44 protein-coding genes and 4 pseudogenes (2 of these 48 cut by a window edge) are annotated in these 57,671 nt (G+C 58.6%); 27 read left to right on the top strand and 21 right to left on the bottom strand.

Going from position 1 to position 57,671, the window contains the following annotated elements:
* The 4 genes from LZG00_17350 to LZG00_17335 all read right to left on the bottom strand — a co-directional run.
* Positions 1-196: the 5' portion of a hypothetical protein gene (locus LZG00_17350; GenBank protein MCF3595759.1), read on the bottom strand. It extends 125 nt beyond the left edge of the window; 196 of the gene's 321 nt are visible here — the first part of the coding sequence; the start codon lies at positions 194-196; the stop codon falls past the left edge of the window.
* Complete coding sequence (locus LZG00_17345; GenBank protein ID MCF3595758.1) at positions 193-1,695, bottom strand: restriction endonuclease subunit S; 1,503 nt, start codon at positions 1,693-1,695, stop codon at positions 193-195. The genes LZG00_17350 and LZG00_17345 overlap by 4 nt, the downstream gene beginning before the upstream one ends.
* Entirely contained in the window at positions 1,692-4,361 is a 2,670-nt protein-coding gene (locus tag LZG00_17340; GenBank protein ID MCF3595757.1) for a DEAD/DEAH box helicase family protein, read from the bottom strand. Before LZG00_17340 ends, LZG00_17345 begins: the two co-directional genes overlap by 4 nt.
* 707 nt (positions 4,362-5,068) lie before the next feature.
* Positions 5,069-5,758, bottom strand: coding sequence for an MOSC domain-containing protein (locus LZG00_17335; protein ID MCF3595756.1), 690 nt, complete (start codon positions 5,756-5,758; stop codon positions 5,069-5,071).
* A 186-nt stretch (positions 5,759-5,944) separates the two neighbouring features.
* On the opposite strand from LZG00_17335, the gene LZG00_17330 reads away from it, so the two are divergent.
* The 5 genes from LZG00_17330 (at position 5,945) to LZG00_17310 (ending at position 10,934) form a co-directional block, all read left to right on the top strand.
* On the top strand, positions 5,945-6,667 hold the full coding sequence (locus LZG00_17330) for a hypothetical protein (protein ID MCF3595755.1): 723 nt from the start codon (positions 5,945-5,947) through the stop codon (positions 6,665-6,667).
* A 1,273-nt stretch (positions 6,668-7,940) separates the two neighbouring features.
* Entirely contained in the window at positions 7,941-8,612 is a 672-nt protein-coding gene (locus tag LZG00_17325) for a hypothetical protein (protein ID MCF3595754.1), read from the top strand.
* On the top strand, positions 8,609-9,007 hold the full coding sequence (locus LZG00_17320; GenBank protein MCF3595753.1) for a hypothetical protein: 399 nt from the start codon (positions 8,609-8,611) through the stop codon (positions 9,005-9,007). The genes LZG00_17325 and LZG00_17320 overlap by 4 nt, the downstream gene beginning before the upstream one ends.
* Entirely contained in the window at positions 8,956-9,471 is a 516-nt protein-coding gene (locus LZG00_17315) for a hypothetical protein (GenBank protein MCF3595752.1), read from the top strand. The genes LZG00_17320 and LZG00_17315 overlap by 52 nt, the downstream gene beginning before the upstream one ends.
* Positions 9,472-9,494: 23 nt before the next feature.
* Positions 9,495-10,934: a DDE-type integrase/transposase/recombinase gene (locus LZG00_17310; GenBank protein ID MCF3595751.1), complete on the top strand. Its 1,440-nt coding sequence runs from the start codon at positions 9,495-9,497 to the stop codon at positions 10,932-10,934.
* A gap of 278 nt (positions 10,935-11,212) precedes the next feature.
* Here the strand turns inward: LZG00_17310 and LZG00_17305 are convergent.
* A pseudogene (locus tag LZG00_17305) lies at positions 11,213-11,356 on the bottom strand (transposase zinc-binding domain-containing protein).
* 956 nt (positions 11,357-12,312) lie between these two features.
* Between LZG00_17305 and LZG00_17300 the strand changes: the two are divergent.
* From LZG00_17300 to LZG00_17285, 4 genes are all read left to right on the top strand, one after another.
* Positions 12,313-13,152, top strand: a complete 840-nt coding sequence (locus LZG00_17300) for a hypothetical protein (protein MCF3595750.1) — start codon at positions 12,313-12,315, stop codon at positions 13,150-13,152.
* A gap of 164 nt (positions 13,153-13,316) precedes the next feature.
* Positions 13,317-15,113 (top strand): beta-lactamase family protein, encoded by a 1,797-nt coding sequence (locus LZG00_17295; GenBank protein ID MCF3595749.1) that lies wholly within the window; start codon positions 13,317-13,319, stop codon positions 15,111-15,113.
* 37 nt (positions 15,114-15,150) lie between these two features.
* Positions 15,151-16,107: a M23 family metallopeptidase gene (locus LZG00_17290; GenBank protein MCF3595748.1), complete on the top strand. Its 957-nt coding sequence runs from the start codon at positions 15,151-15,153 to the stop codon at positions 16,105-16,107.
* Positions 16,108-16,312: 205 nt separating this feature from the next.
* Positions 16,313-16,912, top strand: a complete 600-nt coding sequence (locus tag LZG00_17285) for a CPBP family intramembrane metalloprotease (protein ID MCF3595747.1) — start codon at positions 16,313-16,315, stop codon at positions 16,910-16,912.
* 44 nt (positions 16,913-16,956) lie between these two features.
* Here the strand turns inward: LZG00_17285 and LZG00_17280 are convergent, their stop codons facing one another.
* The 7 genes from LZG00_17280 to LZG00_17250 all read right to left on the bottom strand — a co-directional run bounded on the left by LZG00_17280 (position 16,957) and on the right by LZG00_17250 (position 23,879).
* Entirely contained in the window at positions 16,957-18,324 is a 1,368-nt protein-coding gene (locus tag LZG00_17280) for a beta-lactamase family protein (GenBank protein MCF3595746.1), read from the bottom strand.
* Between the two features lie 49 nt (positions 18,325-18,373).
* Positions 18,374-19,804 carry an amidohydrolase family protein gene (locus tag LZG00_17275; GenBank protein ID MCF3595745.1) on the bottom strand — a complete coding sequence of 477 codons (1,431 nt, stop codon included), beginning with the start codon at positions 19,802-19,804 and terminating at the stop codon, positions 18,374-18,376.
* Positions 19,805-19,898: 94 nt separating this feature from the next.
* A complete protein-coding gene (locus LZG00_17270) occupies positions 19,899-21,071 on the bottom strand; it encodes a beta-lactamase family protein (protein ID MCF3595744.1) in 1,173 nt (390 codons plus the stop codon).
* Positions 21,072-21,076: 5 nt separating this feature from the next.
* Positions 21,077-21,931 carry a CPBP family intramembrane metalloprotease gene (locus LZG00_17265; GenBank protein MCF3595743.1) on the bottom strand — a complete coding sequence of 285 codons (855 nt, stop codon included), beginning with the start codon at positions 21,929-21,931 and terminating at the stop codon, positions 21,077-21,079.
* Between the two features lie 260 nt (positions 21,932-22,191).
* Positions 22,192-22,362, bottom strand: a complete 171-nt coding sequence (locus LZG00_17260; GenBank protein ID MCF3595742.1) for an SDR family NAD(P)-dependent oxidoreductase — start codon at positions 22,360-22,362, stop codon at positions 22,192-22,194.
* 130 nt (positions 22,363-22,492) lie between these two features.
* Complete coding sequence (locus tag LZG00_17255) at positions 22,493-22,849, bottom strand: VOC family protein (GenBank protein ID MCF3595741.1); 357 nt, start codon at positions 22,847-22,849, stop codon at positions 22,493-22,495.
* Positions 22,850-22,898: 49 nt separating this feature from the next.
* Positions 22,899-23,879 carry an NAD(P)-dependent alcohol dehydrogenase gene (locus tag LZG00_17250; GenBank protein MCF3595740.1) on the bottom strand — a complete coding sequence of 327 codons (981 nt, stop codon included), beginning with the start codon at positions 23,877-23,879 and terminating at the stop codon, positions 22,899-22,901.
* A gap of 97 nt (positions 23,880-23,976) precedes the next feature.
* Between LZG00_17250 and LZG00_17245 the strand changes: the two genes are divergently transcribed.
* Entirely contained in the window at positions 23,977-24,858 is an 882-nt protein-coding gene (locus LZG00_17245) for a LysR family transcriptional regulator (protein ID MCF3595739.1), read from the top strand.
* A 537-nt stretch (positions 24,859-25,395) separates the two neighbouring features.
* On the opposite strand, the gene LZG00_17240 is transcribed toward LZG00_17245, so the two are convergent.
* The 3 genes from LZG00_17240 to LZG00_17230 form a co-directional block, all read right to left on the bottom strand.
* Complete coding sequence (locus tag LZG00_17240) at positions 25,396-25,719, bottom strand: hypothetical protein (GenBank protein MCF3595738.1); 324 nt, start codon at positions 25,717-25,719, stop codon at positions 25,396-25,398.
* A gap of 780 nt (positions 25,720-26,499) precedes the next feature.
* Positions 26,500-28,338: a TniQ family protein gene (locus LZG00_17235; GenBank protein MCF3595737.1), complete on the bottom strand. Its 1,839-nt coding sequence runs from the start codon at positions 28,336-28,338 to the stop codon at positions 26,500-26,502.
* A gap of 11 nt (positions 28,339-28,349) precedes the next feature.
* Positions 28,350-29,291 (bottom strand): TniB family NTP-binding protein, encoded by a 942-nt coding sequence (locus LZG00_17230; protein ID MCF3595736.1) that lies wholly within the window; start codon positions 29,289-29,291, stop codon positions 28,350-28,352.
* A gap of 688 nt (positions 29,292-29,979) precedes the next feature.
* Here LZG00_17230 and LZG00_17225 point away from each other — a divergent pair.
* The 3 genes from LZG00_17225 (at position 29,980) to LZG00_17215 (ending at position 33,756) form a co-directional block, all read left to right on the top strand.
* Complete coding sequence (locus tag LZG00_17225) at positions 29,980-31,998, top strand: ATP-binding protein (protein ID MCF3595735.1); 2,019 nt, start codon at positions 29,980-29,982, stop codon at positions 31,996-31,998.
* A 58-nt stretch (positions 31,999-32,056) separates the two neighbouring features.
* A complete protein-coding gene (locus LZG00_17220) occupies positions 32,057-32,608 on the top strand; it encodes a hypothetical protein (GenBank protein MCF3595734.1) in 552 nt (183 codons plus the stop codon).
* A 506-nt stretch (positions 32,609-33,114) separates the two neighbouring features.
* Positions 33,115-33,756 carry a hypothetical protein gene (locus LZG00_17215; GenBank protein MCF3595733.1) on the top strand — a complete coding sequence of 214 codons (642 nt, stop codon included), beginning with the start codon at positions 33,115-33,117 and terminating at the stop codon, positions 33,754-33,756.
* Positions 33,757-34,081: 325 nt separating this feature from the next.
* Here LZG00_17215 and LZG00_17210 read toward each other — a convergent pair whose 3' ends face one another.
* Entirely contained in the window at positions 34,082-34,675 is a 594-nt protein-coding gene (locus LZG00_17210) for a 2-hydroxychromene-2-carboxylate isomerase (protein ID MCF3595732.1), read from the bottom strand.
* 380 nt (positions 34,676-35,055) lie between these two features.
* Between LZG00_17210 and dctP the strand changes: the two genes are divergently transcribed.
* Positions 35,056-37,044 carry a TRAP transporter substrate-binding protein DctP gene (gene dctP / locus LZG00_17205; GenBank protein ID MCF3595731.1) on the top strand — a complete coding sequence of 663 codons (1,989 nt, stop codon included), beginning with the start codon at positions 35,056-35,058 and terminating at the stop codon, positions 37,042-37,044.
* Between the two features lie 317 nt (positions 37,045-37,361).
* Positions 37,362-37,481 (top strand): annotated as a pseudogene (locus tag LZG00_17200) (IS481 family transposase).
* Here LZG00_17200 and LZG00_17195 read toward each other — a convergent pair.
* Positions 37,473-37,670: pseudogene (locus LZG00_17195) on the bottom strand (IS110 family transposase). The pseudogenes LZG00_17200 and LZG00_17195 overlap by 9 nt on opposite strands.
* A 143-nt stretch (positions 37,671-37,813) precedes the next feature.
* Between LZG00_17195 and LZG00_17190 the strand changes: the two are divergent.
* From LZG00_17190 to LZG00_17145, 10 genes and pseudogenes are all read left to right on the top strand, one after another.
* Positions 37,814-38,264: pseudogene (locus LZG00_17190) on the top strand (transposase).
* A 229-nt stretch (positions 38,265-38,493) separates the two neighbouring features.
* Positions 38,494-40,950, top strand: coding sequence for a DEAD/DEAH box helicase family protein (locus tag LZG00_17185; GenBank protein ID MCF3595730.1), 2,457 nt, complete (start codon positions 38,494-38,496; stop codon positions 40,948-40,950).
* 3 nt (positions 40,951-40,953) lie between these two features.
* Positions 40,954-42,399, top strand: a complete 1,446-nt coding sequence (locus LZG00_17180; GenBank protein ID MCF3595729.1) for a type I restriction-modification system subunit M — start codon at positions 40,954-40,956, stop codon at positions 42,397-42,399.
* Positions 42,396-44,105 carry a restriction endonuclease subunit S gene (locus tag LZG00_17175; GenBank protein ID MCF3595728.1) on the top strand — a complete coding sequence of 570 codons (1,710 nt, stop codon included), beginning with the start codon at positions 42,396-42,398 and terminating at the stop codon, positions 44,103-44,105. Before LZG00_17180 ends, LZG00_17175 begins: the two co-directional genes overlap by 4 nt.
* Positions 44,102-45,583 (top strand): hypothetical protein, encoded by a 1,482-nt coding sequence (locus tag LZG00_17170; GenBank protein ID MCF3595727.1) that lies wholly within the window; start codon positions 44,102-44,104, stop codon positions 45,581-45,583. The genes LZG00_17175 and LZG00_17170 overlap by 4 nt, the downstream gene beginning before the upstream one ends.
* 18 nt (positions 45,584-45,601) lie before the next feature.
* Positions 45,602-46,687, top strand: a complete 1,086-nt coding sequence (locus LZG00_17165; protein MCF3595726.1) for a nuclease — start codon at positions 45,602-45,604, stop codon at positions 46,685-46,687.
* Positions 46,688-47,085: 398 nt separating this feature from the next.
* Positions 47,086-47,829 carry a hypothetical protein gene (locus LZG00_17160; GenBank protein ID MCF3595725.1) on the top strand — a complete coding sequence of 248 codons (744 nt, stop codon included), beginning with the start codon at positions 47,086-47,088 and terminating at the stop codon, positions 47,827-47,829.
* Positions 47,829-50,030 (top strand): Mu transposase C-terminal domain-containing protein, encoded by a 2,202-nt coding sequence (locus tag LZG00_17155; protein MCF3595724.1) that lies wholly within the window; start codon positions 47,829-47,831, stop codon positions 50,028-50,030. Before LZG00_17160 ends, LZG00_17155 begins: the two co-directional genes overlap by 1 nt.
* Positions 50,031-50,408: 378 nt before the next feature.
* Positions 50,409-50,822 carry a hypothetical protein gene (locus LZG00_17150; protein ID MCF3595723.1) on the top strand — a complete coding sequence of 138 codons (414 nt, stop codon included), beginning with the start codon at positions 50,409-50,411 and terminating at the stop codon, positions 50,820-50,822.
* Positions 50,823-50,898: 76 nt separating this feature from the next.
* Positions 50,899-51,336, top strand: coding sequence for a hypothetical protein (locus LZG00_17145; GenBank protein ID MCF3595722.1), 438 nt, complete (start codon positions 50,899-50,901; stop codon positions 51,334-51,336).
* Positions 51,337-51,736: 400 nt separating this feature from the next.
* Here the strand turns inward: LZG00_17145 and LZG00_17140 are convergent, their stop codons facing one another.
* Positions 51,737-54,232, bottom strand: a complete 2,496-nt coding sequence (locus LZG00_17140; GenBank protein ID MCF3595721.1) for an adenosylcobalamin-dependent ribonucleoside-diphosphate reductase — start codon at positions 54,230-54,232, stop codon at positions 51,737-51,739.
* Positions 54,233-54,430: 198 nt separating this feature from the next.
* Between LZG00_17140 and LZG00_17135 the strand changes: the two genes are divergently transcribed.
* Positions 54,431-54,862, top strand: coding sequence for a DUF1489 domain-containing protein (locus tag LZG00_17135; protein ID MCF3595720.1), 432 nt, complete (start codon positions 54,431-54,433; stop codon positions 54,860-54,862).
* 212 nt (positions 54,863-55,074) lie between these two features.
* Complete coding sequence (locus LZG00_17130) at positions 55,075-55,434, top strand: PRC-barrel domain-containing protein (GenBank protein MCF3595719.1); 360 nt, start codon at positions 55,075-55,077, stop codon at positions 55,432-55,434.
* A gap of 175 nt (positions 55,435-55,609) precedes the next feature.
* Here LZG00_17130 and hisG read toward each other — a convergent pair whose 3' ends face one another.
* The 3 genes in view from hisG to hisS are tightly spaced (at most 1 nt apart) and all read right to left on the bottom strand, a layout consistent with a single transcriptional unit that may run on beyond the window.
* A complete protein-coding gene (hisG, locus tag LZG00_17125) occupies positions 55,610-56,305 on the bottom strand; it encodes an ATP phosphoribosyltransferase (GenBank protein ID MCF3595718.1) in 696 nt (231 codons plus the stop codon).
* Positions 56,302-57,405, bottom strand: coding sequence for an ATP phosphoribosyltransferase regulatory subunit (locus LZG00_17120; GenBank protein ID MCF3595717.1), 1,104 nt, complete (start codon positions 57,403-57,405; stop codon positions 56,302-56,304). Before LZG00_17120 ends, hisG begins: the two co-directional genes overlap by 4 nt.
* A 1-nt stretch (position 57,406) precedes the next feature.
* A protein-coding gene (hisS, locus tag LZG00_17115) for a histidine--tRNA ligase (GenBank protein MCF3595716.1) crosses the window boundary here: on the bottom strand, positions 57,407-57,671 show its 3' end. 1,223 nt of this gene lie beyond the right edge of the window; 265 of the gene's 1,488 nt are visible here — the last part of the coding sequence; its start codon lies off the right edge, out of view — the gene reads right to left on this strand; it ends in the stop codon at positions 57,407-57,409.

Here is a 57,671-nt window from a genome sequence, read left to right as displayed (position 1 = left end):
CGTGGCTGGCGGCGATGTCCAGCCAGAATTCGTGATCCCAGTCGCCCCAGAATTCCTCGGCCTTGGGACCGGCATAAACCCCGTCGATCTTCAGGCTGCCATCGGGCTGAAAGACCAGGTCGATCTGCGTGGTATCGGCACCGTCCGGATTTTCGATCCGGTCATGGTAAAGAGGAAATCGCTGGCCGTCCGTCATGCCGTCGCCTTTCGTTTCCGTGTCGCCTTGGGAGCCACGGCGCGCTCGGCCTTGATACGGGCCAGCAGGGCAACGGCGGACTCGTCCGACGGATCTTGGGGGACGAGTTGGCCGGAAAAGGCTTTTTTCAGGATGGATTGGCGCAGAGCGTCGGCGCGGGTGAGGGCGGCGTCGATTTCGGCCTCAAGCCGCGTGGCGGCGTCGAGGCGGGCGTCGAGGATGCGGGTGATTTCGGTTTGTTCGGCGGGAGAGCAATAGGGAAATGGGTATTCCTGAAGTTTGCTCGCATTGATGTTCGATTGATTGACGCCATCGGTTTTCACGGTCTTACCGTGTTCGCTGGCGAAAGGCGAATTGAGGAAGTAGTTAAGGTAAGGACCGGATGCGATCTCTTCGATCTGGTTGACCCGTACCAAGTAGCCCGCGAACAGTGCGGGCTGCTCACCCCCGTAAATTGAGGTCTTGCCGACGAGTTCTGGGCTGTTTGTTCGGTTGAACAGGACATCTCCGGGCTTCAACAAATACTGTTCGATTTCGTCCGGATCGGAGGTAAATGCCAGGTTGTCCCAATCGATGCGGCCACGCTGGAGGTTGCCCATGCGGATTACGGGCAATGCGCCAGTATCCGCGGACTTCGCCGCCGTTCCATACTTAGGTCCCGACGAGCACAGGCCCAAGTGTGCCCATGTCCAACCATGGGGTAGATCCGGCAACTCAATCCGTAGATTTTGCAGTTGATCCGGAAACGTTGCTGGCCGTTTTGCCTTCGCGGGTTTCTTGCTCTTTTCGCCACCGGCGCGCCATTTGGCGAGGGCAACTTGCCAGTCGGCCAGCGCGGTCTTGTAGCGGGTCTCGCGTTCCTTTTGGATGCGGGCGAGGAGGGTTTCGGGGGCTTCCAGCTTGTCGACATTCTTCGCGCGCCAGTCGGCGGTGAGGCGGCCCTCAAAGGCGGATTTCAGCAGGGACTGGCAGTAGAGGCCGAGAGTGCTGCGCGCCGTTTGCAGGCTCTCGACCCCCTTGTCGATCTCGTCAAACAGCGCCTCGATCTTCTTGACGATGCAGCGCTGTTCGTTGAGGGGAGGCAGGCAGAAAACGCGTTCAAAGGAAGCTTTGGTTTTTACGAATGGCTGTCCGCTTCCACCCCTTATCCAGAAATCCTCATCGTTGACCATCCACCAAAAGAATTTTGGGTCCAATGCTTCTGATTCTGGCCAAACAACATGAGTATTGGCAACCGCACTCCATTTTTCTTTCGCAAAGAAACACTTTCCACATCTTGCCCCGACTGCAGAAACGATGATTGCAATACCCTCATGCTCATAGTGATCGAGCCAAACGTCTTGACCAGAGGCGCTAAAGCCCGGGAAAAGTCTGGGCGCAGGTGCGCTAAATTGCTTCCCTTTAATAAGCTTCGAATTTCCGGAATGATGCGTGGTAACATCGTCAAAGGTACAATATGCCCATCCCGTGGGCGCTTTTGATGGAGTTATGAGCCTCATGCCGAGAGCGCCTCATTCATCTCGGTCATCACATCGTCCATCCCATCGCCAAAGAGTGCATACATCTGCCCCAAACCGCCCTTGCCGTCAAAGGGGGACATGTCCAGATCGTCACGCTCGATGGTGAAGGAGGTGGCGAGGTGGTCGCGGATCATCCGCAGCCAACCCATCTGTTCCTCGGTGAATTTCTCGCCTTTCCCTGCGTGCCGGTTCAGCACCCAGTTCTGGAAGTTGCGCCGCACCCGCTCGGAATGGCGGGTGAGGGTTTCATCCAGCCCTGTGACACGGCGGATCAGGGCCACAAGCGCGGTCAGGTCGCTGGCCGGATTGCTGCCCTTGTAGTCATCCAGATGCGCATAGGCCCGCCAGACGGTGAGCGGGGCAAGGCGCGGGCGATCCTCGGTCAGCTTTTTCAGCACGTCCTTGACCATGGCGTAGGTGACGTCTGACCGGCGGGCGGGGGTGTTGAAGTAGATCGACAGCGCCTCGATCTCATCGCGGTTTTCGGTCAGGTATTCCTCGAACTCCTGCGCGATCTTCTGGGCGTTCTCGGCCACGTTGCCCGCCCATTCGGCCCGTAGCAGCGTGTCGAGATTGTCATGGTCGATGGTCTGTTCATTGTCGCGCCGGATCGTATCCATCAGGTTGATCAGCGGGCCGGTGAAGACGTTGGCGGCCTGTTTGATCCGTTCTTCACGCGCTATCTGCATGGCGGCATCGTCAGGCTCGGGGTGACCGGCAGCCTTGGCATCGGCCTCGACCTTGTCCGGGTCGATGGCGTCGAAAAGATCGCGCACGATTGCGGTGAGGGAGATTCCGGCCTCGGTGGCGATCTTCTCCTGATCCTCAGCCTCCAGCTTGTTATCGAGCCGCGACAGGCGTGCGCCAAGGGAGCTGACGGTTTCCTCGGATCGGTCGCCCATCATCAGCCCCATGGCGAGGTCCTTGAAGGGGATGGAGGGCTTGGTGTCGAGCGGCTGGCTGGCGGTCTTCAGCGACTTGGTGACGCCCACGGCATCGACGATCACATAATGGGTCTTGGCCTGGGCGGAGGGCGAGACCTTCTTCAGGTCGTCAGGTTTCAGCACGCGGGTGCCGCGGCCTTTCATCTGCTCAAAGTAATTTTTCGATTTCACATCGCGCATGAAGATCAGGCATTCGAGCGGTTTGACGTCGGTGCCGGTGGCTATCATGTCGACGGTAACGGCGATGCGCGGGTAATATTCGTTGCGAAACGCCGAGAGCGAAGATTTCGGGTTCTTCGCGGCATTGGTGATCTTGCGGCAGAAATCGTTGCCCTCGCCAAATTCCTGCCGGACGGTCTGGATGATGTCATCGGCATGGCTGTCGGTTTTGGCGAAGATCAGGGTTTTCGGCAATTCCTTGCGGCCCGGGAAGATGTTGGGCCAATTGTCGTGAAAGGCGCGGATCACGGTGCGGATCTGGTCTGGGTTGACGACAGAGCGATCCAATTTGCTGCTGGTATATGCCTCGTCGTCATCCTGCGTTTCCCAGCGCCGCGCGCGGGTGTCGCGCTCTCGCTTCTCGATCAACTGCTCGGCCTTGATGGTGCTGCCGCCCTGGGTGACCTCGGTCTCAATTAGATAGATCTCGTTGCCGACGTTCACCTTGTCCGCGACGGCCTTTTCGTGGGTGTATTCGCTAACGACGTTCTTCTGGAAGAAACCGTAGGTGCGGTTGTCGGGCGTCGCGGTGAGGCCGATGAGATAGGCGTCGAAATATTCAATCACCTGACGCCATAGATTGTAGATCGAGCGATGGCATTCGTCGATCACGACGACATCGAAATACTCAGGGGGCAGTTTCGCGTTGTAGACAACCGGCAGTGGCTCCTTCCGGCGCCATGTGTGTTCAGCCGGATTGTCGTCCTCGGCACCTTCCTTCAGCTCCTCGCCCTTGAGCGTGGCATACATGCGCTGGATCGTGGAGATGACGACCTGACTGTCACCCGCAATGGACGGCGAGGTCAGGCGCTGGACATTATAGAGTTCGGTGAATTTCCTATTGTCGTCGTTGGGCAGGAAGGCCATGAACTCCTGCTCGGCCTGTTCGCCGAGGTTCTTGGTATCGACCAGAAACAGGATCCGCCGCGCGCCCGCATGTTTCAGCAAGCGATATGCTTGCGTGATTGCGGTGAATGTCTTGCCCGATCCCGTCGCCATCTGGACCAGAGCGCGGGGTTTGTCAGCCTTTAGGGAGGCCTCCAGATTGGTGATCGCCGTGATCTGGCAGTCACGCAAACCATCGGGATCAAGCGCTGGCAGCGCTGCAATGCCCGCCCGGAAGGACTGCTGTGTCTGCGCCCAGGATTTCAGCGTCTCTGGGCGATGGAAGGTGAAGATTTCCCGAGAGCGGGGGTGCGGATCGCGTCCATTGGTGAAGCGGGTGATCTCGCCGGTGCTCTCGTAGACAAACGGGAGGGGTTGCGTTTGGTTCACCCATTTCAGCTTGGCCCCGGCATATCCCTCTGATTGCTCCTCGACTGTGGTGAGCCGCACACCCCAACTATCGGGCTTGGCCTCCACCACACCCACAGCCTGCCTGTCCGCGAACAGAACATAATCGGCCGGACCGATATCGGTCTGATATTCGCGAACCGCGATGCCGGGGCCTGCAGCAAAGTCCAAATGGCTCTTGTTCTGCACTTGCCATCCGGCAGCACGCAGCCGCCGATCAATTCGGTCCCGCGCCAACTGTTCAGGGGTTTGGTTCAACGTAGGCAAGATGTTGTGAACTCGAAATTGCGTTTCTGATGGCACTGTAAGCGTTCCAAGAGGTTTTGCAATTGCGCCATCCCGAACCAAACAAAGGCAAATTCATTTCGGAGTTCAAAGCGAGCCATCTTTGACAATCGACATCAAAGAGAACTGCCGAGGGAAAAATTCGCCGCCTCGCAGACATCTTCGACAGCAGCCGCGAAAATAGGACTATCCTCGGAAGTCTTTGTGGGGCCAAGTGGAGCCACGAGAATTCTCAATGTCGGTGAGGATAGCATGTACTTCTGCCAAGCATGCTTGCCGGTTGTGGAACTCGGTCTCAACCTCACCCTTCTCAACGGCAGAGGGGATCGGAATCTGAAACTCCCTGAGATCTTTGATCGCAATTGTCTGAATGGTGGCCCCGCCTGCCAGGGAACGAAGGGCCGCTGCCCACGAGTGGGCCATGAAAATCTCCGCCGCCAAGCGGATACAACGCGTCTCCAAAATCTGCTGCCTTCATGCGCGCAGCAAGTTGGTCCTTAAAGTGAAAGACTAAGCCAGGAGGCGGCGCATGCGAGAGTTCAATTTGCTAAGTCCGTCGCCACACCAGCGGCTCAAATAGTCGGCACAGGCCAGCCTAAATGTGTCGGCCGTCATTCCGGCGTTTCAATCCGCCGCGACCAGCTTTCTACCTGGCCAGTCGAAAGGCGGGCCTCGGCCAGATTGCGCCAGCTTTCGGGCAGGCCGGTCAGGGCGGCGAATTCCGTCAGCGCCGCCGTGTTCAAACAGTCATGATAGAGCAGATGCGATACCCTCTTGATCGTCCAGGCTGGATGCGGCCGCACTTCCAGTCGCCCCGTGTCGTTTGCTGCAATCATCCCAGATTCCAAAACGCGAAAGTACCAGCCTGTGCGACCGTTCATCTGAACCCACCGCGCCATGTCGGACCTGCCAAAGCGCAGGTTTAACCGCCAACAGGGCTGACGACCCTGGCTGACTTCGAGAAGTGCGCCTCCTATCCGCCACCAGTCGCCCAAAGAAATTTCAGCTTCGGCGGCACCTTCGACGACCAAATTCTCGCCGAACGCACCGGCGCGAAACTGTTTCGCGAGATCAGGCAGATCGGCAGTCCATAGAGGGTAATTGCTTTTGGCATAGGCATGGATGGCCTTGTCGGGGCCGCCATGATGGCGGCGGTCCCCCTGTTCATCCCCCGTGAGGCAGGCAGCGTGCGCCATGATCCCGCCAGGTACGGGCTCCTTATAGATACCACTCGGCACGCCATTTGGGCCAAGCGGCTGGATTTGGCCAATACGAACTTCGGAAATGAACAATTCGGTCATCACGGTTCTTTCAGGTTTGCAAGCAAACGGTCTCTGTAGTCCTTAGGCGCAGCCGTATCAGAATGAGTTAACGGTCACCACGAGGTTGCTCTGCGGCTGCAAAACGGGAGCTGAGTCCATGGTGCAAATGACTGTACGATGTCGAAACAATCTGGTGCACATTAGCGGAATGAGCCATAAATTCATATGATCAGTTTTCGCCAGTTGCCCGACGACCATTCGGATTTCATCTACTCCCCGCTGCTGCGCGCGGCACGGTTGACGCTGGGGTATATGATCGAGAATGGACCCATCGGGATCACGAAGACCAAAGCATTCAAACGCTATTTTGTGAAGTGGGCGGCGGAGCATTTTGCCTGGCCCGGCAAGGGCTACGAAGACCTGATGCGCTATCACAAGGTGCTCAACGAATATGACTTCCCGCCGCTGGAGCTTCTTCACTTCCTGCTTGTCGAATTAAAGCTCGGGCGACATTACCGCGAGGAATTCCGGCTGACGAAACGGGGCCTCCAGATGGCACAGGCACCGGGCGCTTTATTTCAACAGCTGATCCCATTTTACATTCTGGACGTCGACCACGCATCATATGGCCGCTTCCAGGATCGTCCATTCGGTAAATGGGACGTCTGGCTGAATGTCTTGAATGTCGAAGTCGAAAATGGGGCCAGCGAGCGCGCCCTTTTTGAAACATTTTACGGTCGGAATTCGGATTGGGACAATGATGGCTGGCGGGAGATGGGCGCATTCTCTCATTGCGTGCTGAAGCCACTTGAATGGGCTGGCTTGTTGTCCATCCATGAGGCAACCGAAAAGGGGCGGGCAGCACACATGTGCTTCAAGACTCCGCTATGGCAATCGGCGCTGCCGCTCGACACCGACAGCATGCTTAGCCCTGCGCCAAGGCATTAATTTGAGTCGCCGTTCGCATCGCGGACGGCGTTATAAGTGGATTTTGGAAGTTTCCGGGTCTGCTTCTCTCTTTTATCCGTCGAAGGCCACCACTGCGTGTAAATCTGGATGTTTCGTCGGCGGTTGATGGGGCGGAGTCTGCCATGGTCAGCCTCCTGAGATGGATTTGAGCGGGTTCGGTTCCACTTGGAATTTCGACTTCCAGCACCCTGGGCGTGGAGATCATCGCATTGAGGGAGTGATCAGTCCCCACAGCGCGCTGTTTGTCAGCGATGATCATCGAATGTCTTTGCGCCGGGCCATTCAATCATGACTGACCGGCTTTGCTTGCCTCCTTTCCGTGTGCAAAATTGAATTCCAAGAAGGCCGACACGTGCTGTGCCTCCGTCCTGTCAGATATATGGGAGTGATAGAACGACACCGGAAAGGTCTTTTTGCAGTAAGTATGCTAGGCCCTCTGCCGGTTCTTCAATTAGGGAGGATCAAGTCGATGAGGTCTCGCATGTGATCGCACGGCGCGCACTGCGACCTTCGCGTAGATGGCGAGAGGCATCGTGCCGATGATTTCGACACAGTGTGTGCCAAAGCCCGCACAGAGACCTCGTCGGCTCGAGAGCCCCAGTGAAACAGAAGTTGCGAATCGTACTTTTGGCCTGCGGCGGGGCTTCAAACCTTCGCCCCGGATTCCTATCGTGATGATCCGTTGCAAAAATGGCGCTCGTCCAAGCCGGAATTTTTGCCGAAGTCGGGTGGAGGAGCAGTCCTGAAAAATAAATTCGTTATCCACTTGGAAGGGTGTGTGATCAAGCGCCTTTGAAATTGATCATTTATCAGTGTCTTAGATGCGCGCCCATTTTCACTGGGTTCATTCCGCTGCGGACGGAAAGGATCGCAGCAAATTTATTTTGGCCAAAATCAGCGGTTGTTAGAAGGAATTTGATGGGTAGTTTCTGGCTCTCAAGCGAGGGCTGAACGCCGGGGATAACCCGCAGGACGCAGAATTTACTTCGTGAAATAGCCATCTGGCCAACCTTATCATCGACTGCATCGGATCCCGGCGGGCGGTGGGAAGATCCCAGCCACCGAGGAAAAGAAGACCATGGACGCAACTCAGCCGTAGCACATCAGCCCCCCTACAGGACGTGACACCTGCAACTGGAGCCGCCTGAGAACAGGCTGCCCCACCCGCAAAACCAACAATCAATATCGCGGCCTGCGGGCGGCGTCGGAGAGTTTTCCGGCGAGCGATATCCTTATGTGAAAAGGACAGAAAATGCCGATTTTCTCGGAGGGCATCGTATTGCCTGCACCATCGCGGGCAGACCGCAAAATTCAGAGCGTTTCCAAGTGGCACTGCACCACGCATGCCGTGCGTGGGGCCGGTCCTGGCACCCGCATGCAGGGCGAAAGCAAGCTGGAAATGGATCACCAGTCCCTTCAGTATGCGCAGCCCGATGTCGCTGATGTCGTCGAGCAGGTGCTGTTCAAATTCGGTTGGCGGAATGAGAAGCGTCATGTCTTTGACATGATCGCCACCAAGACGAGCGGCGAGCGGGTCGCATGCACAGTCAGGCCCACGTCTGGATTGGCGTCGAAAGACTTTCTCGGGAAGATGGAGGTCGTTGCTTGGTGGGTTCAGGAGAAGAAGTTTGCCTCCACAGTGCGCCTGCTGACCGAGGCAGATATCGATTCCATCTCTCTGCACAACGCGAACCTGAACGCGGCGGTGCATGACAGCGATCCCGACGCGGAAACCGCGGTGCGCAGTGTTGCTTGTCAACTCCGTGGTGCCATCAGCATCAAAGCCCTCACGGATGAGGTCGGCCTGAAGGAGCGCGGATATCGCGCGATCCTGAGGTTGATCTCGAAGCGCGAACTACAGCCCGTTCACCACGAGCGCACGACCCCCAAAACTCTCATCCAATGGAAAGGCCAAAAATCATGAACGCTATTGTCGAACCCGATACCTTCGCAAAATCCACACCTGCCAAATCGGGCTTCCGGATCGAGCAGGCCGACCGCCTGACAATTGAAGGGACACTTTTCGACTGGGCTGGCCAGTCAGGCGACACGATCTTTCTGCAGCCAGCAGACGGGCAAGGGCTGACCGAGCAATTCACCATGGGGATGCTCTCGCGCCTCAGTGTGGCTGGTGCGATCAAGCACGAGGTGGGTTACTACCTGCCGGATGATCTGAAGCCCACGCCTTTGGCGAAAGGTGCATTGTTTCAGGTGTCGGACCTCAACCCGGCTCAGAAGAAGCGGTTTTACAGTCGCTTTTTCAGATCATGCCGATTGTGGACATGGTGTCAGAAGGGCTCATCCTTCCAAATGTGGTAGATATTGAAGCGTCTCTCAAAGAGATTGAAGCCCGGGCGGCAGCTTATTTGAAAAAAGAAGTCACTGAGCGCGTCCTGTTGAATCATGCTTTGGAACATCAACAGTTGCCGAAATCGGTTGCGAAGTCGGTGCGGAAAGGTCGTGGCGGCGGCAACAAGGACGGTATCGTCCTCTACTCAGCGGATTATCTCCGCAAACTCTACAAAAAATATCGAAAGCAGGGGCTTTCTGCTTTGGCTGACACGCTGTCCAAGTGTGGACACCCGAACAGGGGGTTTCGCCCGGCTGAGCAATCGCTGCTGAAGTCGACCATCCGTACCAGCTACCTGACGCTGGAGCGCAAGACACTGAAGACGACTCTTGTTGACGTCCAGCGGGCATTCCATAAAGCGAATGAAGGCCTCAATAAAAAGGTGAGCTGGCTCTTCGTGTTCCGGGACGCGACGCTATCCGCACCGCAATAAAAGAACTGGATCCCTTGCGCGTCATGATAGCCCGATATGGCCGCGAGTATGCGATCAAGCAGCTGCGCCCTGTCGGAAAAGGTCTGGAGGTTTCGCGCCCCGGTGAACGCGTTGAAATGGATGAGTGGTGCATTGACTTGCAGTCGATCATCCATTCCGCCGATCTCAAGGAATTCTTCGGCGATGAACTTCTCGATCTCATCGGCCTGAACGGTGAAACCGCGCGCTGGTGGCTTGTCCTGGCGATCGATTGCCGGACCAAGGTCATCCTCGGCATGAAGCTAACGCGGAACCCTTGCACGAGTTCGGCACAAGAATGCCTGCGTATGATTGTGAGTGACAAGGGCCAGTTGGCCGCTGCCTCGGGCGCTCCAACACCATGGTCGATGGCCGTGAAACCCGAAGTGCTGGTCACGGATAACGGCCCAGCTTTCAAGTCGGAAGCGTTTACCAATTGTTGCCTTGATCTGCGCATTCAGACTTTGCGGACCCATGCGGGGGTTCCGGGCATGCGCGGCACAGGCGAGCGGATTTTCGGCACTTTCAGCACCGATTTGATGCCGCGGCTGGTGGGGCGCACCTTCTCCAATTCTATCGAGCGCGGGGACTACAAGTCGCAGGACAGGGCCTGCCTGGACGCCGAGGACGTCGCTTTCATCCTGGTGCGTTGGGTCGTCGATATCTACCACAATTCGCCGCACCGTAGTCTTGGTGGCCGCACTCCACTGGAGCAATGGGACGCTGATATGGAAGACGGAAATTACCCGCTGAGTGGGTTGCCGGATATCGACTCAAAGCGTCTCGCATTCGGCAAGCGCCTCGAACGGAAAGTCTCGCAGGAAGGCATTGTGGTAATGGGAATCCAGTACCAGAGCCCCGAGGTCGGGATGTATTTTATGGGGATGAATCCGAAGATGGTCGACATCCGCTGGGATCCTGAAAACCTCGGCGCCATCAGCGTTTATCTGGAGGGTGCATGGCACGTCGTGCCGTCCGTGTATGACCGTTTCGTCGGGATGCATTTCCATGACTGGATGAAAGTGCACCGGGCGCTCCGCGCAAAGTCAGCGTCGCGCAAGGTGTGGAATCAGGAGATCGTATTTAACGCAATCGACCAGATTGAAGACCTGGTCAAGGACCGCTCCATGGCGTTCGGGATCATCGACACGACAATCAGCGACGAACAGTTCAAGAAGATCGAAGGGGATTTTTTCTCGTCCTTCCGGATTGATGACACGCCGCGCCTGAAGGCCGATGGCAAGGATTTGGGCCGCGTCATCACACTGCGTGCTCCGGATCCGGACATCCCACCAACAGGATCCAAGGCACCTGTGAAAGCCGCCGTAGTCAAGCCATCCCATGATGTGCAGCAGCGCGAAGACGCAGCCGATACAGCCAATACGCCCACCAAAGCCCGGGCCAAGGCACCGAAGTTCAGTTTGCCGCCCAGGCGCGAGGGCTGATACCGGTCTGACACTATCGCAGCCTCATCTCTTCCACACAGCGCAGGCCCTCACTGTCACAGGCAGTGGGGGCTTTTTTAATACGCCTAACGCGGTAGATTCCATTTCGCCGAAGCCTGTTGCCGGAACTTCGGCGGGTGATCTGCTGGCCGGAGCCATAGATCGAAGCTGGCCATGGAGGTTTTGTGTTTCGAGGCCCACAGGGTGTAAATGGCTAATTCCTGCTCGCCGCCAACGCCCAAAAACTTCGGAAGCTGGCAGCGATCTTTCCTGTTCTCATGCGCACAGTCTTCACAGCGCGCCACATGCCCGCCAAGCGCTGCGGTGCGACAACGCTCGATGGCACTCATGACCTTCAACTGAGCCAGGCTGATGTGGCCTGCAAAGGATGCGCGATACGCATGGCCGCGAACCGCTTGCAGGCGCGCAAGTGACTGGTTTGTGATGCAGGCCCAAGATTGCGGGCGGACATATCGGCGATCATGCGGGCACGAAGGGGTGTCATCAGTGTGGAATGCTGAATGTTCATGGGGAAACCCTCTGTCAATCGAGGCAAAATCACCTCGACCAACAGCACACACCCGACACCAAAACCCGCGCAACAAATCCCTGCTCAGCTCAACACTCGCCACAAACGCCCCTATCGCGAAGCGATTTAGTGCACTGAGCCCAGAGTGTCGAATGCTGCAACAAGAACCAAAGTCTGAAAGCCGTTGCTTAGCGGTCATTCGAAAAAGGTCTTTGCATCTCATCCGTGGTGGGCAGCATTTATTCTTGATGTAATTCAATTCGTTATGAATTGCCGTGTGCAATTTACGTTCACACTGCGATCGCATGAAATCGGATTGTGTCGCGTTTATTGAGGACCTTGCGTTTCTAAGTTGCAGTTCACCTGCACCGGATTTCATTCACACGGGACGTTAGTGTTTGAGGAATTTGTTAAGAAAGGCGGCAAATGGTTCTCGTTGGAAATCGACATGAAAAGCAGCTAATCTAACTTGAGCAGAGAGCGAAATGAAGTATTCGGTCTCGCGGCACATTGGTCAACCGGCTCCGCTAAGGGATTTTGAAATAGATGGCTCGTCAGCGTGTCTGGCCATCGTGTAGTCCAGCGTGACCTTGCAAGCCAGGATGACCGAAATACTGGCGCTGCCGCCTGATCGACCGGTAGTCGTCGTAATGATAGAGCACAACGCATTTATCTGGGATCAATTAGAGGGATGTACATTTGGCCGACTGCAATCCAGCCGGAATGCGACTCGACATCACAGCTCACCTCCCAGATTGACCAGAATTATCACGCGGTGCATCATTTCGCAAAAGATGGTGGGATCCGCAAAACTCAGGATTGCCGGTTAGTCAGGATTGACAGTTAGGAATGAAACTCCTTCTTGCTCTTCTCTTAGCGATTGTTCTGGGCGTCTGCGCTTTGGCGTTTCTTGTGCTTTTGGACCGGCGGGCCGATCGCGCAGAATGGAACAGGTTGGCGTCGCTCCAGCCATCTGCGCCTGAGTTGTTCGCGCCAGAGATGGTTGCTGACCTGCCCGAGCCCGCGCGACGGTATTTCACTTACATGATCCAGCCAGGCACCTTACTTTTTCCAGTTGCCGAAATTGACATGACCGGCCAGTTCAGCCTCGGGACCAAGGACGATCCGCGCTATCAGCCGATGGAAGCCCGCCAGATCCTCGCAGCGCCCGAAGGGTTCGTCTGGACGATGCGCACGCGGGGCGGCATACCGGTTTCGGGTTCGGACACAGGGAGTTGGACGCGGTTTCGGATTTTCGGTCTGGTGCCGGTGGGGCGGCTTGGCGGCGATCCGGATCACACCCGGTCCGCCTTCGGGCGCTATGCGGCAGAGGCGGTGATCTGGGCCCCTGCCGCCCTCTTGCCGGGTCCCGGGATCACTTGGGACGCTTTGGGCGAGGACACGGCGCGCGTGACGATCCGGCACTGCGATCTGGAGCAGGCGGTCGACGTGACCGTCGATGAAGAAGGGCAGCCCTATAAGGTCATCTTTCAGCGCTGGAGCAATGCCAACCCCGAACAGATCCACCGCCTGCAGCCGTTCGGGGCCTATATGTCTGACTTCAGGGATGTTGAGGGCTACCGCCTGCCGTTCCGCGTCGAGGCCGGGAATATGTTTGGCACCGACGATTATTTTCCCTTCTTCCTCGCGGACGTTACCGAGATACGATTCCCAAGGCCAGAACCATGATCGCCCGACTTGTGAGATGTCTGTGTTCAGTGCGCCGAGGTGTCACAGCCCGTGTTGCACGGCGGGCGGCGAACGCTGCCCGGTGGTCATCCATCCGAGCCAACTTGGCAGTTGCCATCTGTTGCGCCTTTATTGGCAGTGTCTCTGCACAACAAGACAGCGAAGTGTCTCCGCTGGCCGCGCGGGTTGACGGACTCGTCGAAGGGCTGATGACACGCGAACAGGTCCCGGGCGCGATCATGGCGGTGGTCAGCGGCGATGAGGTGATCATGCGGGGATACGGCGTCGCGGGCCTCGATGGCCAAACGGCTGTTAGCCCTGACAATGTTCGCTTCGAGATCGGCTCGATCACCAAACTGTTCACTTGGGTCGCGGTGATTATGCTGGTCGAGGAAGGTCGCCTGGACCTGCGCGCGGATGTGAATGACTATCTGCCGGGCTTCAACGTTCCAGGCAGCGCGCCGCTGACGCTTGCAGACCTGATGAGCCACCGGGGTGGGTTCGAGGAAAGCTACGCGATCTTCGACGAGGCCATCGCCGCCTTGCCTCGCGCGCAGGCCTTGGCGGCGGCAGCCCCGGATCAGGTGTTCCCGCGCGGGGAAGTCACGTCCTACTCGAACTGGGGGGCCGCACTGGCGGGGTATATAATCGAGGAGGTCTCCGGCGCGCCATGGGAGGAGTTCGTCCAAGCGCGTATCTTAGACCCGCTCGCAATGATGGACACAACACTGGCCGAACGCCTGCGGCAGCCGGATCAGCCGCCCCTTGCGCAAAGCTACGCGGTTCGGGGCGGCATCGCCCATCCGGCTTTCCGCATCGACATTGGCGCATTCGGCCCCGCCGGGGCCACGGCCAGCACGGCATCCGACATGGCGCGGTTCCTGCGGTTCCTGATGGGTGATGGGGCGCTGGAGGGCGCGCGACTGCTACAACCCGGCACCATGGCGCAGATGCGCACGCGACTGTTTGATGATCGGCCGCAGGCGGCAGATATGGCGCATGGCTTCCAGTCCAGGCCGCGCTTTGGAACTATGGTCTATGGCCACGGCGGCGGCCTCAACGAATTTCTCTCCAACCTCGTGTTCATTCCCGAGATCGGTGCCGGTGTCTTCATCTCCCAGAATGGCGGTGCGGGGGCGAGCCTTCCGCTGCTGGCACCGGACCTGATCCTGGCGGATCTCGCCTCCGATGCCGGGCTGACGGCGCCCGAAGTGCAGCCGGTGCCCGAGGCGGTCGCGCGCGCCGCTGAGGCGGCGGGCCGTTACGTGACCAACCGACGGACCTTCTCGGGGCCTGCCCAAGTCCTTGCAGCGCTCTCGCCGATGAAAGTGGTCGCGCTGTCCGACGGCGCATTGCTGGTCCCCACAGGCACTTTGCCGATGCCCTCGCGGTTCGATCCGATCGCGACGGATCTGTGGCAGGACGCGATGGGGCACCGCGTGACAGTCATCCGCGATGCGCAGGGGCAGATTACGCGCCTTGCCGACGGGTCCGGCGCGCAGACCCATGAGCGGGTGCGCGGGCTGGCGGATCCGGTGTGGCTGACCGTGGGATTTGCGCTGGCGCTGCTGCTGGCGACGACCAGTCTCGTCGGCTTGATCTGGCGTCACGGGCTGCGCGGCGGATCGCGCGTCGGGGCGGTGGTGGCGGCGATTCAAGTGGCTGGCGCGGTCGCTGTCTGGGCACTGGCGATCGCCGGGGTGGCGATGGCGCTCGTGGCGTTGCGGCTGGGATCGCAATTCCTGTTCGATCAACCGCAGCCGACATTCGAGATATTCCTGGGGATCGCCGCCGCCGTTGCTGTGCAAACCGCTGTGCTCGCGCTGTCGCTACCGTTCGCCTGGCGCGCACCGGGCTGGAGCTTCTGGCGGCGTGCACACCTGACAGCTTTCGCGCTCGCGCTTGTCGCGCTGGCGGGCCTCATGCTGAATTGGGGGCTGGCCTTCGGTGGACCGATCTGATGGGAGCCTGTACGCCGCATCCCGCAGAGGTCTCGCCATGATGGCGGTTGTTCTGCTCGTGCAGGTCGCCCTGCCTCTCGCCCTGCTTCAGTGGCTGGCTCTGTTTCCGGCGGCATCGGTCGTCGGGTGGCTGATGCAGGCCGCAGCCATTGCGACGCTTCTGTTCGCGTTGTCGCGCGTTGCCCAGTGGGCGCTGCCTGTCTGGTGGCTGCCTTGGGTATATGCCGGCTTGTTTCTTGCCATCGCGGTCTGGCAAGTGTTCGCGCTGCCCGGGCGGTCGTCGTTGCCGCACGGCGCGTGGGCGTGGTCGGCAACGGCCGTCTCTACGGGTCTGCTGGCGCTCGGCAGCTTCTACACGGTCAAGGCCCTGTCCGGGCGGGCCTTGCCGCCGGTCGAGGTCGTCGATATTTCCAATCCTTTCGGGCCGGGCCGCTATCTGGTGGGGCACGGTGGTTCCAACACGTTGGTGAACGGCCATCTGCGGACGCTGGATGCCAGCGTCGAGCGGTTCCGCCCTTGGCGTGGGCAGTCTTATGCCATCGACTTCTTCGGCCTCGGCCCTTGGGGTCTGCGCGCATCGGGCTGGCAGCCGGTTGATCCGGCGGACTACGCGATTTTCGGTGCGCCGCTGGTGGCGCCCTGCGTGGGGACGGTCACTGCGGTCGAAAGCGATAGCCCCGATTTCGAGGTGCCCGAGAGCGATCAGATCAATCGCCTCGGCAACCATGTCATCCTGCGCTGCGGCGAGGCCGAAATCGTCTTCGCGCACATGCGTGAGGGCAGCATCGTTGTCGCGGCGGGTGATCAGGTTGCTCCCGGCGACCGGCTGGGCGAGGTTGGCAATTCCGGTGCGTCCACCGAGCCGCATTTGCATATCCACGCGCAACGCCCCGCCGCCGAGGGCGAGCCGCCGATCTCGGGCGATCCGTTGGCGCTGCGCATCGATGGGCGGTTTCTCGTGCGTGGCGATCGCCTTCGCGGGCGGACGGAATGAGGGGGGCGGCCTACCGACCGTTCGAGTTTCTCGCTGTGGCCCTCGCCTGGACTTGGGCCTTCTGGTGGGTGCTCGTTCTGACGGGGCTTGAGCCTTGGAGCGGCACAGGGCGATGGCTCCTCTACCTCGGCGGCGTTTGCCCGCTCCTTGCCGGGCTCTGGTTTCAGCCCCGGCACAGCCCCGGCACAGCGCCGGTCGTGGCTTGGTGGATCTCTGGCAACGGCTGGTGCAACCGGGCCGCGCACCGCTCTGGCTCTGGGCGGCGACGCTCCTGCTGATCCCGGCGCTTTCGCTTCTTGCACAAGGTCTCCTGATGCTCGGTGGCGGCCCGGCTCCCATGCTTGCTCTATCGGGTGCCACATGGCCTGCAATCCTTGGATACGCCGCGTTCCTCTTTCTTCTGGGGCCGCTGCCGGAAGAGATCGGTTGGCGCGGCTACGGGCTCGACGCGCTGCTCGACCGCTATGACCCTGTGGCGGCGTCAATCATCTTGGGCGCGGCATGGGGGGCGTGGCATCTGCCGCTGTTCGCAATGGACGGATACTATGACGACTTCGGTGGCGCACCGACCTTGCTGCCCTTTCTCTGGTCAATCCTGATGAAGAGCCTGATCATGACATGGGCCTATCTGCACAGCGCCCGCTCACTTTTGCTGATGGTGGCGTTTCACTTCATGATCAACGCCACAGGAGAAGTGCTGCCGCGATCATCTGAAGTCGAGGTCGTGTTCCAAGGCCTGCTGACCGCCGTCGCCTTGGTGGCAGCGGTGCATCTTCGCTTTCAGTGGTACGCAGCAAGGCCATAGAGTGCCAATCCGCTCGCGCGGCGGCTCGATTGCTTCCGCGCATGTCATTGTTGCTGCCGTCCAAGGGCGAGCGCTGCAAGGCACAGGCCAGCGATCCCGCAAGACGCAGCCAACCACGGCCAAAGGCCGGGCAGTATGGAGAAGAGGAACAGGTAGTCCTGACCCGCTGCCCAAAGGGGCCAAACGGTCAGGGTGGCGGATGCTGTGCCTGCGATCGCTCGGACAGCGCGATTGCGAGATGCCCCTGTGACGGCCAGCCAAAGCGCAAGGGCCGCCACAAGGCCAAGCCCAGCTATGGCGACACGTGCCGCCGTTTCGGCCCAAAGCACGCGCGTCATCCCCACAGGCTGCACGCCGACGCTCTCGGACCAGATTCGTAGGACATCTGCAAAGAGCGGCCAGGCACGTTGGCTGTTGGACAGGATCACGATCCCGTCGCCGGTCTCAGGCACCAGATGCAGATGGCTCATCCAGCCATAGCCCTGTCCGCCATGCCAGACCGCTGTGCGCCCGTCCGACAAGGTTTCGGTGAAATGCCCAAGTCCATACCCATCGGCGGCAAAGCCGAACAACCCGTCCACAGCGACGACGGGTCGGTGCAATTCGACCACCCCGCCGGGGGACAGCACATCCCGATCCGTTCCGTCCATCGCTGCTGCGGCGAAGCGTGCAACGTCATCGGCGGTGGCGAAAAGCCCACCCGAAGCGCGGCCCGGGTAGACGTAGGGTGCCACGGGTCGTCCGTGTAGGTCATGTCCCCGCGGCATTCCAACACCGGGCCAGTCGAAGCCTGCGTGTTCCATCCCGAGCGGACCGAGGACCTCACGGTTCATGAACGCGGCGAAATCCTCGCCCGTGCAATCCTCAATCACCAGTTCCAGCAAATTGAACCCGGTGTCTGAATAGGAAAACGCGGCGGGCGCGGGCGCAAGGATCAAGAAGTCCTCTGCCAAATGCTCCGCCAAGCCGGGCCTTGGTGCATCCGGCGCATAGCGCGCCGCGAAATCACCAAGGCTGATCCCGGCGGTGTGTGATAAAAGCTGTCGGGGCGTGAGTGGCGGCGTGCCCTCGGGCGGTTGCCAGCGCGTGAGGCAATCGGCGATCGGCGCATCGAGATCGAGGCGACCGGTCTCTGCCAAAAGCATCGCGCCCCATGCGGTGACGGGCTTGGAGATTGACTCGACCCGAAAAAGCGCATCTGCCGTCATAGCACGACCGGTGGCTGGATCGGTATGGCCAAAGGCGCGGGTCCAGACCGGGGCGCCGTTTTCCAGCACGACGACAACAACACCCGGCACACCGTCCCTTGTCATGCGGGTTTGCACGGCATCGCTGATCCGGTCAGAGGGGGTTGCTTTCAGGGCGACTGAACTGACCGCGACAGCGCCAAGGATTAGGGCGACGCCGGTCATGAAGCGCCTGAGATCTCCGTGCTTTCGGGTGTCTGGATGCGCCACAAGCCTACTCCCCCTGGGTCAGTAGTTTCGCCTCCAATGCATCGAGCGCTGCGCGGTCCAGCACCCTACCGCCAGCGATCACCGCACGCGGGCGGCGCAGTGTCGCGAGGCTTTCCAACGGGTTCGCGTCCAGCAGGACCAGATCGGCGCGACGGCCCGGTGTGATGGTGCCGTCCTGATCGGCCAGCCTAAAGAACCGGGGCGGCGCAACCGTCGCCGTGTAAAGCGCCTCGCGCGGGGTCAGGCCGATCTTGACATAGAGATCCAGCTCGTCCAGCAGCGAAAAACCATGGAGCAGATAAGGGTTGGCGAAAGAGGCATCCGTCGAAGCGAGGAACGGCACGCCCGCCTCAAACGCCATCAGGAAGGTGCGCCGATCCAGCGCGATGCTGTCTGCTGCCAACGCGCGCACCTCGTCCGTCATCGCCTTGAGCCGGAAATCAGGGCGGCCCCAAGCCTCGCGTATCTCCGCTGGAATCATCCGCATGCGCGGCGCATCGGCGTCAGGCCAGTTGCCGGTGTAGAAATCCGCCACCACGAGGGTGGGGCTGACATGCATCCCCGATGCGGCGAGCCGCGCAAGCGTGGTGTCGCATAAGCCGCGGTCCCATGTGTCGAGGATGATCCGGTTCTGCCCCGCCATGACCGCAAAGATGGCCGCCTGATCGCCTCCCTCCGCCATGACGCGCCGCAGATCCTCCAGCATGCGCTCTTCGCCGGTCGCGCAGGCCATGGCGACCCGCCCAAAATGCTCCATCCCGTCCTGGCCCGCGTCGATCGCGGTCCCAAGCGCCACGCGTTCGGGGATATGGCCGACCAGCGGCAGGCCGTGGTCATGGGCCGCCTCGGCCAGTGCCGAAAAGGTTGCCTGGTCCAGCATCGAGTAGGCCTTGACCGCAGCCCAACCCTCCGACGCGATCCGCTCCACGACCGCGCGCGCCTCAGTCGGCGTGTCGGCCAGGAACATGCCGGGCCACGATCCGGGGGTGGCATCCACCCATGCGCCGGACAGGATCAAACGAGGCCCGAGAAACTCGCCCGCCTCGATCCGCGCCTGCAAGTCCTGCTGCGCGTCGATGGGCCAGAGTGCGCCCATGTCACGGATGCCCGTCACGCCGTTGATCAGGTAAAGGGGAAAGGCCGTGTCTGGCTCGGAGGTGCTGGAAAAGACATGGACGTGGCTGTCCCAAAGCCCGGGGATTGCGAAGGCCCCATCTGCGTCGAACAGGTCAATCGCGTCCGAAGCCATCAGATCGGGGGCGATTTGTGCGATTACACCGTCCTCGATCAGGATCGACTGCCCCTGCGCGATGGTTCCCGCTTCGACATCAACGATATTGACATCCCGAAATAGTGTTGGCTGCTGTGCACTGGCAGCGCTTGCAAAGGTCATGCCAGCGAACATTACCGCGATCAGTTTAATTGCATGTCGCATCTCCATGGTTCCTTTCAAAACAAAGTTTCGAGGCCGACCCGCGCTTGACGGTGCGATTGGCCAGTCGGCTTTTCTATGCAAGGGTAACGGCGGATCACTGGATAGCCCCAATGGCAAGGTCCGCCAGCGCTACCTCAAGCGCGGGCACAAGATTCGTGCTGTCGTCCACGACGCCTGCGTCGGTGTTGATCTGGAAGGCGATGGTCACCCCGTGATCCGCATAGTGGCGCAGGCTGGAAACATAGGCCGGGATCCAGCCGCCATGGCCATAGACCGGACCGCGGGGCGTGTCGGCATAGATCGCGACGCCCGAACCGTAGAGGATGCCGGGGGCTGCGGGCGACACCGGCACCCCGTCCAGCAGGCGGTCGAGATAGGGGGCCTCCATCGCCGCACCGCCGAACAGCAGATGCCCCCAGAGCGCCAGGTCATACGAGGTCGAGGCCAGCCCACCGCCGGTCCATTCCACGGACGGATCCCAGACCAGTTGGCCGCCTGCGTCCGCCGTGCGCTCTGGGAGCCCGAAGGGGTTGCCCGGGATGGTGTAGCCGACCGCGAGGCCCGGAATCGCGCGCCGGTCGGAGGGGATCGTATCGACCAAATCCAGCGGACCCAGAAACCTCTCTTGCACCACATCGTAGTAGGACCGCCCGGTCACGTCCTCGATGAGCAGACCAAGAAGGATGTAGCCAGTGTCGCTGTAGGTCCAGGCGGTGCCAGCTTCGAACAGTGGCGCATGGTCAGTGACAAAGCCCAGAATCTCCTCCGGCGTGAAGGCACCTCCACCCTCAGCAATCCGTGCCGCAGTGGCGGCCTGAAACTCCGACAGGTGCGGATGATCCGCCAACCCGGATTGGTGGTGCAGCAGGTGGCCCACAGTCATCGCCTCTGCATTCGGCAGGTTCGCAAACCAGGGGCGATCTCCGAAGTGATCGGCCAGCAGATCCGGCTGTGCGAGCCGCCCGTCGCTCTCAAGCGCCAACACGGTCGCGGCGACGAACGTCTTGCCGATGCTTGCGGCCAGCATGCGGGTCTCGGGCGTCATCGGACGCCCGGCCTCAACATCGGCCAAACCCACAGCAGCGACAACCACCGTGCCATCTGGCAAAGCGATTGCGGTCGTCGCACCCGGAAATCCATAGCGCTCCTGAAAGTCTCCGAGCGTGATTTCCAGTTGCGCCGAGAGATCCGATCCGTCTTGCGCCATCAGCGGGTTTGAGGCCGCGACGCAAACAATCATGGCGGCGGTGAGAATACGCTTTCCCATGCTCTCTACCCCGCCGGGCGGGCGACGGAGGACGCCGATGGCGGCAGAACCTCGGTCACAGCGCCAGCGCGGGTGAACATCGTGTCGCGGTTCCACCAGACGACAACAGCGGCCACCCCCACGAGGATCCACGTGTCCCAGGGCTGCGCATCGGGCCAGAACGGGTTGATCAGCTGCCAGTGAAACAGCATCGGCCAGAGCAAGCTGCCGCGCGCGGCGTTGAAGATCGGCGTGACCAGAACCGCAAGAACGATGTTGCCGACAAAGAACGGCAGGAAGTTCCAGCCTGCAAATACCGTCCCGGACAAGAAGAAGGCGGGCAAATGCCAGAAGCCCCAGATCATCCCGATCAGGATCCCGGCCCAAATCGGCGCCATGTGCCGTTGCAGGATCGGCTGTGCCACGCCACGCCAGCCGAACTCCTCGATCGGGCCAAGAAACAGCATCATGAAGAGCACCGCGACCATGGTACCCGCGCCCTTGGGCGGGATCGGGGCCAGAACCGGGCCGCCTATGATCAGCGAACCGGTTACGAAGACCAACGGGATGACGATCAGGATAAATCCGACCCAACCCACCGAGACACGCCAGAGAAACAGGCGGGACAGGAAGCCGCGCAAACCCGCAAAGCCCGAGTGGAAAAGCACGAGCGCGAAGGCAGAGATCGCCGGGGCCCAGGTTGCCAGAAAGAAGAACGGGTGCGAGCCGCTGATTTCGCCGAAGCAGGCGGAGGCGGCTTCAGGTGCCAAGACATAGACCCCGATCAACCCCCAAGTGATCAGAAACGTCACGGCCAGAAAGCCGAAGAGTGCGATGGATGGTACGCGGTGCGGACTTTCTTTCAGTGATGCGTGGCTCATCGCCAGTCCTCTTGATGGATGAAAATACGGTGGATCGTAGCATTTTCCCGGAGGTTCAGGAATGATGATGGTCAACACGGGAATAGTAATGACTCCTCGTATTGGGGAGAACGCGGCGATACATGAGCGCAAGCGCAACTGGGAATGTCGGTTCCATCAGCAGAGGCACCAACGCACTTTATGGGCGGTCAGCCCGCTTTCGGCGCGGCAGCAGGGCCCGCAAGTAGCCCGCCGTCCACCGTCAGTTCGGTTCCGGTCATCTAGGCCGCTTCGTCCGAGGCGAGCAGAAGCGCGATAGAGGCGGCGTTACTCTCGCTTCTATCGGTCACAATAACGGTAGCTCCTTCTCGGACGAAGGCGCGCGCAATGGCGGCGCCGATGCCGCGCCCCGCGCCTGTGACGATGCAAGTCTTTGTGTTCAATCGGGACATGGTTTTCCTTTCAATGCTGGTTGCGGTCAGGGCATGGAATCATCAAGCCGGGGTTTTCCGTCAGCAAGCCCATCCAAACCCAAGCGACCCGGGGATGGTGTGCCGACCAATTTATCGGGTGTTGTATTCCTTAGTCAGACAGACACAGCTTGTTGCCATCAAGGTCTCTCACATAAGCCGAGAATTTCGGCCCACGCTGATCGGGCGCGCCTTCGCAGGTGCCGCCCAGGTCAAGGGCCAGGCCGTGCATCCTTTCAACGTCTTCCTTTGCACCGACACAAAAGCCAACCATCGTGCCATTCCCGTTTGTTGCCGGTTTTTCGTCGAAAGGTATCGCGATTGCGAAGGCAAAGTCCTCGCCAAGCCAGTAGGTCATGCGGTCCGTGGGCGACATGGTCTGAAGTCCTGCGCCCGCAAAAAGTGCGTCATAGAAGGCCTTTGATGCGCGCATGTCGTTCGTTCCGACGACGAAGTAGTTCATTTTCATGGTTGTCTCTCCGATTAAACTGGTGGTCAGTTGACTGCGTGGCGCGCTCTCACACTACGACCACGTTCCCGCGCTTGTGACCCGTCTCCATATGGCGGTGCGCCTCGATCAGGTCGGCCAAAGGGTAGACCCGGTCGATGACAGGGGCCAGCGTGCCGTCCTCGGCCATCTCGATGAGTGTCCCGAGCATCGGGCGCAACACCTCCGGCTTGAGCATGCCGGTGGCCGAGAAGCGGGCCTTGCGCGCGCCCGCCACCGACGTCCACAGCATCGCACCGAGCAGGCCGAGGCCCAGCACCGGGCAGACGTAGCGGCCATGCCGGGTCAGGCTGTTTTTCGCCTTGGCGAAGGACGAGACGGCGAGCGTGTCGTAGATCACGTCATACCGCTCGGCTTGGGTGGTGAAATCCTCCCGGCTGTAGTCGATGACCCTGCCGGCCCCGAGGGCGGCCACCATGTCGGCGTTGCGGGCGCTGCAGGTGCCGGTGACGTCGGCTCCTATCGTGGCGGCGATCTGCACCGCCGCGCTGCCGAGGCTGCCCGAGGCACCGAGGATCAGGACCCTCTCGCCTGCGCGCAACTCGGCCACTTCGCGCAGAAAGTTCAGTGAGGTCAGCGGCCCGTCACACATCATCGCGGCTTCCTCAAACGACAGTGCGGCCGGCTTTTTCATCAGCACGCCGGACTCATCGAGGCAGATGTGGCTGGCATTTGCCCCGAATTTCAGTCCTGCCTCGCCGAAGACGGCGTCGCCCATGGCAAACCGGTTAACATTGTCGCCCACGGCGATCACCTCGCCCGAGAGCCCGGTGCCCGACAGGTTTTGACGCGGGCGGTGTAGGCCAAGGAAAAGACGTGCAAAGCGGGGCTGCCCGGCCCGCATCATGCCATCGGCGCGCGTCACGGCCGAGGCGCGGATGCGGATCAGGATCTCGGTGGGACCGGGTGCCGGAATGGGCCGGGTCACCGGGTTCAGCACCTCGGGAGTGCCGTAATGATTGATGCTCCAGGCAGAGAGTGTTGCAGTCATGGTGGTCTCCTTTCGGTTCGATTGCCCTTTATCTACCGGACCGATTTCCTTCCGAACATTGCAGTTTATGCACCAGTATGGTTCATAATCGCTCCGCATGGTGGATTGGAAATCTCTTCCGGCCTTTCTGGCCGTTGCGCGGGCGGGGTCACTGCGCGGGGCTGCCGAGCAGCTTGACGGCACCCATGCGACCCTACGACGTCAAATCGAGGGGCTGGAGGCGCAACTGGGCGTCCAGCTGTTCCGACGCAGCGCGGGCGGGCTGGAACTGTCGGCGGCAGGCCGCAAGTTGCTGCCGCAGGCGCTGGAGGCTGAAACCGCCTTGCGGCACGGCTTCAACGCGGTGCGCGGACTCGACAGCGAGGCGGCGGGACGTATCCGTCTGTCTGTCGACCCGATGACGGCGCATTTCCTGCTGGCGCCGGTCCTGGGGGAGTTTCTGTCACTTTATCCCGATATCCACATCGACATGAACCTATCTTACGCCATCGACTCGATCGAAAAGCTGGAAACGGACGTCTCGATCCGCCATGTGCGCGACCTTTCCGGCGAAGCTGTGGGACGCAAGCTGTTCCCACTCTCGATCGGGGTCTTTGCGTCGCGTGACTACATCGACAGGCATCTGCATGACGCCGGCCCACGCGGCGAGGGGCTGACCTGGCTCGGCTATGGCGAAGTGGCCGAATTGCAGGCCATGATCGCCGCCTCACCGTTTCCACGCGCGACAGTGCGCCATGCCATCCCAGATCCCGCGATGCACATGCATCTCGCCCGGGCCGGAGCGGGCATGACCTTTTTGGCCGCCTGGGTGCAAAGCGTCTTTCCCGAATTGCAGCGGGTGCCGGGAACCGGCCTCGACCAAAGCCGCTCGACATGGGTGCTGATGCACGGCGATCTACGCCGGGTGCAGCGGGTCCGGCTTTTCGTCGATTTCCTTTACGAAAGCCTGCTGGAGCGGCGCGCGGATTTCATCGGCTGAGTGCCGCTACCGCATTGACGCCAATTGCGTATCGGCATGGTATCCTCCGCGCAGGTGGAAATACCCCACGGCTGGAAGTTTGCTTTCCCTGCTATCTGCAGTGATTTCAGATGCTTAGAGTGGAGAAGGTTTGACGGGGGTCCCGTTCCCTCCCGCAGTCATCCTTCGAATCAACTCAGAAGGGGGATGTCAGCTTGCTTCTGGAGGAGTGGAGCGGTTTAGATTTACCGACAGTGGGTTAGGCGTCCTCTGTGAGTGTTGTGTGTAAGCGCCTCCAAAAAGTCTACAAACATATTGAAGCAGACCTTCACGATCGTCGGTAGATAGGCCGCTTGGTCCCGCATTGCCGCCAGGCGGATCTCAAAATGCTGCGCGATGCATGAATGACCGGTCTGGGGAAGCTACGGCACCGCATCGGTGCTACTAATGGACGGCAGCTGTGGGCCGGTCTCTCCCAACATTCAGGCGGACCACTATCCTGCAAGGAACTCCAAACACCCCGAGCAACATAGCTGCTCGGGGTGCTCCTATTCTTTCTCAGCTACTCATGATGTCCAGCAGACAGTGATGCGCCGCAACTTGATCAAGCACACTGTCACGGCTGTTGAGGAAGTCCTGAAACAGGCACCGCAACTCAATGAGCTCATTGCCGCGATCAGAATAGACCGGCGTTTCACGGGTTTCGCCGTGAGGGACGAATTCGTCATACCCCGTCTCCTCGAAACGGCCTTCGCTGCCAAGGCATTCGGCAGCGATACTGCGCTCCAGGATGTCCATGACGGCGTCGAAGCCGCCCTCGTCGGCCGCATCGAAGGATTGGCGTTCTTTCAGACGCGCGAGGCAGCGCGACACGAAAGCCACGTCTCTGGCATTGTCGCCACCGGAGTTTCGGATCTGCGCGGCCTCACAAGAGGACCCGCGCAAGATCTGGAAATCAGGTGAAGCAGGGTGTTACCCCAAGACCCACTCACGACGCCTCCCAAACTTCTGCCGGACGGTGCTAAATACTGAAGCGCGCGGTGCCATACATTGGCAAGCCTACGCATAGCCCGGATGCTGACTGCGCCATCGGCCACGCACCACGCCCGTGTTTTCGGCTCTTGTGCGGTCTCAACAAAGGACCGCACAAGAGCCGCAAAACCGATGAGCCAGACGACGTACAATTTGATTGATTTCGACGCTGCGGCTTTGAAGACTCGCAGCCACCGATCCCGCTTATCTCTGCTTGAGACTGGCGGACACTGCGAAATCGTTAGCAGATGATGGCCTTAACATCGCAACTCGGGGTCATTTCGTCAATTTTGGCCGAAATATTTCGTTCGGCCAAAATCGTTCTAATTCAGGATGTTAGCGCCACCTGGCAAAACTGATCCAGCTTCATGGCAAACCAAAACAGCTGTTTTGGCATAACTACGCCCGTCCCGATAATAGGTGTGGTGACAAGCTAATTTTGGCCATTGAGAAATCGTAAGTCATTGATTTCATTGGGCAATCATTTGCCTGCGGCGGCAAAAATGGCCATTTGACAAGCTAATTTTGGCCATTGAATTCAGCTAAGAAAATGCGCCTACAATCGACACACAAAAAATCGGCCGCCCCGAAGGACGGCCGATGATAGAACTTTATCTGTTTCCTGTCACCCTACACGTGATACCGCGCCGGGAGGTCGCATCGTCGGAATATTCGAATTCCAATCTCGGTCTTGCGTAGGAATGGTTTCACCCCGGCGGCTTTCATCTCCGGTTTCAGATCGGACAAACTCATGTCGAGCGCGTTTCCGATCCAGGCTTCGGTGGTAAATTCCGCGAGGAATGCGTCGACGTCTTCCGGTCGAAACCGATAGATCACGTGATCGTCCCGCTTGGAGGGGATTTCGACCGCGGGCAAAAGACCTTCCTTCACCAACTCCCAGCCCGATGCCACCGGGACGCGAATTCGACCAAATGCTTCCGCCGGTGACAAGCCGTCCATCACATCGGAAACGACCGACTTGGTTTCGACAGGATCGACATAAATCGCCGCAAACCCGTCCAATCCGTGAAGGCGAACGGCCTTCGAAAGAAAACCGCCCAGGATGAGATGAACGATCTGAATTGCTGGAGCCTTCGACTTCATGGCGGCTGTCCCGATGTCGACCATTCCCTCCGCAAGTTGTCGAACCGGGTTCGCCTCGGACTGGATCCGTTTCAGAAGCCCGTTGACCTCATCGGCATCAATGGCCTTTTTCATGCGACCAGGCGCATGGGAAACCTCGGACACGATGGGTGTCAGGATCCGCTCCGCAACAAGCTGCTCCGCCATGGGCCGTGTGCACGCGAGCCTCTTGGGCAATCCGGCCACAGGCACCAGGCGCCGCATTGATCGCGCGACCTCTCGTCCGAGTCCCGCATCGAACACATGGTTCGACCCCAGCGGTGCGTTCTCCGGGATCAGGCTCCTGGCAGCAAGAACGCCCCGGAGTGTGCGCGGATCAAGGCCAGTTTCACGGGCAAGGGTGGCGCAGGTGTGCAGGCGCCGCTCCGAAATCTCCTCGCCGAGTACAACGCTACCGGCCCCCACTTCCATGGTGTCCAGGATGTGCTCGCGGAGGATCCGCTTGATGTCGCCGGGGTCCTTCTTGGCGCGGGATCGCGACAGCCATTGGTAGAGGCGGCCAAAGACATGCTGCGGACCCGGATTGCTGCCGCTGTAATTTGCCCGGGCCTGAACTTCGGACAAAGCCCGCCGAATGCCCGGCTCGCCCTGGGAGGTATGGGTATAGCCAATCGCGCCCGCGCGATCCCAATCATCCTCGGTCAGCTTGTCGAGATTCGGCGTTGGCCCGAATACGACAAGAATTCCGAGCATCTCGCTGGCGCGGACGGCCTGGTCCAGCCCCTCCCCGTCGAGCCAAGGTGCCCCTGCCTTCCCTGCAAGTCGATCAAGCACGTAATCCTGCAAGGGCGAGACCGACCGCGCGGTCAATGGCGCAACCAGGGCTTGGAGCCGATCACCCGTTTCGGGCACCATGATCGCGAGCTCATGATAGCGGTCACCCGAAAATGCAGCCTTGCGACGCATGAGTGGCAGGCCATGGTCGGGACAGGTCCGAACCACGCCAAGCTGCCAGATCCAGCGATGCCGCCGCATAGCCGGCTTGCCGCCAGACGCAAGATCGTCGGCCCTGAGACAAGCCGGGCAGAACACAGTGAATGGAGATGAGAACATCTCCGTCGAGACATGTTCGCCGCGCAGATCGAAATGTCGGCGGTCAAGGCCGCGCGCAGCATTGGCGCCGAGGGCATCGGCGGCAATACCGGACCGTTCGGTAAGTCGCTGGATGTCTTGGGCCTGGCCGCGCGCCAATCCTGACAAACTGACGCCGATATCGCGCAGAAAAGGCCCGGTACGACCGCCTGTGTGGAACGCGGCCAGGCGAGCCGCGAAACCCAGTGGCGACTCGACAGGATCATGGTCCAGGTGAGGTGTGAGCACAGTCATCGAACGTCTCCTCAAGCCGCGGTTTGAAGTTCTGCGAGGTCGATGCTGGCCCATCGCGGAGAGAGGAAGACATTCTTGCCCGGAACGACCCCCTCCTCCAGCCCCCAAGCTTCAGCGAAGTGCTGCGCGGTGAGCTGGTCCTCCCCCTTCACAAGCGCCTGCGCGAGAGCGGCAAGGATATTCTCTATGCAGCTCCCGAAACGACCGAGACTCGCATATACCAGACGATCGATGAGGTCGCCTTCTGCGGGCGGCGCGATATTCGCCTGCTTGCAGTATCCATTGATGAAGCCTCGCAACATCTTCTCGTGTGTAGTGGCAGAGATGGCTGGCAGGGTGACCTTGGAATAACGCCGCTTGACCTGATGATCGTAGGAAGCCATCTGCCAGAGCGTTTCGACCCCGCTCAGGATCACGATGACCGCACCATCCCCCTGCATGACCGATTTCAGCATCTTGAGGATGTCTTCGATCGCCTTGCCAGCTCTGAAAAGATCGTGCGCCTCGTCGATCCACAGAACAACCGTGCCAAGCTGCTTCATACGAAAACGCACCAGCCGCCAGATGTCCCATTCTTTCTTCTTCGGGGAGACTTCCGGATAGCCGGATTTCTGAAGGATTTCCAATCCGAGACTCTTCAGGGTCGCGGGGCTCGGCACGCTCACGCCAATCCAGGGCATGCGCGTCGGATCGTCGCTTTGCAGCGCTGGATGACTCTTCAGCACATGATGGACGAGCGAGGTCTTGCCGCCCCCTGCGCCTTCGACAAGCGCGATGCCATGCGTGTCACCGGTCGCCGTGAAGGTCACAGGCTTTGGAAGGGGTTGGCCATCGGCGTCACGCCGCAGGAGGCGATCGAGGTGTTGCTGAAGAATGCTGTCGCGGAAGGTCTCGATATATATGTCGCGCAGATTCTCAAGTGTCGCGAAGGGGTCAGACGTGGTTTCGGCCATTGGGATGGTCTCCGGTTAAGAAGGGTTGAATGCGACCGTTGCCCCCAGAGGGGTGTGTTCACCGGCCTGTTCCCGGAATTTGCATTCAATGTTCTTGCTGCGGAAAAGGGTGCGTCACCCTGCCGCAGGCGCTGTTTCTTCGCACTGGCGCGGCCTTGGCGGAACAGCGCCGTCATGACGCGGCCACCGCGGCGCACGACGACCAGACTTGTGAGCGGTTCCCTGATGCTTGGCCCCTCCTCATTAACCAATGGCGCAACAGGCCTGGCGCTCTACAAGCAGCCCGCTCTATCGTTGCAGAGCCGACACTTCGTCGACCCGTTCGATGTCGAGATTGGCCATCTCAGTGAATAACGAAGAAGAAATATTTTTGATCGCTCACGTAAAACAGCAGCCGTGGGTCAGGCCGAAAAGTTAACCTGTTGAATTTTTCCGCAACTCGCTGCGGGAGCACGATCAGTGGAGGCCGGTCTGGCCAGCGTAACGGGCGGAGAGCGGTCGTTCGCTGCATGTGCGAAATGGATAACTGCCTTTGCGAAACCAGACTTTGGAACACACCTGCTTTAGCCCACAAAGCAAAACGTCCCATAGACGCTTAAGTTGTCCGCGTTTTCCGATGGAGGGTTTTTCTTCTGAAGAATAAGCGGCATACTTCAAATCATTAGGTGCAATTCACCGAGGTACAATTGTGAAAATTAAAAAAGTCCATGTACAAAGCTATCGATCAGTTATCGACAGTGAAGAATTTGAGGTCGATGGCGACAAAACTATTTTTGTAGGCCCCAATGAAGCGGGGAAGACAGCGCTGCTTCAAGCGATCCAGCATCTCAATCCTCCTAAAGGCATCAAGCCCCTTAGTGCTCTAAGAGACTATCCGCGAGCGCACTATAACAAGATCACCTTGGGAGAGGTGGATCCGGCCGAGGTTCATGTGGTTGAAGCTGAGTTTGAGCTGGAAGACGATGATCGTGAGTATTTGCCGGAGGGAATGAAAGACGCAAACTATATCCTTTGGCGTAACTTAGACAACTCGACTGGCCATAGGCTAACCGGTGGGCCTGCGAAGAAAGCCTACAAAGATCTGGAGAAGGATCTGATCCGCCTCGCCGCCCACGCGGATACGCAGTTCACCCCTTCAGAAGGTGGTTCGGAACTTTCCCCGACAGCGGCACTTAAGGCAGCTACGGAAGGCTGGTATGGTTTTCAATCGATTGAAGGGGAAAAAGCGAAGGCCTTGCGTGACTGGCTGGAGGCTGTTTTCCCGCTCGTAGATGAAGACAACGAAAAAGAAGAGGCGCGTTTCGATAGTCTGAAGGCGGGTATTGAAATCGGCGATGCACGAAACACTGCGGTTCAGGCCTTGCGCGATCGCGTTCCTGTCTTCGTCCTTTTCAGCAACTATTTCCGTGTCCGCCCTCTCATTCACTTGAAGCAACTTGCGACCAGGATTACTAATGGCACGCTCGACGATGAGCGCTATGACTATGGGAATGTGTGCCTCTTAAACCTGTTGGGATTCGACGCTACGGAGCTCTCCGAAATGGGGGCGTCGGCTGACCCCGATGCGAACGACCCAGAGGCGCTGGAGGCGTTTCGAGAGAAGCTCGACAAGAGGCAGTATCAGTTGAATGCTGCGGAGGTCAGCCTAACTCGGGAAATCCGTTCCGTTTGGAAACCAGATGAAAGCAAGGGCGAGGCAGCGAAGCTCCGCCTCCGAGCTGATGGGCAATATCTCAAGGTAACTGTTGAAGATGATCTTGGGGTCGAGGTTGAGCTCGACCAGCGTTCAGAGGGGTTCCAGTGGCTCGTTTCGTTTTTCGTCGTCTTCTTCGCTGAAGCCCAGGGCGAACATAAGAACGCTGTGTTGCTGCTCGACGAGCCAGGCATGAGCTTGCACGCATTAAAACAGCGAGAGTTTCGCAAGACTATTACGCGCTTGGCGGAGGGAAATCAGACTCTTTACACGACGCATTCGCCCTTCCTTGTTGGACCAGACGAGCTCGATTTGGTTCGCGTCGTTGAAATGAGTAGCCGGGAAGAGGGAACGAAAGTTCATACCTCAATCACGGCCAATGATCCGGCAGCACTGCTTCCCTTGCAAGAAGCGCTTGGGTACGATCTCGCACAGAGCCTTTTCACCCAGAAACAGAATCTCATTTTGGAGGGACTAACAGACTATTGGTATATCGAGGCGGTCTCGCAACTTTTGCGTGCCTCGAAGGACGCAAATCTTAACGAGAAAATTGCCTTGGTTCCGGCAAACACCGCGGGGAAGGTTGTCTATTTTGCGACGATCCTTCATGCACAAGGCTTCAAAGTTGCGGCTCTTCTCGATTCTGACAACGCCGGAGATCAGGCTGCTCAGCAAGACACCCTTGTTCATACACTTGGCAACAAGGGCATTTTGAGAACGAAAGACTACTTGCAGAATGAGATCAAAGCCGCAGAGGTCGAAGACCTTTTGCGTGATACTTTGATTAGCATGGCAAAATCGGAGCTCGGTTGGGATGTTTCCGATACAGCGGGCAAGCAACCACAAAGGCCACTTGTCAGTATCTTCGAGAGCGAAATCAAAAATTTTTCCAAGTATCGACTCGCGAAGGCATTCGTTCGGTGGTCGCGCGATCATGAGGCTTCGGACTTGAGTGAACGTGAGCGGGAACAGTGGAAGAAGCTCATAGGTGCTGCAAATGCAGCCCTGAAGTGAGCACGACAGGATCAGAATTTCTACGAGGTGAAGAGCTTTTCCAAGGGTAAGTTGATAGATGTATTTGATTGAGACACAACAACAGATCGAAGAATTCGAGCGCCAACGGGCATTGGTCGGAACCTATATAGATCATAGCTATAGTCGAGAAAAACTTGATTGGGTCCTCGCGGCCCGAAAAGGGTTTGATGCGCACGTTGGGAGCTCATTTCATCTGCTAATACCGCACGAAGGCAACGGATACACAGTCAACGACACCAACGAGCAAGAATATGGAATTCAGCTTGCAAGGGCGGTCATAAATCACCTTGAGATCAAGCATTCTGAACTGCCTTGTATCGTGTTTCGAGCGTTAGACGACGACTACTATTTTCTAAAACTTGGGCACCGAACGAAGGCAGAGTTTCTCGATGTGATCGGACGAATTGGCGATCTGGCTTTGGAATGCGCTCAGAATGGTCCCGAAGAATCGGATGAGTTTCGAAATTGGGTGAATATGCAAACCGCAAACTTTCTCCGCCGAGAGAAGATGCTCAGTGCTGTAAAGCGTTCATTGCCCGCGCTGAATGGCCTGTTAGGCGGTGCCGTCGACGCCAAGGAATTGGTATAGCGTCAGTTCTCTTCGTGAGAGCCATCTTTCACAAACCGTGCCAACGTCCGTTATGAGGGCGCTGCATTGCGGCACGGTCTGACGCAATGAATGGCTGGTTTGGGCCGTTGATGTCGATCTGAGGGCCCGGACACTCGCGATGCATGCCGCGCCGCCGCAGGTCGGCTTTGAGACCAAAGTTCCGGATGCTGCAGAAGGAACGAATAGCTGCTTTGGAGCTTTAGTCCGCACACCACCAGTAATCTGCTGATTTCGCTATTCTGAACTCGTTAATTCAGATATAAATCAAAGTGTTGATGGTTTCACGAGGCGTGCTTCATGGATCACCCAGAGCGTGCGAGTTTGGATCGGGCGATCGGGTCAATTTCGATCGCCGAGCGCGTTTGGAGTTGCTCGGCGCGCAGAACAAAAAGCACTTGATCGACTGGCCCAATCAAACGATATTGCCGTCAAACGGCATGCCACTTGGGGTGTATCCTTCAAAGTAGACTGTTCATTGAGTAAAAATGATTGAATTAGAAGAAGCTTTGGACACATTGAAGGATCGTTTGGGTCAAGGCGGCCGGGCCGCAGAAATCGTGACCGATACCGCCGATGAATATGAGCTCAATCCGATCCTTCTCCGCCGGAAGTTTGTGGAGAAATTCGCAGTTTCTCCCGAGGCTTATGTCCCGTCCACGAGTTTGGCCACACTAAGCCGACGCAAGGCGCGAAAGGAAGCTCACAGTTGGGCATGGCAATCGCACAGCCAATTGCAAACTCTCTCAATGTCGATGGACGAATATCAAGCGTATCAGACCGGCAAAAGCGAGTGGGTTGAGCAACAGGTCAAGGAGCACCACCTCGGGGCTATTTTTGTCGAAAACGGAAATGAATATGTCTTTGCTGGCCTTTCATCGTCGCGGGCGATCAAGGCCATTCCCGTTGATGATGGTGAACCCACTGAAAAAGGTGCGCACCTTTATAAGGTCGTTTTTCAAGATGGGGTGAAACCGTTTGCCTGGACGACAATGCAAGAGGTTCAACCGCATATTTCAGGTGTTCTCTGGCGGTTGGGAAACCCCAACTTAGAGTTTTCTACCGAGCAAAAGGCATACGATTGGTTGCATGAGCGCACTGTCGTGCGTGCGATTGACGACTTGGCCTGACACAACTGCGCGGCAATCTTCCGAGATGACCACCTTGGGAAGGCAACGCTAGGCAGCAGACACCCCCTGATTTTTATCGACAATACCGTGCCCACGCCAGAAAAATCAGAGATTTACTTCCGGAATACGGGCTAACAGAAGTCTTTTGACTCTGCGCCCTGAACGGCAGCAAAGTCCGCTCTGCCGACCTCCGGGCCCGAAAATGCTGCACGATGGACGAATGGCCGGTCTGGGGAAGCTGCGATGCAGCAAGGGGCCGAAGCCGAACGGCGAGTCAGGGCCGTTCGTGTAAATCGACAGCACGGTGCTGGAAGCCGGCCTTTATTTAGCTTGGTTTATCTTTCGCCCAGTGTATGGCATCGTCCAAACGATCATCACCCCAGAACAATTCTTGACCTACCGCAAAAGTAGGTGACCCGAAGACACCGAGGTTCATTGCCTCATCGGTGGCCGTCTCCAACTGATCTACGGTTCGCTGCGTTTGGGCAGCGGCCAAGACTTCGTCTGGATCGCAACCGATTTCCTTCAAGCTTGCCGATAGGTTTGGTTCCTCGCCGGCCGCCTCGCCGTTTTCGAACCAGCGTCGATAAGTTGCACGAACGTAATCCTCTACCCAGCCGTCTTCGACACCGACGATGGCGATTTGGTTGGCCAGAACAAGGCCTGGCAGCGGGTAGGGTGCAGGAGACTTCGGTGAGAGGCCATAGCGTTTCGCACGGCGCTCGATGTCTCGCCACATATAAGCAGACTTAACGGGCTTGTCTTTGAACGGTATGTTGTTCTGTTCGATCATCACATGACGCACATTAAACGGGCGCCACCTGAATCGGATTCCTGACGTTCCTTCGACTTCGGCAAGTCGCATGACTGTCAGGTAACTATAAGTGCTCCCGATTGAGAACCAAAAGTCGATCTTCATAGCTTCGCACCTCCGCCAAAAAATGCTGAGACCAGATTAGGCGAGATCGTCAAACCGCGCAAATTTAGCCCGGATGCTCAGTTTTAGATTCGTTTTTCAAGGGCGTTCTGGTCACCAACCCGCCATTTACTATGCAGAGGCCTAAGGTCGGCTTCGGGCCGTAATCGGCAGCCTTCACGAACGGCGGTTTGCGGGCTTTCTCTGCGGTTGAGGGCGGCAAAGTGCCAAGACATGAAAGCAGACGTTGGAACCATATAAAACGGAAGGGTGTTTTCCATCATTCACCGGATAGGTCTGCTGGCCCGAGATAGGCGGGTAGCGCGAGTTTCCGTTTCGCGCTACACTCATTCCGGGTCTTGCGGACGAAAAGGGGGCGGGTTATGGGCCGGATCGTGAGTTGTATCGCCGTTTTGGCGTTGGCGCTATTCGGCGCGGGTGGAGTGGCGGCGCAGGCCAGTCTGAGACTTGGCACCACAGCGCAGGCGGACGGGATTGCCGGCAGGTTCGCCGAGGCCGTCAGCCAGATTGATCCAGCGACCAAGGTAGACACCCTTGTGGGGATTGTAGGCCCGTCGGACTTGCAGGAGATGGCGCAGGCGGGTTTAGTCGACATCGCCGTTTTGCCGCTCCAGCTGTTCGACCTGGCGGAAACACGGCCCCTGCAACAGCCTTTTCTTGCGGACGGGGCTCTTGAATTTCGGCAGGTGCTGAATTCCGAAGTTGGCGCCTATGCCCGCTACGGACTTGAAGAGGAGGGCTTTCGGGTGTTGGCCTTCTGGCAGACTGGCGCGCGGACATTCGCTTCGACTACACCGATCGAAAACATAGCGAATTTGGAGGGAAAAACGGTTGTCATGCGACCGAACGATCCGTCGGCAGGGGTTCTGGCCGCGGTTGGCGCAAAACCCGTCAATGTTGCCTTTGCGGAAGTCTTTGCTGCGCTGGACAGTGGTGCCTTCGATTCCACGACAATCGCACCCTATAGTGACGCGTCGATTTCCTTGGGGTTCAATAGGGTCGTCTCATATGCCGTGGATCGTCCATTCAGCTCCGATGTTCTGGTTGTCCTAATGCCGATCGATACCTGGGGCCAACTTGACATCGTCAGCCAGACCGCGCTGGTCGAGGCCGCAGAAGCTGTTGCCGGGGAGTGGGATGAGCGCGTTCAAGCAGACATCGGCGCGTTCCGCGAGACCGCTGCGGACAATGGCATCCGACTGGCGGCTTGGAGCGAAGACGATTTCGGGACGGTTCGGACCGTCGCGGCCTCGCAAGCCAACGAGTTTTTTGGCTCTGATATCGGGGGCGAGATCGTCCTCGCCGCCTACGCCGCTGGGTCGTATGGGGCGCCCGCTCCGGTCCCGAGTGCCGACGATCTGCGCCCGGCGGAAACGCAGGAGGTGTACTTCGTCACGGATCGGGCGCGGTCTTCCCGCGGCACCTTAGGTCAGACGTTCTCGGGTAAGCGCACCGGGTCAAACCTGACCTTTGGCGAGGCGACGGTCGAGATGAAGAGCTCGCGGCGGCTGGATGACGACGTGGAGGATGCAACAGAATTCCGGACAATCGACCTGATCTCGCAGGAAGCTTTCAACAACCAAGTGCTGACAGAAATCGCCGCAGCTGACCAGCCGGTGGTGATCTTCGTTCATGGCTACAACACCAGCTTCTCCGAGGCGCTTGCCCGGTCAGCGACGGTGCGGGCGGATATCGCACCGGAAGCGGTGGTAATTCTATTCAGCTGGGCGAGCGAGGGTACGCTTCTGGCGTACGCTTATGACGAGTCGTCCTGGGAGATAGGCAAGACCAATTTCAAGGACTTCCTTCGGCTTGTCATGGCCAAGGTTCCGACCGACCGGATCAGTCTTGTCGCGCACAGCATGGGCTCCCGACTGCTTCTCGATTTCATCGAGAGTCTGCAGGATCGTGATCTCGACCCGGATGACGCGCGTTTCGCGGATTTCGTCTTTGCGGCGTCGGATGTCTCCAAGGACAGGTTCTTGCTGATCGAGAACCGCACCGGGCGGCATCCGCTCTCGGCTTTCGCCGAAGAGGTTACGGTCTACGTGTCACAGTACGACCGTCCCCTTTACTTGTCATACATGGTTCATCGGGATGAACGGCTTGGGCGTTCGGTGCCGGAGGACATGGTGGACGATCCGGATATCGTTGCCATCGACGCCGCAGATATTGACCCGCGCAAGCTGTACCAAGCTGCGACCACAATCATGCGGCACTCCTATGTCTTCGACAAGGTCGAGGGGGTGACAGACCTGGCTGAGACTCTGGCCGAAGCTGTGTCCCCCGGTACCGGACGCGAGAGACGGACAATCGGAATACGTGATTATCTTGGCCTAAAGAAAAGGTGAGTGCGGCCAGGGAACCAGAAGCCAACATTTTTAGGTAGCATCTGAACGGTGTCGGGGGAGCCGTTGGGTGCAGGTCAAGGCCTGGTCGCCGACACGAGATGCGCGTGGCAGTAAAGTGCTATGGCCGACATTTATTCCGGAAGTGTCAAAGGTCCGCTCTCAGCCCGATCAAGGCATTTATTTCATGGCCTCCAGCATGTGCAGCACCAGATAGGTGGGCGGAAATCGTGAATTCGCCGGAAGTGTGATCTGTAGATATGCCGTTACTCGCGAGACATTTCCTTTAGCGTCCCAGGTTTGGGAGGAAGGAGATGTTCATGACCAAGGACAAACGCGAGATTCAACGCAAGTTGCGGATTTTGCGATACGCCGAAGAGATCGGCCAGTTCGCTAAAACCTGCCGCTATTTTGGGATTGGTCGCGCCAGTTTCTACCGCGTCATTCTTCGAGCCTTTGACGAATGGCATAACGAAACGTGGGTGTATGAGGCGAACCGGAAAACCCATAGTCTCGAAACGACGTCCCCAATGATGAGCGCTGGCACAAGCTTCCATGGCAATGGCTCCAGGGGAAAGCTCCTGCACGGTAGCCTCAAGCTTTGATCTGGTCACCTTCCTTGAGAGCACCTGGCCGTCATTGCTAATCCCGTGAATGTGAAACGATTGCTTGCCCAAATTGATTGCGAGCAACTGCATTTTGTGAACTCCTTCTTCTTGCTACGTATGCCGAAAACTATCGGCTTGGATGCAAGGGGCGTCCATTCCATAAGATGAACAAGAAATCCGGAACCAGCAAAGCTTCGGCTGACAAGCTGGTCAAAACCATCCGCCGCAAGACGCGGCAAACCTATTCTTCCGAAGAGAAGATCCGCATTGATCTGGCGGGCCTTCGCGGCGAAGAAACTATCTCGGTGCTATGCCGCCGCGAGGGCATCTCCGAGAGTCTGTATTACAGTTGGTCAAAGGAGTTTCTCGAGGCTGGGAAGCGCCGTTTGTCCGGCGATACAGCCCGCCAGGCAACCTCACCCGAGGTGAAGGAGCTGCGATCCGAGGCGACGGCACTGAAGGAATGCGTCGCCGATCTGACCCTGGAAAACCGTCTGCACAAAAAAGGCATGACAGGGCCCTCGCGGCAGAATGCTTCGCATTCGCCTGGCGGGTAATGGATGGGGAGTTCGAGGAATGAGATACCCGGCGTCTGAGAAACTGGAAATCATCCGCACCAAATTCTCACTGCATTCCATCCCAATCAGCCGGGAGGCAGCCATCCCACAGACTTGAAGATCACATAATCTGGGCAGGTTGTCGCCAGCATCGTGCAGGAAAATCCCGGCTCGATTGCCCCTGCTGTCGCCGAAGGACTCGCTGACACGAAGCACAGTACCGCAATCTCCGGTTGCTCTACTACCCTTACCGATTAGAGTAGCCCCGAGAGTTACTGTGGTTTCAAATGAAAAAATCCGAGCTATCCGAACGCGACATCTGCAGCAAATTCGTTACGCCCGCCCTGCAGGGCGCCGGCTGGGATTTGCAAACGCAGATTTCCGAAGAAAAGACGCTCACCGATGGTCGGATTATTGTTCGCGGTAAGCTGGTCGCTCGCGGAAAGCAAAAGCGCGCCGATTATGTTTTGTACCTGAAGCCGAATATCCCCATCGCGGTTATTGAGGCGAAAGACAACTCTCACGCCGTCGGAGACGGAATGCAGCAAGCCCTGACCTACGCAAAAATGCTCAGGGTTCCTTTTGCGTTCTCATCCAATGGCGACGGCTTCCTGTTCCACGATGGAACCGGCCAGTCGCCGAGCGTAGAGACCAATCTTGCCCTCGCCGAGTTCCCTTCGCCTACTGCCTTGCAGAGGTCGTTCGAACAATGGAAGGGGTTCGATGCTGGCGAGGCCAGGATTGCGCTTCACGGCTACCGCGACATCGGAAAGACACCTCGCTATTACCAGATGAACGCGATCAATGCGGCTGTGGATGCCATCGCCAAAGGGCAGGACCGGCTGCTTCTTGTCATGGCGACGGGCACGGGCAAGACGTTCACGGCATTCCAGATCATCTGGCGCCTCTGGAAATCCGGCGCCAGGAAGCGAATTCTTTTTCTCGCGGACCGGAATGTCCTCGTGGATCAAACCATGGTCAATGACTTCCGACCCTTTTCGGGAGCAATGGCCAAGCTTTCCACGCACTCCAAGACGATTGAGCGCGCAGATGGCAGCACCGAAGAGTTGACTGTTGCCATCGACAAGAAGCGCCGCATCAACACGGCCTACGAGATCTACCTGGGCCTCTATCAGGCCCTCACCGGCCCGACCGAGGCGCAGAAAATCTACAAGGAGCTTTCGCCGGACTTCTTCGACCTGATCATCGTCGACGAATGTCATCGGGGCAGCGCCGCCGACGACTCGGCATGGCGGGAAATACTCGAGCACTTTTCCTCAGCGACGCAGATCGGCATGACGGCCACTCCGAAGGAAACCGAGTATGCCTCGAACATCAACTATTTCGGAGAACCGATCTACAGCTACTCGCTGAAGGAAGGCATCCGCGATGGATTCCTCGCGCCCTACAAGGTCATCAAAAGCCATATCGATCGCGACATCGAGGGGTATCGACCCGAACAAGGTCAGCTCGACCGGGATGGCATTGAGGTCGAAGATCGCATCTACAACACGAAGGATTTCGATCGAACATTGGTGATCGACGACCGAACGAAACTGGTTGCGCAACGCGTCACACGCTTCCTGAAAGAAAGCGGAGACCGGATGCAGAAGACCATCGTTTTCTGCATAGACCAGGAACATGCTGGCCGGATGCGTCAGGCGCTGATCAATGAAAACGAGGACCTCGTCGCGAAAGATCACCGTTATGTCATGCGGATTACCGGCAATGACAAGGATGGGATGAACGAGCTCGCGAACTTCATCGACCCAGAATCGGACTTCCCCGTGATTGTGACCACGTCCCGCCTTCTCAGCACCGGCGTCGATGCGCAAACCTGCCGCCTGATCGCCCTTGATCGGGAAGTGGGCTCGATGACAGAGTTCAAGCAGATCGTCGGCCGAGGCACACGGGTCCATGCGGATACCGGCAAATACTACTTCACCCTGATGGATTTCCGCGGCGCCACCAGCCACTTTGCCGATCCGGACTTCGATGGCGAGCCAGTGCAGATCTATCATCCCGGCCCGGATGACCCCATGGCACCACCAGATGACACGGGCGGCGAGCCACCTGACGATCCGGATGACGACATGACCGTGATCGTTGACCCGATGGTTCCCGGCAGTCCGAACGATCCCGAAGGTGGCGATGATTTCGGAGGTGGCACCGGGCGGCGAAAGAAAATCTACGTCGATGGCATTGGCGCGTCGATCGTCAAGGAGCGGGTAGAATACCTCGACGCCAACGGGAATCTCATCACCGAGAGCTTGCAGGATTTCACCCGGAAGCATCTGATCAAAAGGTTTGCCTCTCTCAACGATTTCCTGCGCCGGTGGCATGCCGAAGATCGCAAGCAGGTCATCATCGACGAGCTTGCCGCAGAAGGTCTCGACCTGGAGCTGATCGGCAATGAAATCGACGCGGACCTCGATCCTTTCGATCTTGTCTGCCACATCGCATTCGGTGCCAAGCCCCTGACGCGGCAGGAGCGCGCAAACAACGTCAAGAAGCGGGATGTCTTCAATCGCCATGGCGACAAGGCGCGCGCCGTGCTCGAAGCGCTCCTCGACAAATATGCCGACGACGGTGTCCTGAACCTCGACGACACGAATATCCTGCAGATCAACCCCTTCTCGCACATGGGCACACCGGTTGAACTTATGCGCGCCTTCGGCAAGAAGCCTGACTACCTGCGCGCGATTCATGAGCTGCAGGACGCCCTTTACGATGAAAGCGCCTGACCCATGTCCATGAGAAACCTCGTCAAAACCATCCAGGACGTCATGCGCAAGGATGTTGGCGTCGACGGCGACGCGCAGCGCCTGTCGCAGCTGGTCTGGATGTTCTTCCTCAAGATCATCGACGATCAGGACGAGGCGCTGGAATTCACCCGCGATGATTACACCTCGCCCATTCCCGCGCATCTGCAATGGCGCGCATGGGCCGCCGATCCCGAAGGCATCACCGGCGATGCCCTTTTGGACTTCGTCAACGACGATCTTTTCCCGGCGCTGAAGGAGCTCCCCGCCACCACGCCGCGCGGCCGCGTCGTGCGCTCGGTCTTCGAGGATGCTCATAATTACATGAAATCCGGCCAGCTGATGCGGCAGGTGATCAACAAAATCGCGCAGGTGGATTTCAATTCCCTGACCGAACGCCAGCATTTCGGCGACATGTATGAACAGCTGCTGAATGACCTCCAGAACGCGGGCAACGCCGGCGAATATTATACGCCGCGCGCCGTCACCGCCTTCATGGTCGGGCAGATCGACCCGCGCCCCGGCGAAATCCTGATGGATCCGGCCTGTGGCACCGGCGGCTTTCTCACCTGCGCCATGCGCCACATGCGCGACAATTACGTCAAACGCCCCGAGGATGAGGCATTGATGCAGGCCTCCCTCCGCGCGGTCGAGAAGAAGCCACTCCCCCACATGCTCTGCACAACCAACATGTTGCTGCACAACATCGAGGAGCCGTCCTGGGTCAAGCACGACAACACGCTCGCCCGCCCCCTCATCAGCTGGTCCAAGGACGAACGCGTCGACATCATCCTCACCAACCCGCCCTTCGGCGGCAAGGAGGAGGACGGGATCGAGAACAACTTCCCGCAGTTCAAGACGCGCGAAACCGCCGACCTCTTTCTTGCCCTCATCATCCGGTTGCTCAAAAAGAAGGGCCGCGCCGCCGTGGTGCTGCCCGATGGCTCGCTCTTCGGCGAAGGGATCAAGACCCGCCTGAAGGAACACCTGCTCAAGGAATGCAACCTGCACACCATCGTGCGGCTGCCAAATTCTGTCTTCAAACCTTATGCCTCCATCGGCACCAACCTGCTGTTCTTTGAAAAAGGCACGCCGACGCAGGACATCTGGTATTGGGAACACCGCGTGCCGGAGACGCAAAAGGCCTATTCCATGACCCGCCCGATCCGGCTGGAGCATTTGGACGATTGCGCCGCCTGGTGGGGTGGCGCGGAGCGTGAGGGCCGCGAAGAAAGCGAGCGCGCCTGGAAGGTCTCCATCGGCGAAATCCGCGAGCGAAATTTCAACCTCGACATCAAGAACCCCCACGTCGAGGCCGAGGATTGGGGCGACCCCGAGACCCTTCTGAACGACCTGACCAAGGCCGAAGCCTCGGTCGAGAGCCTGTGCGCCGAGTTGAAGGGCATTCTGGAACAGGCGCTGCTGCGATGAACCCGGAACGCCTTTTGGAGGTCTATGAGCAGATCAGCGAAGCCCCCGACGCCATCGCGCGGCTACGGCGGTTCGTGCTGGATCTGGCAGTGCGCGGGAAGCTGGTGGAGCAGGATGCTGGGGATGAGCCTGCCTCCGCTCTTCTCCTACGCGCAAAAGCGCGGAAGGTTGAGCAGGGCATCAAACACAAGGCCGATCCGATCGGAGGTGGTGAAACTCCCTTCCCAGCGCCAACCGGCTGGGTTTGGACGCGTGTTGGCGAGATCGCATTGCAGACGGGTTCCGGCAGCACTCCCAGGGGTGGCAAATCTGCATATGCTGCAACCGGCACCCCATTCCTTCGTTCGCAGAATGTCTATAACGACGGCCTTCGTCTGGATGATGTTGTATTCATCAATGATGAAACCAACGAAAAAATGAAGCGCACCCAAGTGAAAGCAAATGATCTGCTGTTGAATATTACGGGCGGTTCAATTGGTCGGTGCTGTCGCATCCCGGACGATTTCCGTGGAGCCAACGTAAGCCAGCATGTCGCAATCATCAGGACTGCTGTTGCCAGTACAGAGGATTTCTTGCACCTCTTGGTCATGTCTCCTTTCTTTCAGGCTTACGTTTTGGGGGAGCAGACAGGCGCCGGGCGCGGTGGCCTACCCAAGAACAGAATGGATCGCATACCTGTTCCGCTCCCCCCCCTTGCCGAGCAGCACAGGATCGTCGCCAAGGTCGATGAACTCATGGCGCTCTGTGATCGGCTGGAGGAAGCCCGCAAGATCCGCGAGGAGACGCGCGACAAGCTCACGGCCGCCAGCCTCGCCCGCCTGACCGCCCCCGATACGACAGCAGAGGACTTCCCCGCCCACGCCGCCTTCGCGCTCAAAGCCCTCCCGGCCCTCACCACCCGCCCCGACCAGATCAAGACCCTCCGCCAAACCATCCTCAACCTCGCCGTCCGCGGGAAGCTGGTGGAGCAGGATGCTGCGGATGAGCCGGCGTCTCATCTGTTGATGAAAATCAGCAAATCCAGAGAAGAGATGCGCTCCATAAAGCGCGGGATCGCCGATCTTCCGTTCCCCCTACCGGTTGGTTGGGCGACTGCGAGGGTGCAAGATACGCTGATGCCCGGACGAGAAATTTCTTATGGCGTAATCAAGCTGGGAAATGAGCCTGAATCTGGAGGCATCCCAACTTTGCGTTGTAGCGACGTGCGCCCAGGCTACATCGAGCATCGTACGATTCGACGAGTACGTGAGGAAATCGAAGCCGAATACACCCGAACGAGACTCGTTGGTGGAGAGGTATTGATCAACATCCGTGGGACTTTAGGAGGCGTCGCTGAAGTCCCCGCAATGATGGCGGGGTACAACATTGCTCGCGAAGTCGCGGTCATTCCGATATCTGAGCAAATCCTTGGGCGCTATGTCGTTTATCTGATGCTATCACCGTTTTTCTGGCGCCATATCCAAGGCAACCTGCGGGGCATCGCATATAAGGGACTCAATCTTGGAACCCTTAGGGAATTGCCTATCCCAATCCCGCCTCTCGCCGAACAACACCGCATCGTGGCCAAGGTGGACGCCCTCATGGCCCTCTGCGACCGGCTGGAGGCCGCCCTGACCACCACCGACACCACCCGCACCCGCCTCTTTGAGTCCCTCCTCCACGAGGCGCTGGAGCCCGCCACCGAAGCGCTGGAGGCCGCCGAATGACAATCCCTCCCAAAGACGCCGAACGGGTGCTCCTTGCCCGCTATGGCGAACCCGCCAAGGCCGCCACAGACTACATCATCGGCTTCCGCAACACGGTTGGCCGCGTTCTCGCGATCCACCGCGCCACTCAAGAAACCCGCATCTGGTTTCAGCCGCCAGCCCCACCGCGGCTGGATGGTGTCACGCTGCTGGATGAACCGAACAACGGAAATTCCAACATCAACGGACCTCTCGCCCCGCTCCGGCGTCCAGATACGCAGCGCGTTGAGATCGATAGCCTCACCGCATTGCAACGTTTTCTCGACTGGTATGACGACGCCACGGCATCCGAGGTCATGCGATCCGACCCGCTGGGCGACATCGACTTCTCCAGCGCATTCGCCCGCTTCCAAGACCTCATCACGCGGTACGATCAGCCCTTCACGCGCTTCGACGAAGGGCTCATCGCTGCTTGGGAGAGCTACAAACCGCGGGTGCGCGATGTCGCCTTGGAGCGGTTGCAGGCGGAAAGCTGGACACAGGACCAGATCGGGTCTGGCGAGATCATCGGGAACGCCATCAACGCCATCGAAATTCAGGCAACCCACGGTGATCTGACAAACAACATGGTCTTCTGGCAGAACCGTTACGGTCACGCCAATCGCGACCATCGTGCCCTTATCGAAGCCGCCGCGACCGGGACCGGACTGGGGTCACTTGAGAGGCTCCTCTTCGATCTTTACCGGGGGGATCGACAGAACAGCGAAGTCTTTGAAGAGCTCAGTAAAGCTACCGGGGCAAAATACCCCCTCATGGCTTACCTGTTCTTTCTTAAAGACATGGATCGGTTCATGCCGATCCAGCCGACCGGTTTCGACCGTGTTTTCGCGGAAATTGGCCTCGATTTCCGGACACTGAGGAATTGCACTTGGGAAAACTATGATCAGTTTAACGAAATTCTGATTTCTCTACGACAGCCCATTGCCAAGGTGGCTGGGTTGTCCAATGTTCGACTGATTGACGCTCATTCCCTGCTTTGGATATTCTCCACACTGCTTCGAATGGAAGCAAAAGGCGAGCTCTCCGCTGGTGCAAAAGCGAGCGAGAGATATCTTGGCGCCAGGGAAAAATCAATTGCCGAAATCAAGTATTCCGTTGGCAAGACTGTCTTCAATTCGAACGGTCAGATGGTCGAGGCAAAGGTCAAGAATAAAGAACTCCGGCTCTCTGATGCTGAGCTGGACCAGCTCCTGCGCGAACTTCTTGAGGTTCAGGAGGAACACTGCGCAATCACCGGCTTGCCCCTTCAATTTCGCGGGACACATACTGACGAGAACATGCTGCCGTCGCTCGACCGTGTTGACAGCAACGGTCATTACGAGCGGGGGAATCTACAGATCGTTTGCCGTTTTATAAACTTCTGGAAGCAAGCATCCGATGACGCTGAGTTTCGACACCTATTGAATGTAGTCCGCGGCATTGAAGTGTCCGAGACCTAACCGCGAGGTAGTATTGCAATGCCTATCAGTCACGCGGTCTGGACCGTTTCGAAAAACCCACAAGAAATCAGGCAAGGAATTTTGCCATCAGAGCAATTGCCGGAAGACATGATCATCGATCAGCCGCGTATTCTATCTTCCGAATGGATGCTCATCGGCCGACAGAACGATACCGGATTTGGCGGTCGCATTGATCTGTTGGCCATCGCGCCAGACGGGTCGCTTGTCTTGGTCGAACTCAAACGCGATCGCACACCTCGTGAGGTCGTGGCCCAAGCTCTGGATTACGCCGCTTGGATCGAAAGCCTGGATGCTGACGATGTCGTTCGGATCTACGCCCGTTTCCGTCAAGGCCAAAGCCTCTCCAACGATTTCCAACAGCGGTTCGGCCAGCCTCTCGATGAGGAAATGATAAATCAGACCCATCAGGTCGTTATCGTCGCAGCGACCTTGGACGCCAGCAGCGAACGTATCGTCAACTACCTCAATGATCGTGGCCTCGCTATCAACGTTTTATTTTTCCAAGTCTTCGATCACGGCGAAAGTCAGCTCTTGAGCCGCGCATGGCTGATTGACCCTGGAGACGTTCAGGTGCAGGCAGCAAGTACCGGAAAGCGGGGTGAAAAGGAGCCGTGGAATGGTGAATATTACGTCAGTTTCGGCGCAGGCGTGTCTCGAAGCTGGGACGAAGCGATGCGCCATGGCTTCATCTCCGGCGGCGGCGGCACTTGGTATAGCAACTCGCTCCGCATGCTGAGCGAGGGCGATCGTATCTGGGCTAAAATTCCCGGGAAAGGCTTCGTCGGTGTAGGCCGCGTTACAGGGGGCCGGGTCGCCGCTAACGACTTCGTCGTCGATGGCAGACCCTCGCTCGAAGTACTTCAGGCCGACTATCACCGCGAATTCGCCGATGATCCAGAAAAGGCTGAATACTTCGTTCCTGTCGAGTGGGAACACACAGTTTCGGAGGATAAAGCGATACAGGAGGTCGGGATGTTCGGAAATCAAAATACGGTGTGCAAACCGGTGACCCCGTCGTGGCGCACTACCGTGGAAAGATTGAAGACAACCCTCGTCAAAACTCCGGGTTCAGCGTCCGCTTGATCAAGAAATGACGCAGCGCAAGTCACCCTCTCGAACCCGGTGGTCTATCGTCTTGAATGATGTCGTTTGGTGGCGTTGAGCGGCAGGGCGAGTGCAACCCAGTCATTGCGGACCGTACTCCCCACGATCCAGACATTGGACGATGAGTTCATGGTTGGCAGATCGATGATGTAAAGCGCAATCGTCGAGCCGGATAGGAGTCGAGCAGCCGCCTGTGCTGGCCAACCCACCGTACCGGAGAATTTTTCTTACGTTTAAAATCAACATCTTAACGGACAATTTCCAACCTTTTTTGCGTTTTCAGCCTCCTAATCGCTTCGGGAATTTTCGGATCAACCAATTTTCTCCTTGAGCCGGGTGCGATCGGTGCCCTGCCAGAACCAAGAAGGAGCAAGAAATTGGATCACCCCCATAACGATAACGGGTTCGAGTTGAGCCAAGCAAGCGATGGCAGTTCGCTCACGTACGCCGCTGCTGCCAACACGAACTCAGAGGCCACGCTGCCAGCGCGCCCTGTGACCGCGCGTACGCCAGCTGTCGGCGCAAAGAAGCATTTCGCCTGCGCTTTCGTGCACGGGCCGGGTGCCGGTTGCGTGATGAACACGGAAAGCCTCACGGAGAAGCGTGTGGCGCTTGTATTGCTCGCCCGGCCCGATATCGTGAACCTGGAAAACCAGGTCCTGTTCAACTGGCAAGCCGAGGATGGATCGAAGAAGAGGCACTTCTTCGATTTTCGGGCAACGATGGCTGACGGCAGCCGGGTTGCGATAATGGTCAAGTATGACAAAAAACTCGCGGATGAGGTTTTTCGTGACTTGATCGGCTGTATCGCCGCACAGGTCACCCCGGACTTCGCGGAGCGCGTGACAATGATGACGGAGAAGCATCTCGATCCCGACGATGTTTATAATGCGACGCTTTTCAATGCCGTGCGAAAGCCGGACCCCGAGGCGGACGCCGCCATGCGGAACGCGGTTGCGGGTCTGGTTGGCGCGGCGAAGATCGGCGATCTGGTCGAGCATACCGGCCTTGGCGGCCGTGGCTTTCGCTCGATCGCGCGGCTTGTCGGCGCCCGTGAACTCGAACTCCAGCGCCCGGCGCGGATCGATTACGACACCCACATCATCCGGAGGGCCGCGTGATGCTCGATCTTTTGCCCAGCCCGACCCTGCCGCGCTTTGCCTTCGGAAAACATGACGAAATCGTCATGGAAGGTATCTCCTACCGCGCCATCGATTGCAGTGATGGTGGTTACGTGTTTGCTCGCACGGATGGCACCGGCGTCGCAGAATCCTTCTCCCATGCGGTTCTGTCGCAACGTGTCACGCTTGGCGGGCTCCAGCACCGCCGCGATGCTTTCTTGCCCGAGAGCGCGAAGCGGCGGCTGAGGGCACCGGCACAGGAGCTCTCCCCTCTCCCGCTGAAGCAGCAGCAGAAAGCCAAGTACCATGAATCCCTGGTGCGCGCATTCCTCGAGATGGAAGCCGAGGGGAAGGTCAAACGCACTGAGAAATCGGCTAATGCGGCTTTGCGCGAGGTAAAGTTCCGGGCTGGAAAGTACCTGTCGATCCCGAGCGAAGGCGACACGATCGAGACTGGCGGCAACAAGATGATCGTACCGACAAAGATCAGCGCGAGCCGGCTTCTAAAGCGCGTCGCCGCTTTCAGCCGCGACGGCATGTCGGCACTTTACGGTCGTGGGGCAAATAGCCGACGCATCCGCCGCATTGGTCCTGAAGAGCTTGCGCTTCTTTCGAAGACTGTGCGGAATTACCTGGTCATGGAACAACCTTCAATTGCCCAGGTGGTCGAAGATGTGCGCGATGCGTTCATCGCCGAAAACCTTCGGCGCGAAGAACTTCGCAAGAAAGAGGAGAAAGGCAAAAAAGGGAAGAAAGCCAAATCTCCTTTGGTCATGCCATCACGTGAAACAGTCCGTCTCGAGATCAAGAAGCTCGACCCGTTCGAAGTCGACATTGCCCGGTTCGGGCTGGACGAGGCGCGCAAGCGCAACGCGCCTGTCGGCAAGGGCCTCGAGCTGACCCGGCCGCTCGAGCGGGTCGAGATGGATGAGTGGAAAGTCGATCTCATGACCTTGCTTGCCACATCCGGAATCTGGTCAATCCTCAGCGACAAGGAGAAAGCCAGCTTTGGTCTCGAAGAGGGCAAGAGGACACGCTGGTACCTGACCGCCGCGATCTGCACTACCACCCGCTGCATACTCGGTATGAAGCTCTCGCGAGTGCCGAGCGCACGTAGCGCAATGCAGACCATCGACATGATCGTGCGTGACAAGGGGCAATGGACTGATGCTGTAGGGGCACTGACCCCCTGGAACATGTCGGGCACGCCGGAGCTGATCGTTACCGATTGCGGTTCTGCCTTCATCGATTTTGACACCCGGGTCGGTGCAGCCGACCTCGGGATCAATATCGATGCCGGGCCCGCCGGGATGCCCGAGTTTCGGGCCAGGATCGAGCGGATGTTCGGCACGATGGCGAACAACTTCATCGGGCGATTCTCCGGGCGCACCTTCAGCAACACGGTCGTCAAAGGCGATTACGATGCCGAAGAGCGCGCAGCCCTGACCATCGAGGACCTGAGCGAGGCGCTGGTCCGCTGGGTTGTGGATGTCTACCACCGCCGCCCCCATGCCGGGCTCAATGGCGAAACCCCGCTGAATTGCTGGAACAGGTTGGTTGCGAAGTATGGTGTCGCGCCGATGCCGTCCGTGAAACTGCGGCGCAAGGCGCTCGGCACGCGGTTGGAGAAAACCGTCACGAAGAAGGGAATCACCGTGCTGGGCATTCGATATCATTCGAAGGTACTCGCCCGCTGGTTCATGCATACCACGTCAAAGAAGGTCCGGGTCCGCTTCTATTCGGAGGATATCGGCGCCATCGCGGTGGAACTGAATGGCCATTGGATCGAAGTGCCCTCGGTGCTCAAGGGCTATAGGGGCGAGCGCGCCCAGACCTGGATCCTGGCCGCGCAAGACATCCGAGCATCGGTCGCGGCGCAGACAAAAATCGACGAGGTGGTCATATTCAAGGCGATGTCCCGGATTCGGGAGATCAACGCCAACGCCCTGGCCCGCCAGAGGCTCCTGGTTGATGACTACTCCAAGGAGCGCTTGGCTGAGCTTGAGGATAGGCTTCTCGTCGGGTTCGAGGTAGACGAAACGCCGCGTGAGGCGCAGATGCCTCCCGCGACCGATGGTCTGGGCCTCGAGCTTCCGACGTCGCACTCCCGGGCCGCACAAACTTCGGAGGTGCCCGATGGCAGTATCTCCGGGCCGACGGCCGACGACGGTGCCGAGACCTGGAGTTTTGGCGACAAGTAGGCGCCCCATGCATGCCCTCGAGCTGGGCCCCCGCAGTCATCCACGGCTGCGGGGGCCTTTCTTTTTCCGCCGCCGGGTGAGGGCGAACACTGGGCCCGAACCCGGTATGCCAGCGCATGGAAGGCGGTTCCTTCTCCGCTGATCTTGTCATCACCCGGCGTGGTGGAGCCGGCTAATGACAAAATCCTGCGAGATTTTCTTCCGGATCGAAGTTTTTTTCTTCGCCTTACTGGGAAACAGCCAATGTCCTTCATAGGAGACGAGAATATGAGCTCGGCTGCCCGGACATGACCAAAGGAGAGCATCCGCGAACACTCGACTGCAGACAGGCTTGATGCTGCCACGAATGGCAGACGCGCAACAAAAAGGAGGACCACCATGCTGCGTAAAATACTTGCCAAGACCCTGTCCGCAGACCCAGGGCTTACTGCCGTCCGCTCCCATTTCGTCGAAACCGGGGCCGCATTGTGCAATGCTGCCGGGCTAATCAACGGCGCTGCAGGCACCGCCCGCGTCCTGCGGCTGATGTCCGACCTACGCGAGGCGACATGCCTCAATCGCGGGATCCGGCACAAGCTGGTCGATCTGCACCGGCTACTGTCCCTCGACCCGGTCTTTGAGGGGTTTGAGCCGGACCTTTCGTCCTGGGTGCTTTTCGATCCTGGCTGCCCTGAAGTCGAGCAGATCTGCCTTCTCACCGACGGGCTTTTCGACCTGCTGGTCGAAATCGGCGAGCGAGACGAGCACCGGGGCGCCTTGGCGCTGACCTTGCGCAAACAGGACGCCGCCTGAAATGGCTCGCCGACCGCAACCGGCTGGCGAGATGGACTCCACCCATCGGCGCCCTGCGCGATGAAAGGAAGAAGCAATGAAATATCACGATCACCTGTCGCTCGAAGACCTCTGGGCACGCATCTTGCTCGGGCTCGATGTCATGCATGACGCGGTCCAGTGCGACTCCACACCCCTTTCTGCGACAAATCTCAATGCTCTGTTGCGCGCGCTTGCCGCTCTGCGCCACGAGGGGCCGCTCGCATCAACCTCAGTCGATCACATCGGCTCTGTGCTCGGTATCCTGGAGGAGGCGGTTGCACGCGAAACTCTGGGCCACCGGAACGTCTTCGACGGGGTCCATGACCCGGAAGATGGCGCAGTCGGCCGGGTCAGATCGGTGCCAATCCTGTCGGAAGCGGGCACCGAGCTCGACGCGCATCTGGCGTATTTCAGGACGGTGCTGGCCATGCGCGACCTTCTCGCCGCCCGCGTCGATGCAGAGCTTCAGATCGCCAGTCTGAAAGCCGCCTGACGCAGAGCTAACCCTCAAGCTGGGTATGGCGGCCCCCCGATACGGGACCATCAGGCGCAGACACTCGAAGGCCGCGGGATTGCCCGCGGCCTTTTACGTTTGCGGCATCCTCCCCAACCATTGACAAGCGCCCGGCAACCCGTCCTGTCCAAAAGGAGATCCCGCGCTCATCCTTTAGCGAGATTCTTTGAATTTTTTTTAGTTTCCGTTTCCGTTGACTGACGCCCGGACCCATGTTCTGTTCAGGAAGCCAGCCTTAGGCGGAAATCGCGAAGAGCAGTGAAAATCACGCTGCAAACGCGATTTTCCTCGATGGCCGCCGTTAAGTTGTAAAATGGCCATTTTTTCCCGAAAATGGCCAAAATTAGCTTGTCGTCATAATAGGAACTACCGCGGGCCCCTAAGAACATTTCGAATGCCCACAGCTTCCGCAGGTCATGCAGCCTTCCACCATGCGCAAATCATATTGCCCGCAATTCGGACAGGCTGGCCCCTTGGGGCGTTCGTCAAGGTTCACCACTTGCGCTTGGGGGTCGGATTTCAAGCCCATCCCCTCGCCTTCGATAAAGCCAATGGCGATCATATGGCGCTCGATCACGCCGCCAATCGCCGCCAAAATCGAAGGGATGTATTTCCCCTGCACCCACGCCCCGCCGCGCGGGTCGAACACGGCTTTCAACTCCTCAACCACAAACGAGACATCGCCACCGCGCCGAAACACCGCCGAAATCATCCGGGTCAGTGCCACGGTCCAGGCAAAATGCTCCATGTTTTTGGAGTTGATGAACACCTCGAACGGGCGGCGATGGCCGTTGATGATGATATCGTTGATGGTGATATAAAGCGCATGTTCGCTGTCGGGCCATTTCACTTTATAGGTCGAGCCTTCCAGCGATTGCGGCCGGTCCAGCGGTTCGGTCATATAGACCACATCGCCATGCGGGGTCAGCGGTTCGGCGTCGGTGTTGGAAATGAGTTCGGGGGCCAACTCCCGATGCTTACCAATCAATGCGCTCACATCAACGTCCAGAGCTTTTGCGAGAGCGACTACAGTATCTGTTCGCGGACTCTGACTTCTCCCATCAATAATATCAGTTACGGCGCGTGCATTTAGACCAGCCTTTTTTGACAACGTCGCTGCCTTAAGATTGTTCGATGCCATAAGATCTTTTAATCTTGCTGCGATATCGACAGGCTTCTCCCCCCCAACACTCAAAACACTCCCCGTCACATCATTTGGGCGATAGGTCGTGCAGCCTTTGCAGCCGGTATCCCACGCCTGCATGTAGACGTCCTTGAACGCATCAAACGAGATATCTTCGGGCACGTTGATCGTCTTGGAAATGCTTGAATCCACCCATTTCTGCGCTGCCGCCTGCATCTTCACATGGTCTTGCGGTGCCAGCGTCTGGGCATCGACAAAATGCTCGGGCAAGGGTGCGTCGCCAAACTTCTCACGCCACAGCGCGACGGCATAATCCACCACTTCTTCCTCGGTGCGCGAGCCATCTTTTTGCAAAACCTTGCGGGTATAGGCATAGGCAAACACCGGCTCGATCCCGGATGAGACATTCCCGGCATAAAGCGAGATCGTCCCCGTCGGCGCAATCGACGTCAACAACGCGTTACGAATGCCATGCTCGGCAATCGCATCTCGCACGTCGGCGTCCATATGGGTAAGCGATCCGCTCTCAAGGTATTTTTCCGCATCAAACAGCGGAAACGCGCCCTTTTCGCGCGCTAGCCCGACTGACGCCAGATAGGCCGCCCGCGCAATCGCCTTCAGCCAAACTTCCGTCTGCGCCGCCGCCTCGTCGCTACCATAGCGCAAACCCACCATCAAAAGCGCATCCGCCAGACCGGTCACACCCAACCCGATCCGCCGCTTGGCCTGCGCCTCACGTGCCTGTGCCTCCAAAGGAAAGCCGCTGGCATCCACGGTGTTATCCATCATCCGCACGGCGGTTGCGACCAGCTCGTCCAAGGCGCGCACATCAATCTCTGCGCCTTTCTCAAACGGTGCCTTTACCAGACGCGCCATATTGATCGAGCCAAGCAAACAAGCTCCATAAGGCGGCAATGGTTGCTCACCACACGGGTTGGTCGCGGCAATCTCCTCACAGTAGTTAAGGTTGTTCATCTGGTTGATCCGGTCGATGAAAATCACCCCCGGCTCGGCATAATCATAGGTCGCCTGCATGATCAAGTTCCACAGATCACGCGCCTCGACAGTATGATAAATCTTGTCGCCGAATTTCAATTCCCACGTGCCGCCCGCTTTTACCGCGTCCATAAAATCATCGGTGATCAGCACCGACATATTGAACATGCGGAGCCGCGCGGAATCGCGTTTTGCGCTGATAAAATCCTCGATGTCGGGGTGATCACAGCGCATCGTCGCCATCATCGCACCGCGGCGCGACCCTGCGCTCATGATCGTGCGGCACATCGCGTCCCACACATCCATAAAGCTGAGCGGGCCGCTTGCATCCGCCGAAACCCCCAACACATCCGCACCCCTTGGCCGGATGGTGGAAAAGTCATAACCGATGCCGCCGCCCTGCTGCATGGTCAGTGCGGCCTCTTTCAGACCTTCGAAAATTCCGCCCATACTGTCGGGTATGGTGCCCATAACGAAGCAGTTGAACAGCGTCACCTTGCGCGCCGTGCCCGCCCCCGCCGTGATCCGCCCGGCAGGCAGGAATTTGAAATCTTCCAACGCGCTGTAAAACCGCTCTTCCCAGGCATCCGCGTCGGCCTCGGGTTTGGCCAATGCCCGCGCAATCCGCCGCCAGCTGTCCTCAACCGAAAGATCGACCGGCGTGCCGTCGGCTTCTTTCAGGCGATATTTCATATCCCAGATCTGTTCGGCGATGGGGGCGGCAAAACGGCTCATATCATGTCATCCGGTCGGTAGGTTGCAAGGCGGACTCAAGGCATCCGACGCATACTGAGAGCGACAGGCACGGGCAACACCTAAACAAAGGGCCATCCCGAATCTCGCTCAACGGTGCAGTTCCCGGGCAACTGTGAAGTCACACCCACTGGCAGAATCGGCGGAAGACTTTTACCCTACCACATCTAGGGGGAACAATTGAAGAACTTCGTGCATATTGTGAAACTTTCTGTCGGAAGCGAAAGCGTCGAAACTCTCGCCGCTTGGCAGAAGATCCGTGCCTCCGAGACCCCGGATGGCCTGCCCTATCATGTCACACGCATGTGGCCCAAGCGCGAGAAAGAACTGCTCAACGGCGGCTCGATCTATTGGGTCATCAAGGGCGCCATCCAATGCCGCCAGCGGTTCTTGCGCCTCGACGAAATGATCGGCGATGACGGCATCCGCCGCTGCGCCATGGTGCTCGACCCTGAATTACACCACACCACCGCCGCCCTCAAACGCCCATTTCAGGGCTGGCGCTATCTCGACCCCGCCGATGCCCCGCCCGATCTCTCCAAGTCCCGCGCCAGCGACGACGACCTGCCCCCTGACCTCTCGGCCCGCCTGGCCGAAATCGGCGTGCTTTGATCCATCATATGCCAGCGATTTGCGAGACCGGGACGCGACCTGCCTTCGGCACTCCACCCGCATCATTGTGACGACCAAGTCGTGACAGCCATCTGCGCAGCACTCAGGGCGGCGTCATAAGCAACTTCCCGCCATCCCTCCCACGCTCCTCGGAACCAGCAACGCAAACCGGCGTTGAGCCTACATGCAACCGCAACACAGGAGCAGAAATCATGACCACCACAACCGAGACCACAAACACACTCGTCTCCTCGTCAAACGTAACCGGAACCGAGGTCTATGGCCGCGATGGCAGCAATATCGGCGCAATCGATCATCTGATGATCGACAAGACATCTGGCAAAGTTGCCTATGCCGTTATGGGCTTTGGTGGCTTTCTTGGGATCGGCGAAGAGCATTATCCCGTGCCGTGGCACGCGCTTCGCTACAGCCCCGAACAAAACGGTTTCGTAACCGATCTTACCGAGGAAACCGTCAAGGGTGCCCCCGAGCCCCAAGATCGCTGGCATGCTGATCGCGAATGGGAGCGCCGCACCCACGAACATTACGGCGCGCCGTTCTACTGGCTCTAACCACTCACGTCGCGAGACTGGCCAACTCGGGCTGCCGCGTCCCCTCCCGGCGCGGCGGCCCATTCAGGCGTTTCGAGATAAACTTGATTAACGGGTTTGTCTTGAGACGCCCACACTGTTGAAGTGTTGCGCGGAGTTTCTACTCATCCCTGCCACAGATTTAGCAAGAAACGCTTTAGTCGATTTCAAGCTTATCCTTCAAGACGGCCATAAGCTGCAGGTCTGCTTTGCTCCATTTGGCACTTCGCGCCCGGAAAAGCGTCGCCTGACTCTTCAGGATCAGCCCATCATCCAGCATCTTCAAATGATTGGCCCGCAGCGTGTCGCCCGTCGAGGTGATATCGGCCACCGCCTCGGCGGTCTCGTTCTTTACCGTGCCCTCGGTCGCGCCCTGACTGTCAACCAGCTGATAATCCGCAACCCCATGCTCTCGCAGGAAGTCACGCACCAACCGGTGGTATTTCGTGGCAATCCTCAGGCGAAATCCGTGCTTGGCCCGAAACGCCGCCGCCGCCGCATCCAGATCATCCAGAATATCCACATCCACCCAACAAGACGGCACTGCAATGATCAGATCCGCATGGCCAAAGCCCAGCGGCGCCAACTCCTCGACCTGCCGCTCCCAAGCGCCCAGCTTTTCGCGCACCAGATCGGTTCCCGTCACACCAAGATGAATACGCCCAGCGGCCATCTCGCGCGGAATTTCCCCCGCCGACAGCAGGACCAATTCAACCCCATCGATGCCTCCGACGGCTGCCGCATATTCCCGCTCTGACCCGGTTCGCATCAACGTGATGCCGCGCTGCCCGAACCAGTGGAATGTCTTCTCCATCAACCGACCCTTTGACGGCACGCCCAGCTTGATCGTCATAGCCGTCCCTCCCTCAGGCCAAGCATCAGGCCGGGCCGCACCACGCCGCCCACCGCCGGTATTTCACGCGCCGCCTTGCCATTGCCCTGCCCCAATCTCCGGGTCAGCGCATCATAGCGCCCACCCGTCGCCACGGCGGGCAGATCGGGGCGCGCATCGGCATAAAACCCGAACACGAAGCCGTCGTAATACTCCATCTGAGTGCGCCCATAGGTCGCTTCGAATTCCAACTGCGCCACATCAACACCGCGCTGCGACAACGCCTCGCCCCGCGCGTCCAGCCGCTCAACCGCGCCGCCAATCGCGGGCATGTCCACCGCGATGTCGCGCAACCGTTCCAACGCATAAGGCATCGTTTCGCGCACGCCCAAAAGCGCGTCCATCAAATCAACCTCACCCGCCGCAATCGCCGGTGCCTCCGCATCGTCGCGCAACGCCGCAATCCGGGCTTCCACTTCGGCGCGACTGCGCAGCCCGATCTCGGGCCCCGCCTCAGCAAAGGCGTCCTCCGCCGCCAACAATGCTTCGCGGCTGGGTGGCATAGGCACGCGCCCCGAATACCGGTCGATCAGCGCGCGAAACCGGCGCGGCCGCCAGATATGACGCATCAAGGCCGCCTTGCGCCGCTCCGTCGTGTTCAGCCCGCTGACAGCCGCCGTCAAAATCCCGATATCACCCGTCGCCGCGCGCACCGGCAGGCCGATCAACGCAGTCTGGATCAGCGCAAAAACCTCGGCATCCGCCGCCGCCGGATTGTCGCGTTCAAACACCTCATAACCTACCTGAAGGTATTCATTGGCCCGCTCCGCATCGTCTTCCTGACGACGAAACACCTCGCCTGCATAGGTATAGCGCGCCGGTTCCGCGCCATGCGCCATATGCATCTGCACCACCGGAACAGTGAAATCCGGGCGCAACATCTGCTCACCGCGCAAAGCATCCGATGTCACATAGGCGCGCGCGCGAATATCCTCGCCATAAAGGTCAAGCAGGGTTTCCGCAGGCAGCAATATCGCCGCCTCAATCGCCGTTGCCCCCGCCGCCTCAAACGCCCGCATCAATCGCGCCGCTTCGGCCCGGTTCGCCGCTCTTTGTGGCATCTCAGTCCGCCTGCCCGGCAAGGATTTCACGCACCTTGGCCACCAATTCCGTGCGCTTCACCTCAAACTGGCTCGGGCGCTCTTTCCATTCTTCCAGTGTGGCGTTTTCGGCAATCTTTGCGCCCAAAATCAAATCCTTGATCTGCACCCGCCCCGCCTCGAATTCCTCACTCCCGGCAATCACCGCCACCGGGCTTTCGCGCTTATCGGCATACTTAAGCTGATTGCCAAAATTCTTTGGATTGCCCAGATACACTTCGGCGCGA

The sequence above is a fragment of the Rhodobacteraceae bacterium LMO-JJ12 genome, from assembly GCA_021555075.1.
Classification (GTDB): Bacteria; Pseudomonadota; Alphaproteobacteria; order Rhodobacterales; family Rhodobacteraceae; genus JAKGBX01.
Note: the sequence above shows the minus strand (reverse complement) of the source record. Positions and strands in the feature narration are given on the sequence as shown.

What these genes read in the sequence shown, in the direction of transcription:
- LZG00_17180 (MCF3595729.1), top strand. Translation starts at nt 40,954, where the DNA reads ATGTCCATGAGAAACCTCGTCAAAACCATCCAGGACGTCATGCGCAAG.
- LZG00_17335 (MCF3595756.1), bottom strand. Translation starts at nt 5,758, where the DNA reads ATGACCGAATTGTTCATTTCCGAAGTTCGTATTGGCCAAATCCAGCCG.
- LZG00_17275 (MCF3595745.1), bottom strand. Translation starts at nt 19,804, where the DNA reads ATGCGACATGCAATTAAACTGATCGCGGTAATGTTCGCTGGCATGACC.
- LZG00_17150 (MCF3595723.1), top strand. Translation starts at nt 50,409, where the DNA reads ATGCTGCGTAAAATACTTGCCAAGACCCTGTCCGCAGACCCAGGGCTT.
- LZG00_17130 (MCF3595719.1), top strand. Translation starts at nt 55,075, where the DNA reads ATGACCACCACAACCGAGACCACAAACACACTCGTCTCCTCGTCAAAC.
- LZG00_17310 (MCF3595751.1), top strand. Translation starts at nt 9,495, where the DNA reads ATGATAGCCCGATATGGCCGCGAGTATGCGATCAAGCAGCTGCGCCCT.
- LZG00_17175 (MCF3595728.1), top strand. Translation starts at nt 42,396, where the DNA reads ATGAACCCGGAACGCCTTTTGGAGGTCTATGAGCAGATCAGCGAAGCC.
- LZG00_17290 (MCF3595748.1), top strand. Translation starts at nt 15,151, where the DNA reads ATGATGGCGGTTGTTCTGCTCGTGCAGGTCGCCCTGCCTCTCGCCCTG.
- LZG00_17215 (MCF3595733.1), top strand. Translation starts at nt 33,115, where the DNA reads ATGATTGAATTAGAAGAAGCTTTGGACACATTGAAGGATCGTTTGGGT.
- LZG00_17265 (MCF3595743.1), bottom strand. Translation starts at nt 21,931, where the DNA reads ATGAGCCACGCATCACTGAAAGAAAGTCCGCACCGCGTACCATCCATC.
- LZG00_17260 (MCF3595742.1), bottom strand. Translation starts at nt 22,362, where the DNA reads ATGTCCCGATTGAACACAAAGACTTGCATCGTCACAGGCGCGGGGCGC.
- LZG00_17145 (MCF3595722.1), top strand. Translation starts at nt 50,899, where the DNA reads ATGAAATATCACGATCACCTGTCGCTCGAAGACCTCTGGGCACGCATC.
- LZG00_17220 (MCF3595734.1), top strand. Translation starts at nt 32,057, where the DNA reads ATGTATTTGATTGAGACACAACAACAGATCGAAGAATTCGAGCGCCAA.
- hisG (MCF3595718.1), bottom strand. Translation starts at nt 56,305, where the DNA reads ATGACGATCAAGCTGGGCGTGCCGTCAAAGGGTCGGTTGATGGAGAAG.
- LZG00_17165 (MCF3595726.1), top strand. Translation starts at nt 45,602, where the DNA reads ATGCCTATCAGTCACGCGGTCTGGACCGTTTCGAAAAACCCACAAGAA.
- dctP (MCF3595731.1), top strand. Translation starts at nt 35,056, where the DNA reads ATGGGCCGGATCGTGAGTTGTATCGCCGTTTTGGCGTTGGCGCTATTC.
- LZG00_17245 (MCF3595739.1), top strand. Translation starts at nt 23,977, where the DNA reads ATGGTGGATTGGAAATCTCTTCCGGCCTTTCTGGCCGTTGCGCGGGCG.
- LZG00_17280 (MCF3595746.1), bottom strand. Translation starts at nt 18,324, where the DNA reads ATGACCGGCGTCGCCCTAATCCTTGGCGCTGTCGCGGTCAGTTCAGTC.
- LZG00_17210 (MCF3595732.1), bottom strand. Translation starts at nt 34,675, where the DNA reads ATGAAGATCGACTTTTGGTTCTCAATCGGGAGCACTTATAGTTACCTG.
- LZG00_17345 (MCF3595758.1), bottom strand. Translation starts at nt 1,695, where the DNA reads ATGAGGCTCATAACTCCATCAAAAGCGCCCACGGGATGGGCATATTGT.
- LZG00_17185 (MCF3595730.1), top strand. Translation starts at nt 38,494, where the DNA reads ATGAAAAAATCCGAGCTATCCGAACGCGACATCTGCAGCAAATTCGTT.
- LZG00_17300 (MCF3595750.1), top strand. Translation starts at nt 12,313, where the DNA reads ATGAAACTCCTTCTTGCTCTTCTCTTAGCGATTGTTCTGGGCGTCTGC.
- LZG00_17320 (MCF3595753.1), top strand. Translation starts at nt 8,609, where the DNA reads ATGAACGCTATTGTCGAACCCGATACCTTCGCAAAATCCACACCTGCC.
- LZG00_17235 (MCF3595737.1), bottom strand. Translation starts at nt 28,338, where the DNA reads ATGACTGTGCTCACACCTCACCTGGACCATGATCCTGTCGAGTCGCCA.
- LZG00_17155 (MCF3595724.1), top strand. Translation starts at nt 47,829, where the DNA reads ATGCTCGATCTTTTGCCCAGCCCGACCCTGCCGCGCTTTGCCTTCGGA.
- LZG00_17330 (MCF3595755.1), top strand. Translation starts at nt 5,945, where the DNA reads ATGATCAGTTTTCGCCAGTTGCCCGACGACCATTCGGATTTCATCTAC.
- LZG00_17315 (MCF3595752.1), top strand. Translation starts at nt 8,956, where the DNA reads ATGCCGATTGTGGACATGGTGTCAGAAGGGCTCATCCTTCCAAATGTG.
- LZG00_17270 (MCF3595744.1), bottom strand. Translation starts at nt 21,071, where the DNA reads ATGGGAAAGCGTATTCTCACCGCCGCCATGATTGTTTGCGTCGCGGCC.
- LZG00_17230 (MCF3595736.1), bottom strand. Translation starts at nt 29,291, where the DNA reads ATGGCCGAAACCACGTCTGACCCCTTCGCGACACTTGAGAATCTGCGC.
- LZG00_17325 (MCF3595754.1), top strand. Translation starts at nt 7,941, where the DNA reads ATGCCGATTTTCTCGGAGGGCATCGTATTGCCTGCACCATCGCGGGCA.
- LZG00_17170 (MCF3595727.1), top strand. Translation starts at nt 44,102, where the DNA reads ATGACAATCCCTCCCAAAGACGCCGAACGGGTGCTCCTTGCCCGCTAT.
- LZG00_17255 (MCF3595741.1), bottom strand. Translation starts at nt 22,849, where the DNA reads ATGAAAATGAACTACTTCGTCGTCGGAACGAACGACATGCGCGCATCA.
- LZG00_17250 (MCF3595740.1), bottom strand. Translation starts at nt 23,879, where the DNA reads ATGACTGCAACACTCTCTGCCTGGAGCATCAATCATTACGGCACTCCC.
- LZG00_17120 (MCF3595717.1), bottom strand. Translation starts at nt 57,405, where the DNA reads ATGCCACAAAGAGCGGCGAACCGGGCCGAAGCGGCGCGATTGATGCGG.
- LZG00_17140 (MCF3595721.1), bottom strand. Translation starts at nt 54,232, where the DNA reads ATGAGCCGTTTTGCCGCCCCCATCGCCGAACAGATCTGGGATATGAAA.